This window comes from Staphylococcus sp. SUC_1.2 (assembly GCF_026222585.1).
Window position 1 is genome coordinate 1 of sequence record NZ_JANJPM010000026.1, and the last position, 41,114, is coordinate 41,114.

Annotated in this window: 48 protein-coding genes; 10 read left to right on the forward strand and 38 right to left on the reverse strand. The window is 30.8% G+C overall.

All coding sequences use genetic code 11. The annotated features are described in order from the left end of the window. Positions 1–40: 40 nt before the first annotated feature. The 9 genes from NR218_RS09375 to NR218_RS09415 all read right to left on the reverse strand — a co-directional run bounded on the left by NR218_RS09375 (position 41) and on the right by NR218_RS09415 (position 8,746). Positions 41–2,080: a cation:proton antiporter gene (locus tag NR218_RS09375; protein ID WP_017176020.1), complete on the reverse strand. Its 2,040-nt coding sequence runs from the start codon at positions 2,078–2,080 to the stop codon at positions 41–43. 193 nt (positions 2,081–2,273) lie between these two features. Further along, positions 2,274–2,774: a Na+/H+ antiporter subunit G gene (locus NR218_RS09380; RefSeq protein ID WP_019834899.1), complete on the reverse strand. Its 501-nt coding sequence runs from the start codon at positions 2,772–2,774 to the stop codon at positions 2,274–2,276. Beyond that, entirely contained in the window at positions 2,749–3,051 is a 303-nt protein-coding gene (gene mnhF2, locus NR218_RS09385; protein ID WP_017176022.1) for a Na+/H+ antiporter Mnh2 subunit F, read from the reverse strand. Before mnhF2 ends, NR218_RS09380 begins: the two co-directional genes overlap by 26 nt. Further along, positions 3,048–3,530 carry a Na+/H+ antiporter Mnh2 subunit E gene (gene mnhE2 / locus NR218_RS09390; protein WP_019834898.1) on the reverse strand — a complete coding sequence of 161 codons (483 nt, stop codon included), beginning with the start codon at positions 3,528–3,530 and terminating at the stop codon, positions 3,048–3,050. Before mnhE2 ends, mnhF2 begins: the two co-directional genes overlap by 4 nt. After that, positions 3,527–5,026, reverse strand: a complete 1,500-nt coding sequence (gene mnhD2 / locus NR218_RS09395; protein ID WP_025987150.1) for a Na+/H+ antiporter Mnh2 subunit D — start codon at positions 5,024–5,026, stop codon at positions 3,527–3,529. The genes mnhE2 and mnhD2 overlap by 4 nt, the downstream gene beginning before the upstream one ends. After that, the gene (gene mnhC2 / locus NR218_RS09400; protein WP_002448875.1) at positions 5,016–5,363 is read right to left on the reverse strand and encodes a Na+/H+ antiporter Mnh2 subunit C; all 348 of its coding nucleotides are present in this window, start codon (positions 5,361–5,363) and stop codon (positions 5,016–5,018) included. The genes mnhD2 and mnhC2 overlap by 11 nt, the downstream gene beginning before the upstream one ends. Next, positions 5,360–5,785, reverse strand: coding sequence for a Na+/H+ antiporter Mnh2 subunit B (mnhB2, locus tag NR218_RS09405; protein ID WP_002455676.1), 426 nt, complete (start codon positions 5,783–5,785; stop codon positions 5,360–5,362). Before mnhB2 ends, mnhC2 begins: the two co-directional genes overlap by 4 nt. Continuing rightward, on the reverse strand, positions 5,772–8,174 hold the full coding sequence (locus NR218_RS09410) for a DUF4040 family protein (protein ID WP_071560715.1): 2,403 nt from the start codon (positions 8,172–8,174) through the stop codon (positions 5,772–5,774). Before NR218_RS09410 ends, mnhB2 begins: the two co-directional genes overlap by 14 nt. 14 nt (positions 8,175–8,188) lie before the next feature. Then, positions 8,189–8,746, reverse strand: coding sequence for a tyrosine-type recombinase/integrase (locus tag NR218_RS09415; RefSeq protein WP_071560716.1), 558 nt, complete (start codon positions 8,744–8,746; stop codon positions 8,189–8,191). Between the two features lie 142 nt (positions 8,747–8,888). Here NR218_RS09415 and NR218_RS09420 point away from each other — a divergent pair, with 142 nt between their 5' ends. The 5 genes from NR218_RS09420 (at position 8,889) to sarA (ending at position 12,232) form a co-directional block, all read left to right on the forward strand. Beyond that, entirely contained in the window at positions 8,889–9,095 is a 207-nt protein-coding gene (locus NR218_RS09420) for a hypothetical protein (RefSeq protein ID WP_002448893.1), read from the forward strand. 32 nt (positions 9,096–9,127) lie between these two features. Then, on the forward strand, positions 9,128–9,349 hold the full coding sequence (locus NR218_RS09425; RefSeq protein WP_017176027.1) for a DUF2922 domain-containing protein: 222 nt from the start codon (positions 9,128–9,130) through the stop codon (positions 9,347–9,349). Positions 9,350–9,529: 180 nt separating this feature from the next. After that, positions 9,530–10,456: a DMT family transporter gene (locus tag NR218_RS09430; protein ID WP_019834894.1), complete on the forward strand. Its 927-nt coding sequence runs from the start codon at positions 9,530–9,532 to the stop codon at positions 10,454–10,456. A 270-nt stretch (positions 10,457–10,726) separates the two neighbouring features. Further along, positions 10,727–11,542: an HlyD family efflux transporter periplasmic adaptor subunit gene (locus NR218_RS09435; protein ID WP_242536430.1), complete on the forward strand. Its 816-nt coding sequence runs from the start codon at positions 10,727–10,729 to the stop codon at positions 11,540–11,542. A gap of 315 nt (positions 11,543–11,857) precedes the next feature. Next, positions 11,858–12,232, forward strand: a complete 375-nt coding sequence (gene sarA / locus NR218_RS09440; protein WP_002448898.1) for a global transcriptional regulator SarA — start codon at positions 11,858–11,860, stop codon at positions 12,230–12,232. 246 nt (positions 12,233–12,478) lie between these two features. Here the strand turns inward: sarA and NR218_RS09445 are convergent, their stop codons facing one another. From NR218_RS09445 to NR218_RS09535, 19 genes are all read right to left on the reverse strand, one after another. Then, positions 12,479–13,294: an alpha/beta fold hydrolase gene (locus tag NR218_RS09445; protein WP_017176030.1), complete on the reverse strand. Its 816-nt coding sequence runs from the start codon at positions 13,292–13,294 to the stop codon at positions 12,479–12,481. 158 nt (positions 13,295–13,452) lie between these two features. Next, a complete protein-coding gene (locus tag NR218_RS09450) occupies positions 13,453–14,169 on the reverse strand; it encodes a hypothetical protein (protein WP_242554197.1) in 717 nt (238 codons plus the stop codon). Between the two features lie 205 nt (positions 14,170–14,374). After that, a complete protein-coding gene (locus NR218_RS09455) occupies positions 14,375–14,881 on the reverse strand; it encodes an SA0570 family protein (protein WP_017176032.1) in 507 nt (168 codons plus the stop codon). 132 nt (positions 14,882–15,013) lie between these two features. Beyond that, on the reverse strand, positions 15,014–15,808 hold the full coding sequence (locus tag NR218_RS09460) for an alpha/beta fold hydrolase (protein WP_017176033.1): 795 nt from the start codon (positions 15,806–15,808) through the stop codon (positions 15,014–15,016). Then, positions 15,809–16,513: an HAD family hydrolase gene (locus tag NR218_RS09465; protein ID WP_017176034.1), complete on the reverse strand. Its 705-nt coding sequence runs from the start codon at positions 16,511–16,513 to the stop codon at positions 15,809–15,811. It lies immediately after the preceding gene. Positions 16,514–16,571: 58 nt separating this feature from the next. Then, on the reverse strand, positions 16,572–17,528 hold the full coding sequence (locus tag NR218_RS09470; RefSeq protein ID WP_017176035.1) for a FecCD family ABC transporter permease: 957 nt from the start codon (positions 17,526–17,528) through the stop codon (positions 16,572–16,574). 190 nt (positions 17,529–17,718) lie between these two features. After that, positions 17,719–18,639, reverse strand: coding sequence for an ABC transporter substrate-binding protein (locus NR218_RS09475; protein ID WP_048682710.1), 921 nt, complete (start codon positions 18,637–18,639; stop codon positions 17,719–17,721). Positions 18,640–18,842: 203 nt separating this feature from the next. Then, positions 18,843–19,346: a DUF805 domain-containing protein gene (locus NR218_RS09480; RefSeq protein ID WP_017176037.1), complete on the reverse strand. Its 504-nt coding sequence runs from the start codon at positions 19,344–19,346 to the stop codon at positions 18,843–18,845. 75 nt (positions 19,347–19,421) lie between these two features. Next, positions 19,422–20,183 (reverse strand): MerR family transcriptional regulator, encoded by a 762-nt coding sequence (locus tag NR218_RS09485; protein ID WP_265883359.1) that lies wholly within the window; start codon positions 20,181–20,183, stop codon positions 19,422–19,424. 90 nt (positions 20,184–20,273) lie between these two features. Beyond that, on the reverse strand, positions 20,274–20,921 hold the full coding sequence (locus tag NR218_RS09490) for an endonuclease III domain-containing protein (RefSeq protein WP_049413743.1): 648 nt from the start codon (positions 20,919–20,921) through the stop codon (positions 20,274–20,276). Positions 20,922–21,000: 79 nt separating this feature from the next. Continuing rightward, positions 21,001–22,662 carry an arginine--tRNA ligase gene (argS, locus tag NR218_RS09495; RefSeq protein ID WP_002448884.1) on the reverse strand — a complete coding sequence of 554 codons (1,662 nt, stop codon included), beginning with the start codon at positions 22,660–22,662 and terminating at the stop codon, positions 21,001–21,003. After that, positions 22,659–23,075: a DUF1934 domain-containing protein gene (locus NR218_RS09500; protein WP_049379664.1), complete on the reverse strand. Its 417-nt coding sequence runs from the start codon at positions 23,073–23,075 to the stop codon at positions 22,659–22,661. The genes argS and NR218_RS09500 overlap by 4 nt, the downstream gene beginning before the upstream one ends. A 318-nt stretch (positions 23,076–23,393) precedes the next feature. Then, positions 23,394–23,534, reverse strand: coding sequence for a hypothetical protein (locus tag NR218_RS09505; protein ID WP_162837134.1), 141 nt, complete (start codon positions 23,532–23,534; stop codon positions 23,394–23,396). Between the two features lie 106 nt (positions 23,535–23,640). Beyond that, positions 23,641–23,859 carry a glyoxalase/bleomycin resistance/dioxygenase family protein gene (locus tag NR218_RS09510; protein WP_049379665.1) on the reverse strand — a complete coding sequence of 73 codons (219 nt, stop codon included), beginning with the start codon at positions 23,857–23,859 and terminating at the stop codon, positions 23,641–23,643. Positions 23,860–24,080: 221 nt separating this feature from the next. Next, complete coding sequence (locus NR218_RS09515; RefSeq protein ID WP_002488571.1) at positions 24,081–24,587, reverse strand: YwhD family protein; 507 nt, start codon at positions 24,585–24,587, stop codon at positions 24,081–24,083. Positions 24,588–24,659: 72 nt separating this feature from the next. Further along, positions 24,660–25,964, reverse strand: coding sequence for an HD domain-containing protein (locus NR218_RS09520; protein WP_170999975.1), 1,305 nt, complete (start codon positions 25,962–25,964; stop codon positions 24,660–24,662). 57 nt (positions 25,965–26,021) lie between these two features. Continuing rightward, the gene (locus NR218_RS09525; protein ID WP_002488589.1) at positions 26,022–26,498 is read right to left on the reverse strand and encodes a GNAT family N-acetyltransferase; all 477 of its coding nucleotides are present in this window, start codon (positions 26,496–26,498) and stop codon (positions 26,022–26,024) included. Positions 26,499–26,592: 94 nt separating this feature from the next. Next, positions 26,593–27,129 (reverse strand): flavodoxin family protein, encoded by a 537-nt coding sequence (locus NR218_RS09530; RefSeq protein ID WP_002488563.1) that lies wholly within the window; start codon positions 27,127–27,129, stop codon positions 26,593–26,595. 148 nt (positions 27,130–27,277) lie between these two features. Further along, positions 27,278–28,213 carry an aldo/keto reductase gene (locus tag NR218_RS09535; RefSeq protein WP_002488560.1) on the reverse strand — a complete coding sequence of 312 codons (936 nt, stop codon included), beginning with the start codon at positions 28,211–28,213 and terminating at the stop codon, positions 27,278–27,280. 156 nt (positions 28,214–28,369) lie between these two features. Here NR218_RS09535 and hypR point away from each other — a divergent pair, with 156 nt between their 5' ends. Both hypR and merA read left to right on the forward strand, forming a co-directional pair. Further along, the gene (gene hypR, locus NR218_RS09540; protein WP_002488600.1) at positions 28,370–28,810 is read left to right on the forward strand and encodes a redox-sensitive transcriptional regulator HypR; all 441 of its coding nucleotides are present in this window, start codon (positions 28,370–28,372) and stop codon (positions 28,808–28,810) included. After that, positions 28,797–30,119 carry a hypothiocyanous acid reductase MerA gene (merA, locus tag NR218_RS09545; RefSeq protein WP_002488570.1) on the forward strand — a complete coding sequence of 441 codons (1,323 nt, stop codon included), beginning with the start codon at positions 28,797–28,799 and terminating at the stop codon, positions 30,117–30,119. Before hypR ends, merA begins: the two co-directional genes overlap by 14 nt. A 61-nt stretch (positions 30,120–30,180) precedes the next feature. On the opposite strand, the gene NR218_RS09550 is transcribed toward merA, so the two are convergent. The 6 genes from NR218_RS09550 to pta all read right to left on the reverse strand — a co-directional run bounded on the left by NR218_RS09550 (position 30,181) and on the right by pta (position 35,937). Then, positions 30,181–30,522, reverse strand: a complete 342-nt coding sequence (locus NR218_RS09550; RefSeq protein ID WP_017176048.1) for a DUF1450 domain-containing protein — start codon at positions 30,520–30,522, stop codon at positions 30,181–30,183. Between the two features lie 176 nt (positions 30,523–30,698). Continuing rightward, a complete protein-coding gene (locus NR218_RS09555; protein WP_002488572.1) occupies positions 30,699–31,775 on the reverse strand; it encodes a phosphomevalonate kinase in 1,077 nt (358 codons plus the stop codon). Positions 31,776–31,787: 12 nt separating this feature from the next. Then, positions 31,788–32,771 carry a diphosphomevalonate decarboxylase gene (gene mvaD / locus NR218_RS09560; RefSeq protein ID WP_002488581.1) on the reverse strand — a complete coding sequence of 328 codons (984 nt, stop codon included), beginning with the start codon at positions 32,769–32,771 and terminating at the stop codon, positions 31,788–31,790. 4 nt (positions 32,772–32,775) lie between these two features. Further along, entirely contained in the window at positions 32,776–33,699 is a 924-nt protein-coding gene (mvk, locus tag NR218_RS09565; RefSeq protein WP_019834880.1) for a mevalonate kinase, read from the reverse strand. 412 nt (positions 33,700–34,111) lie between these two features. Then, positions 34,112–34,948: a lipoate--protein ligase family protein gene (locus NR218_RS09570; protein WP_025987147.1), complete on the reverse strand. Its 837-nt coding sequence runs from the start codon at positions 34,946–34,948 to the stop codon at positions 34,112–34,114. After that, positions 34,948–35,937 (reverse strand): phosphate acetyltransferase, encoded by a 990-nt coding sequence (gene pta / locus NR218_RS09575; RefSeq protein ID WP_002488580.1) that lies wholly within the window; start codon positions 35,935–35,937, stop codon positions 34,948–34,950. The genes NR218_RS09570 and pta overlap by 1 nt, the downstream gene beginning before the upstream one ends. Positions 35,938–36,107: 170 nt before the next feature. Between pta and hemQ the strand changes: the two genes are divergently transcribed. The 3 genes from hemQ (at position 36,108) to NR218_RS09590 (ending at position 38,527) form a co-directional block, all read left to right on the forward strand. Further along, on the forward strand, positions 36,108–36,857 hold the full coding sequence (hemQ, locus tag NR218_RS09580; protein ID WP_002488567.1) for a hydrogen peroxide-dependent heme synthase: 750 nt from the start codon (positions 36,108–36,110) through the stop codon (positions 36,855–36,857). Between the two features lie 437 nt (positions 36,858–37,294). Continuing rightward, complete coding sequence (locus tag NR218_RS09585; RefSeq protein ID WP_029376813.1) at positions 37,295–38,062, forward strand: threonine/serine exporter family protein; 768 nt, start codon at positions 37,295–37,297, stop codon at positions 38,060–38,062. A gap of 12 nt (positions 38,063–38,074) precedes the next feature. Beyond that, the gene (locus NR218_RS09590) at positions 38,075–38,527 is read left to right on the forward strand and encodes a threonine/serine exporter family protein (protein ID WP_002448879.1); all 453 of its coding nucleotides are present in this window, start codon (positions 38,075–38,077) and stop codon (positions 38,525–38,527) included. A gap of 56 nt (positions 38,528–38,583) precedes the next feature. On the opposite strand, the gene NR218_RS09595 is transcribed toward NR218_RS09590, so the two are convergent. The 4 genes from NR218_RS09595 to NR218_RS09610 all read right to left on the reverse strand — a co-directional run. Then, positions 38,584–40,053 (reverse strand): APC family permease, encoded by a 1,470-nt coding sequence (locus NR218_RS09595; protein WP_070491992.1) that lies wholly within the window; start codon positions 40,051–40,053, stop codon positions 38,584–38,586. Between the two features lie 70 nt (positions 40,054–40,123). After that, the gene (locus NR218_RS09600) at positions 40,124–40,492 is read right to left on the reverse strand and encodes a DUF423 domain-containing protein (protein ID WP_095324338.1); all 369 of its coding nucleotides are present in this window, start codon (positions 40,490–40,492) and stop codon (positions 40,124–40,126) included. A gap of 33 nt (positions 40,493–40,525) precedes the next feature. Next, the gene (locus NR218_RS09605; RefSeq protein ID WP_002488584.1) at positions 40,526–40,876 is read right to left on the reverse strand and encodes a DUF5327 family protein; all 351 of its coding nucleotides are present in this window, start codon (positions 40,874–40,876) and stop codon (positions 40,526–40,528) included. Then, positions 40,877–41,114, reverse strand: a 238-nt coding sequence (locus tag NR218_RS09610) for a uracil-DNA glycosylase family protein (RefSeq protein ID WP_323670460.1), incomplete at its 5' end; no start/stop codon positions are given. It lies immediately after the preceding gene.

A 41,114-nucleotide genomic window follows, 5' to 3' on the forward strand; every position in this document is an offset into this window, starting at 1 on the left:
ATAGCGAGGTATCTTAGGTTTAGTATTAATTATTATTAAATTAATCAGTTAAACTGTCTACAATAACCATTTCATCATAGTTAATTGCCTCACGTAATTTTAAAGCTGTCGCTTCTGTAATCTCTTCATCACTAATAAGTTCAGTTAAAATACGACGTTGCTCTCTTAAAGCATTCAACTTAATTTTAGTAATTGAATCTTCAGAACGTGTGTTAAAGAAGTTAGATGGTGATAAGTTGTCTATTCTCATTAAATATCCATCACATATCATACCCACTTCTAATTTATTATCTTCATTTGCCTCTTTAACAAGTCGGCTTACAACATTATAATGGACTCTTTTATTGATTTTAGAAAGTTCCATTAAGTTTTCAGTAACACTTAATGATGAAGCTGCATTTGTACGTGTACGAATATGACGTTTCAAAAGTAATCCTCTAATTCCAACAATAATACGACGACTGAGTGAAGCTTGTCTATAAACTTGTGTACGTTCAGCAAATCGCATATAGTTTTCTAACATGCTTTCCGTAATTTCGCCTTCATCTGCTAATTTTTCAAGCGTTTTTGTTTCTACGTTAAAAGCAATTCGTTGTAAACGTTCCAGCTCTTTTGAATTCTCGTCATCTTTTTCTACTGATTTTAGGAAAGTTAATTTATCATGATATTCTTTAATAACATTTCCATATCGATAGCTTGTTTCAAATGAGGAACGTTTGTTTAAATAATCAATCACGTGTTCTAAAATATAAATTCTTGCTTCTTTAAAATTCATACTTCCTATTTTAGGTTGAGGTGCATTTTTCGTAACAAAAGGTAAAATGATTTGTGCAATCACTAAGCTTAAGATAACCATACCTGAAGAAATAAAGAGTAAGTCATTACGATACTTAAATGACTCATGATTTTCTAAATAGTAAGGTAACGTTAATGCGATTGCGAGTGAAATTGTTCCATGAACACCACAAAAAGTCATAATTAACGCATACATACTTCGTTTAGGGGGTTTCTCTTTCGTATTTGTTCCATCATCATTCATTAATTTTTGGAATGGACTGACTGATAGATAAAATAAAGGATATAGTACATAAACCCAAATAAATCTAAATACATATACAGCCAATGCTACTAATAAAGTAATTCCTATTAAGAAAAGTAAGTTATGTGGTTCACTTTTAATAATTTTTACAATGACTTCCGGCACTAAGAAGCCAAGTATTGAGAATACAAAACCATTTAACGCATAGCCTAAAATATTCCACGTATGGTTATAACTTAGTTGAAGGCGTGTACGTGTTTGAGCAATACGGTCACGTTCAAAACCATGAACAAGTCCGGCTACTACAGCAGCAATAATACCTGAAGCATGGAATAGTTCTGCCACAAGATAGGTTACAAAAGGTGTTAACAATTGAAGAAATACAAACATATTAATATTTTCAATACCACGTCGTGTTAATGTTAGACGGAATCGAACAAGTAATATACCGATTAACAATCCTACAATGGCCCCTCCTATTGAAGCAATTAAGAATTGTTGAATCGCTTCAAATAATGAGAAAGCGCCAGTAACAAGTACCCCTACTGCTATTTTAAATGAAATGATACCTGCAGCATCATTTAATAAAGACTCACCTTCTAAAATCGTCATTGCACCTTTTGGTAATACTTTACCTTGAGTAATAGCTTGCACTGCCGGAGCATCGGTAGGACAGAGAATTGCGGCAATCGCAAACGCTGCACCAATTGGTAAATCTGGCCATACTAAGTGAATAAATAACCCTACACCTATGACGGTAGTAATTACTAAGCCTAATGCCATTAACATGACAGGTTTAATATATCTTCGTAAATGTACCCTAGATACATTAACACCTTCAACAAATAATAAAGGTGCAATGGTAGCTAGCATAAAGAGTTCAGAATCAAAATTGAATTCAACTGGTACAGGCAATATAAAGAGGATCATTCCTAATATGATTTGAATAAATGCAAGAGGTACTTTAGGAATAAAAGTATGAACAAAGGAGCTTACAATAACAACAGCTAGAAATATGAGAATCGTTTCAAATATTTCCAAACTTTCACCCCATTATTTCATATTTAATTTGAGATATAAGATACATTATCATCTTATTTATTCTAAACGTATGTAGTTATTATCTACCGTTCTTATGCTCTCAATTTAATATCAATTTTATCATTAAACTATATTCAGATTAACTAACTTGCACTTTCAAAATAATTCACTTAAAAATTATTAAGATATGCAATTATTCTTCTAAATCTTCAATATTTTTATCACCATGTTGTTTTCTTTCTTCAGCTCTATGTTTTTTAATATCATAATACAGTTTTTCTCGTTGTTCTTCTCTTTTTTTAGCACGACTTTTTAACTCATCTGTTGTATTAAATTCTTTTGAACTTAATAAAATGGAAGATTGTCTTGGTGCATCATCTTTTCTATACATGTATGCTCCAGTTCGATAAGCTGCTCTAGCAACAAGGTGCATACCAACAGGAGATGTTAAATTAATAAAGACAATGGATAATAACAAACGAACACTAAAGAAACCTTGCACCGTTGTAAAGTATATTAATGCCCCGATTAAAGTAAGTAATACAGAAAGCGTTGAACTTTTCGTGGAAGCATGACTACGTAAAAAAACATCTTGAAATTTTACAATGCCTATTGCACTAATCACTGCAATAATACTTCCTAGAAAAATAAGGATAGACGCAATCAACTCAGTGACGCTTTTTATGAGTTCCATTGAATACCCGACCTCCTCCAATAAATCTAGAAATAGATACAGAGCTTACAAATGAAATGATCGCAATCAACATAATTGAATCTAAGTACGCATCAGTATCATAAATCACGCTAACCACCCCAACAATGCACATAATGACGGCACTGGCTGCATCAAATGCTACAACTCTGTCTGCTGTTGTAGGACCTTTAATCAAACGAAACAATCCAATAATAAATGCAATACCAAATAATATTAAAGCTCCTGTACTAAAAAAGTTAGTCATCGCTTGGATCATCGTGACACCTCCATAATTAAACGTTCATATTGTTTAATACTTTTTAACAAATTAGCTTTTTCATTTTCAGAAATGTCTATACTATGAATAAAAAATTTATTGGTTAATTTTGAAATTCTAATCACTGTCGATCCAGGCGTAATAATAATTAAAATGGTTAAAAATGTAATGGCCCAATCACTTTTTAACTCTGTTTCATATGTGAGAAGACCAGGATTCATATCTTTTGTTTTAAATAAAATATATTTAATGATACTAAGACTTGAAGTAATTAACTGATACAAATATATACCTAAAAACTTAATAGCTATCCATATTTTTACTAAATAATATTCTTGACCAAAGAATCGATGCAGTATATAAATGATAATTAATCCTATAAGATAGCCAGATACAAAGGTAGAGAATAAAAAAGAACCTTGGTCTTGAAAGAGTACCCATAGAAAAGCAATTAAGATATTCAATACAATTTGTCTCATTTATTCTCCTCCTTTAAATGCGGATTAACTAAGTGATGGAAGTAAGCATCATTTGTATTTAACTCTGTTGCATTTTTAGTAACATTCATAACAATTGGTGCCGCAAGACCCATAACTAGTACAACTACAGTTAGTATGCCAATCATACCTTTTCGATGAGCAGGTAATGGGTTGTAATCAACTTGCTCGCCATCTGCATCTCCAAAGTACATGATAAATAGTATTCTAAATAGACTATACATTGCTAAAAGACTTGTTAAAATCATGAGTGCTAATCCGATATAATTACCATTTTGAACCGCACCTTGGAAAATAAGCACTTTACCAGGGAATCCACTAAATGGAGGAACCCCGCCAATCGCGAAAATCATAACGATAAATGCTACGCCAAAGAAAGGCTCTCTCTTTGCCAAACCATATAAATACTTATATTCTCTATAACCAGACATATAAACTAAACTACCAATAATAAAGAATAATAATGTTTTTACTACAATATCGTTTGTTAGATAAAAAATAGCACCATGAATTCCAGCAAATGTATTTGATCCTAAGCCTAAAATAATAAAACCAATTGATAAAATAACTTGATATGCTGCAATTTTCTTTATGTCTTTAAATGCAATGACTCCAAAAGCACCAATAATCATTGTAATACAAGACATAAATACAAGTATTGGGTGTGTAATATTTGGATGTTGATCAAATAATAAAGTAAAGAAACGAATTAAAGCATATGCTCCCACTTTCGTCATTAAAGCTGCAAATAAAGCTGCGAGCTCAGTATTTAATACTGCATAAGCTTTAGGTAACCACATAAATAACACTAACGATGCTTTTGAACCAAATGCAATCATAAATACAATTGCAATGACAACCACCATTTCATTATTGTGAATATCATCTAAGCGTAAGGCAACTTGAGAAAAGTTTAATGTTCCTACTAATTTGTAAAGTAAGCCAATACCTAATAAAAATAACCAAGAACCAATAATATTTAAAACAACATAGATAATGGCTGCTCTTAATTGTTCTATTGATTGTCCTAATGTTACAAGCACAAATGATGCAAGTAACATAATTTCGAACATCACATAGAGGTTAAATAAATCAGAAGTTAAAAAAGCACCAATCACACCGGTAGTTAAAAATAAAATAAATGTTGGTAAGTAATAGCGATTCACACGTTTTTCAGCAGGTCCAAATCCATACGCCATAATTAAAGTCACTACAAAAGAAGCGACTGTTACCATGAGTAAACTTAAAGTATCACCTAAAAATTGAATACCAAAAGGTGCTTTCCAACCACCAAAATCTAAAGTGATTGGTTTATGATTCATCACATAAATTAATAAAGCTAGCGAAATTAGCGTATTAACCGTCATTGTTCCAATATATAAAATCTTCGAAACTCTATTTTTATTCTTCGTAAATACAAGTAATAATGCACAAAGAAGTGGTAAGAGAATCGGAAGGATTAATAAGTTACTGTTCATCATCTTCATCCTCCCTAAGCACATCAATTTCTGATTCTTTTGTAACACGATATGTTCGATAAACTAATACAAGTAAGAAAGCTGTCATACCAAAACCAATAACAATTGCAGTTAAAACAAGTGCTTGCAATAATGGATCGACATAGTTGGTATTTGAACCACGAATAAGCGGTTCTGTTACGTGGTCACTATAGTGACCCATACTCATAATAATCAAATTACCCGCATGCGTATAAATCGAAATCCCTACAATAATACGAATTAAATTTAAAGATAATATCATGTATGTCGCTAAGAATACGAGAAATCCTATGATTAGTAATAAAATAAGATTCATGATTTACCCCCACTCAATGCCAACATAATTGTGACAATCACACCCACTACTGAAAGTACTATGCCTAATTCGAAAATCGTCACTGTAGTAATATGCATTTCATTAAATATTGGTAAATGAAGTGTAAATTCACTTTGATATAAAAATGATTTGCCAAAAAAGGTAGGCGCAATTGCTGTGATTAAAGAAATAAGCGCTCCAATAATCATTAATTTTCTAAAGTCGATAGGTAAACTATCCAATACTTTTTTTACGTCGAAAGCTAAAAACATCAAGATAAAAGCTGAGCTAAAGACGAGACCACCAATAAATCCTCCTCCTGGATTATTATGACCCGCTAAATAAATGTAGAAACCAAAAGTAAGTAAAATGAATACAACAATTTTAGTTACTGTTTTTAAGACTACGTCATTTTCTTTCATCTTGACCTCTCCGATCTTTGTAATTTAATAATGTATAAATACCTAAACCAGCAATAATTAATACCAAGCCTTCAAACATAGTATCAAGTGCTCTAAAATCACCTAAAATGGCATTCACAATATTTTTACCACCTGTGAGTTCTTTTGCATTCATATAATATTTAGAAATAGTTTCTAAACCATCACCTTGTTGTGCCATAAACACAAGTGTTACCACTGCGCCTGCAAAAATGAATGCTACAACAATTTTCATCATTTCTTTTTTCTTATCTGCTTTCTTACGGGAAATATTTGGTAAGCGTGAAAAACTAACAATGAATAATATTGTAGTCATCGTCTCTACTACAAGTTGTGTTAAAGCTAAATCAGGTGCCCTCATGATTAAATAAAATAATGCAACTGAATAGCCAATAATTCCATTTAATATTACCATCGTTAAACGTTGTCTTATAAAAACAAGTGCTATACCAACAACACTGATTGAAATCGCAATCAGTACTTCTAAAGGTCCAAAGTCAGTAACATGCATTAGATGTAGTTTAGGAAACCCTACTCTTAAAAAGCCATATGCTACAAATAGTGAAAACACTAAAAGCGTAATCACATTGTAATAATTTAATCGGTTAGTCATTACACCACGAATACTACAACCAGCATAATGTTCAAATACGCTATAAGCTTTACGATAGGAATTTGTAATCGATGCTGTTTTGATTAAGCGGTGCGTTAACACTTTCCAATTTACTTTTGTTGCTAAAATAATTCCTAAAATAATAACAATGATACTAAAAATAAGCGGTAAATTAATACCATGCCACTGAGATACATGTGGTGCCATCTTATCAACTTGGATACCTAAGTTTGTGACATTTCTTAATGCAGGTAAAATAATCGGATGCGTAAAGGTATTTGGGATAAAGAAGATAACAGGTAGCATTACAGCAAAGATTATTGCTGGTAAACTGAACAACCATGGCTCATGAATATGCTTTTTAGGAACTTCTTTTTCATTAAATTCTCCCCAATATGTTTCTTTTAGCATGTAAACTGCATAGACAAAAGTGAATATACTTGCAATCACGCCTAATGCCACAATTATAATGGTTAAAGTTAAACTAAATTGCTCTAATTCAATAGATTTAACTAAAGAATCAAAAAACATTTCTTTACTTAAAAAACCATTTAAAAATGGTACTCCCGCCATTGATAATGCTGCAAGCGTCATACTCACGTGCATTTTAGGAAAGAATTTTCTCATACCATTTAATTTTCTAATATCTCTTGTGCCCGCTTCATGATCAATAATACCTACACCCATAAATAACGTACATTTAAATAACGCATGATTCATGACATGGAACAACCCTGCAAATAAAACTAATGTGTAAATTTTAGCCATTGGTCCGCTTGGATGCTGCGCAATACCTCCACCTAAACCAACCATTGTCATAATCATCCCAAGTTGACTAACTGTAGAATAGGCAAGAATTCCTTTCAAATCATATTGTCTTAAAGCTGTAAGAGATCCAAACATCATTGTGATTAATCCTACAAAAGTAACAATATAAATATAACTATTACTTAAGCCTAATACAGGCGTGAATCTAAATAGTAAAAATATACCTGCTTTAACCATTGTTGCTGAATGTAGATAGGCACTTACAGGAGTTGGCGCAGCCATAGCTTTAGGTAACCAAATATGAAATGGAAATTGAGCTGATTTCGTGAAAGCACCAATAAGCATCATAATGATCATCGGAATAAATAAAGGTTGCTCACTAATATGATGACCTTGCGATAAAATTTCAGTAATTGTATTCGTACCTGTCATTATGTACAACATAATAAAACCTGTTAATAATGCTAAGCCACCAAATACCGTAGTCATAAATGACTGTATTGCACCTAGTTGACTATTTGCATTACTATACCAATACGAAATAAGTAAGAAAGATGAAACACTTGTGAGTTCCCAGAAGATATACATAAGGATGGTATTATTAGATATTACTATACCTAACATACTAAACATAAATAAAAGTAAGTATATGAAAAACCTAGGTAAGTTATCACCATTAGGCGTTAAATATTGAGTAGCGTAAAAGAAAACAGCTATCCCTATAATAGAAATAATTAAAGCAAACATTAATCCAAGTCCATCTAGTCTTAAATCTAAATTCAAATCGATAGCTGGCATCCAAGCTAGTTTAAAAGAAATCACTTTCTGATGAAGTACATTAGGAATTTGAGATAAGAAATAAACAGAAGCAATTACTGGAGCAAATAGGGAAATATATCCTGCATAGCGTCTTAGAGGTCTAATAAATAAAGTGATTAGAACCATACCTGTGATTAGTAAAAGTGCCCCTAGTAAATAAATTAAACTCATCAAAACCCTCCTTTTTATAAATTCAAAGCAATAATTGTATGATGATCTTCTTTAGGTGACAAACCAATAAATTTCAAAGTTTCATGCGTAGTCTGGTGTCCTAAATATTTTTGAATAATCGCAATAGAAATACCCGATTTATAAGCATGATATGCAAAAGTTTTACGTAGAGTAGTTAAACCAATATGTAAAAGGCCTAATTCTTTAGCTGCGTGGTGAATAACTCGATAAGCTTGCTGACGTGAAAGTTCTTTATGTGTACGAAGAGACTGAAATAAAAGATGATGATCTTTCAACTGATTTTCATAGATATATGTATCAATTTCATTTCTTAAATCAGAAGGAATCATAATTTTGATAAATGGGGCGCCTTGTTGAATCCAAGCTGTCTTTATTTCTTTATCTTCCTTATTCTTTATATCTTCAACTTTAAGATGTAATAAGTCAGTAAGTCGCATACCTGTATGTATAGCCAGTTTAAATAAAAGATAATCTCTGTCTGATTTCATTTGCAACACGTGATACATCTTCTTAATATCATTCTTTTTCTTAATAGGTTCTACATAATTCATTTATCCACCTCAAAAAAGCTTCTTAATTAATGATATATCATATTTTAGTAACATTAAAATATTTCGCTCAATTATTTTTGACTTCAAGTTACTTTTTTTAAAAATATTTTCGATATATAAAGTGTAAGGAGGTGAAAGTAAGATGAACGAAATTACTCAGTTATCTGTTATTTGTACTCACGTTACACATGATACAAATGGAAAAGCCAAAGAAATTAAACGTCGATTTAATAACATTAATACACGTGCTTCTGAAGCAGACATCAAATCATTTGTAACAACAATTTCAAATTTGATTGAAGAATCTTTCGATAAAGTTGAAGTTGTAAAAACTCAAGGATTAGTTTAATGAATGATTTTATTAAAAAGGAGGTATGAACAATGTCAAAAACGTTAGAACTTATATTTAAGACAAATCTAAACAAAACAGCTAAGTTACAATTACCACAAATTTCAGCAACAATAACAGAAGCTAATGTACAATCAGCAATGGAAAATATCATTAAGTTAGATGTTTTAAGATTCACCAGTGGCGCTCCAAGTAAAGTCGCTTCAGCTCAGATTGTAGATAAAACAACAACTGTTTTATTTGAATTAAATTAATTGACATAGTAGACGTAAGTTACAATATCAAATTTTACTTCACGTCTTCTAAACAGTAGATTGAGAATGGATGAAGAGTTCTAAAAGAATTCTATCCGTTCTCTTTTTTAGTATAGAATTTTTTTATAAATTTACGTATAATAATCATATTTGATAGTAAAAATAATGGAGGAATTACGTTTGCTTTTTCTATTTGTACTTGGAATTATTGCTGGTATGATGGTGCCTATTCAAACATCGATTAATTCTAGATTAGGTCGATTTACAGAATCATCTTTTTATGCCTCTACAATTTCTTTTTTTGTAGGCACTCTCTTTTTATTAATACTTAATATCATTTTTAATATCCAAATGTTCTCAAGCTCATTTTATGCTGGTCACTCTATTGATTATCATTGGTGGGTTGGTGGCTTGCTTGGTGTATGTTTCTTAACAGGTAACTTATTACTTCTTCCAAGATTAGGTGCAGCACTTACGGTTGTGATGACAGTTGCTGGTCAAATCATAATGGGTGTTATTATTGATACATTGGGGTTACTTGGAGCCAATCAAACATCTTTTACCTTTTTAAAAGGTGTGGGAATTATTGTTTTATTATTCGGAATTCTTCTTATGAACCATATACCTAAAAATAAACTTAAAGATAAAAGAAATATCTCACTTTATATTTGGTTGTTCATTGGCTTTATTTTCGGATTTGCGCCTCCACTACAAACTACAATCAATAGCGAACTTTCAAAACAAATGCATTCTTCTTTATTCGCTGCACTAGTTTCTTTTACTGTTGGAACTATTGCGTTATTTATTCTAACAATAATATTTAATAGAAGTTTAAAAATTAAACTATCACAACATCATCTCGGTCGTATTAAACCGCTCTATTTTATTGGTGGGATTTTAGGTGTCGTATTCGTTACATCTAATATTATATTAATGCCCTATTTAGGTGCTGCTCTTACAACTATTGTCGCAATGCTTGGTCAAATGATAATGGGCGTCATTATTGATCACTTTGGCATTGGTGTACCTAAAAATGAAATGACTTTCCGTAAATTTATAGGATTAATCGCTATAGCAATTGGTATTGTTTTATTACGTTTGTTTTAATGGTTACTAAAATTAAACTTTTATCTAAATCTTCGTCTTCTTAATGAAATAATTGAGAAGACTTTTTTGATGTCATCATTTCGTTATGTTGTATTTAGCTCTAAACTTGTATAATAAATGCATATTAATGTTTAGAGGTGATTATATTTGAAAAAGTTTTTATCCCCTTTACCAATAATGGTAACCCTCCTCCTTCTCCTTATTATTTCGTTTGGATTTTATATTTATTCTAAGATTCCTAAAACTACTCATTTAAGCAAAATAGAAACGATGACTGTAAAACCACATTACTCTCTTTCTTTTCAAGGCGTTCAGCAAGCTAAACAAAGTTATACACTTTATTATGAGCCCTCATTAGGTATTAGTTCAGATATTCTAGTAAAAAATAACGAAACGATATCTAAAGATACACCCATATTTAAATATTATAATCCACACATTGAAAAACATATTCTTGCAAAAAAGAATCTTTTATCTTCAATACAACACTCAAATAAAATATCCTCCGATAACTTCAATCAACAAGTTCAATTATCTAATGATATACTCAACTTACAGCAACAACTTCAAACACGTATTTATGCTCCTATTAAAGGTCGAGTCACCGTACTTCACCCTTTCCCTTCAAAATCTCATACTGAAATTATGCAAATTAATAGTGATGAACGAATCATTCGTGCTAAAATCAATGAATCTCAACTCAAACAGCTTAAAAATAATCAACTTGTTCAAGTTTCTATTAAAGATACTAGGCAATTTGAAGGAAAAATTTTATCTATTTCTTCTATTCCTTATAAAACTGAGACATCTTCCTCTTTTTATAACGTAGATATTTCTACAGATCCTTCCTACCCTATTGGATACCATTTTGATCTTCACTTAGGAACAACAGAATATGAATTACCCAATAAAGTCATTTACAATAAAAATTATGTTCTAGTTATACATAATAAAAAAATTATAAAAAGAAACATTAAATATATTAAAAGTAAAAAAAGTGGGTATATTATGGTATCCAATGGATTAAATATTGGTGATAAAATTATTACGCATCCTTCTACATCTTTATTAGAAAGCACCGAATAATCTTTTATTTTAGTATATTAAACTTTAATTTTATAATATGGAGTATCATAATAATTGTTCTTAATTAAATCTTTTATAAAATTTGCTTATTTTTATAAACAAAGTATTAATTAATCAAAATATTGTTTTATTAAGTGCATTTTCGTTTACTTTCTAATTTTATTTAGTTATAATTAACTAAATAAAATAGAATTAAATTAATTTATTTAATCTAAATTATTAATAGCTTTTTTAAACTAATAGTTGACGTTATATATAGATAAATTTAACGGATGCATAAAAAATAGAAAGAATATTAGTTGGGGAGGTCTTAAAATGGCTATTTCAAAAATTAATGACTGCTTTGAATTATTAGCAATGATTACTTATGCAGATAAATTAAAAAGCATTATTAAAAAAGAATTTTCAATTAGCTTTGAAGAATTTGCTGTTTTAACTTATATTAGTCAAAGTAAAGAAGAAGAGTATTATTTAAAAGATATTATTAATCACTTAAACTACAAGCAACCTCAAGTAGTAAAAGCAGTGAAAAATTTATCTCAAGAAGATTACTTCGATAAAAAACGTAATGAGCATGATGAAAGAACAGTATTGATTCTTGTAAATGCAACGCAACGTACAAAAATTGATGAATTACTTAATAGAGTTAACAAACGAATCGAAGAAGCTAATAAAGAAACAGAATTATAATAGTAAACCCTAAAGAGACTAGAACTTAAAAAAACCTAGAATAATAGCCCGTAGATAACATTCGTCTACGGGCCTCTTTTATAGCCATAATTCATATTATATGATGTTGTTTTCTGTAGAATAACTTCATTCTAATATTTATAAACATTGTTTAATAATTTTTTTATATCTAGAACCCCACCCTTTAGGTTGTTCTGTTTCCTTAGATATTCTATTGTAGATAATTTTGACTCTATGCTTATAATTTTATATCAATAAATTTGTAGTATGAGATGCATCATTTTTTTCTACAAAATTTAAATATAATGTTAAAAATTTCTCTTCTTCTTCTATATGAGGTGCATGCCCTGAGTCATTAAATAAAACATAATTTATATTTTTAAATTGATTTTCAAATTGTTGATTCTCTTTATTGATAATAATTGGGTCATAACGTCCTTCTACTATCATAGTTGGAACATTGATTTCATGTGTGACTGTATTTGATTGATTCTCTGTATCTAATAAGGCTCTTGATGCTACTGCACTATCTTCATCGTCTTGTTTACTATATAAACGTTGACGTTGAAACCACTTCATTGCAACGTCACTTTTTTTGTAAATATATGGAAATAATATAAGTAACGCTTCAGATTTATTAAACCCCGCTACTTTATCTTGGTGCTCAATCATTAATTTTGTAAAACCATGGACAATATCTTCAGATTTAGAAGATATAATTGTTAAAGATCGCACTTTCTCTTTATATTTTTCGGTAAAAGCTTGTGCAATAATTCCACCCATATCATGTCCTAATAAATGTGCGCTTTTAATACCTAATTGTTGCATTAACATAATTAAATCTTTAATGTGATCATTTAAGTTATAACTCGTAGGATGTGTAGATTTCCCATGACCTCTCACATCATAAACAATGACTCTATAGTGTTTTTTCAACTCTTTTTTTAATGAGTAAAACCCAGCTAAATTACCATCTAAACCATGAATTAAAATAACGGGAATGCCTGTACCTGCATCTTGATAAGCTATCTTTATTTGATTAGACGTTTCAATTTTTTTCATATCGGCACCTCCCTTAGTATTTACTATACCCACTAAAACATATTTAACGCTATAAACATGTATACAATTAATTATTTTTTTATTTAAAAATTTTTATATAATTTAAATAAAAAAACTCAACCCTATTAATCAGGGTTGAGTTAAAATCATATATTTTATTAAATACTTCTTCTAGATGATAATCGTATAGTATATGTAACAATTAGTACGACGATAATAATCCAAATGATAAGTGAAACAGTTTGAGCGACATTTGAATTTACAATAACAGCATCAATCGTCTTTTGAGAGAATAATAAACCTACTGCTGTATATTCTAATCTTTTAAAAATAACCCCGCATAAACTCATTATAAGTCCCATAAAGAAAATAAATTGATGACTATACATAGTAATAGGAACAATGCCTATAGTGAGATTAAATGCACGCATAATAATAAGAATTAAAGCAATAATTGCAATCATATAGCCTATGATTATCTCTGTGCGATTACTATATAAATATTTTTTTCGAGCAATTTGTATATGAATAAAAATAGTAATCGGGATAATAACAATACAATAAAACAAAGATAATATAGTTGCAGCTTGGAATGGAACGTATTGCTTATCATATAAATATGAAATTAAAATAAAATTGATAATAAAAAATATAATAGGATTCAATTGTAAACCAAATAAATTTCGTTGAATAATTAGGATAATTTGAGCCGTTGATTTCCCTCTAAAATCAAGATAATCTTGCTTTTTTTCTTCAGATTTTTTAAAGTCATTACGTATATTTTCTTTAATGTCATCGATAAGTTTAGGGGGCATGCCTTTATGAGTAAAATAATCATTCACATTTTCAAGTAATACTTTATCGTTTGATCGCATATGTTGCTCCTTTATCAAATGTAAGTTTTAAAATACATTCAATTTATTCATTTCAACATTTTATCATAGATTTCAATTGATTTCTTTTCATAAAAAGAAGTAGGATAACGAATCCCAGATTGAATTCGTTATCCTACTTCTATATATTTCATTACCTTTTAAATGAAATGGATTATACGTCACTTTAACTAACTACTTCATTACATTATTTATTAATATCAATACGATATAATTTTAATACTTTGTCTTTAGGTGAGCTTGAACCAAATTGATAGCTTGTTTTACCGTTTTGAATATAAGCAAAATTGCCACTTACACTATTATATTGAACACGTTTAATGGCTCTTTTACCTACGCTTTGTGCTACTTTTTGATAAGTTGGACCATTGGCTTGATTATAAGTCATTGATACTCTAGTCACATAACCAGTATTTTTTTTACCGATGGCAGTAACAACTAATACGCCTTTATTTGTATGGAATTCATAATATTTTTCTTGATTATTTGGATTATATGAATAAATAGGTGTGCCATAGTGATTAATAACATTTTTAATTGATTCACCTATTGTCACATTTTCTAATGTTTTTTGACCTTGAGTTAATTGTTGTACAGTCTGAATCGAATTACCACTAGCTGCTTCAGCATGATTATAGCCTACTCCTGTCATTACTAGTCCTGAAACTAATAGGGCTGTTGCTAACTTTTTCATAAGCACTCACTCCTTTTTCTTTTATGCTTAATTACAGTATACCCTATCCATTACAAAAATAACAGAAATATTACAAAAACATTACAAAATATTTCTTTTTTATAATCCATTCATTTTGGTAAATAATATTATTTAGTGTTGAGGCATATGTTTTTTTATAAAAGGTGTCACATCATGGATAAACTTCTCTTGTTCTTCTTCAAAAGGATACATGCTTGACTTCGAATACACTTCAAAATGTACATTTCCTATTAAATCTGCTACTTCTTTAGATTCAAGAGATGTTATTCTTTCTCCATACGCACTTGCAACTATAAATGTGGGTTTAGTGATGTACTCAAATACTTCTGCAATTCCTCTTTGTTTAAATACTTCATCTACTGCTTCTGTCTCTTCTTTAGTAGAAATTGAATTAGTATCTTCGACATTTTTTAAGAACTTATTCACTTTACGATGTTTATAATAGCGATGTTTATCTAAAAACTTCTCTTGTTTATCTTCATTCCAGTTACGGATTTTATGTGCGTATTTTCTAAACAATCGTTCTTCTGGTAACTCTCCTTCAATAGATGTCGGATTGATCATTGTTAACGAAGAGACATACTCTGGATATTGCTTTGATAAATGCGCAATAATTGTAGCACCCATTTCATGGCCAATAAAAGCCGCTTGATCTATGTAGAGATAATCTAATAATAAAATAATATCATCTGCAAATTCATTGAATTTAATATGTCGTGGTTTATCTGAATATCCATGACCACGTAAATCCAATAATACGACTTGAAATGTTTTTGAAAGTGCATGAGCTAAATTTTGAAAAATTGAAGCATTTTCAAACGCAGTATGTACAAGCACTACTGGGTATCCTTGTCCCATAGTATTGTAATTTAATGTAAATCCACCTTTTCTTGTAAATAATTCCATTTAATTATCTCCTTTTTTTTGTTTATTTATGGATAAAATCGTTAAGAGCTCTTCTATTGTTGTAATGATATAATCTACTTCTTCTTCTAAAGGTTCTAATTCAGCATTTTCTTGTTTATACCAAACGCTTACCATTCCCATAGCACGTGCAGGAGCAACATCATTTAAGGCATCATCTCCAACATACATAATTTCTTCTGGTAAAACGCCGAGTTGATCAATCATATCTTCAAAAATACGTGGGTGAGGTTTGCGATAACCTACTGTTTCAGAAGTTGATAAATAATTAATCACGTGTTCTATTCCTAATGAATAAATCCGAAATTGTTTAATCTTTGATTTCCCGTTTGCAATTACACCGAGTAAATAATCATGCTCTGACAACTTTTCAAGTGTGTATAATGTATCGTAGTATGGAAATACATATCGATAGAAATGCATTTCGAAATCATGAAATAAATCTTTCCATTTCAATCTATCGATGTGAAATTGTTTTATTATCTCCTTATATACATAAGGTTTATCGTTATCTTCATCATCATCTAATTCTATAAATTTATGTTTAAAGTCAGCAAGTTGTACATGTACAAAATAATCATGAAAACGTTCATATTGTTCTTCTATAAATTTATCTCGAGACTTAGTTCTATCCAATAATGTGCCTTCTAAATCGAACACAACTGCTTTGATTTGGCTTAAGTCCATTTTTATTTACCTCTTATCACTATAATTATTCTTATTTTAATAATTTTTGTTCACTTCACTAACGTGTTGTATTAGATTGAGTGACTAAAATATAAAATAATATGGGTATCCCAACAAGTGATAAAATAATACTTGCTGGAATTTGCACTGGATTAATAACAATCTTCCCTACAACATCAGCGAATAGCATCGTTAATGCACCTATCAATATGTTTAATGTCATTTGTATAGCAAGACTATATTGAAAATAATATCGTCTAATTAATTGAGGTACAATGATGCCAATAAAACCTATAACACCTATAAACGCTACTGCTATAGCTGTCATAATAGATGTTAACAAAAGTACAATAAATGTTATCCATTGCACATTTAACCCTAGAGACTTACTTTTAGCTTCTCCTAATTGCAAGAGCTTAATTGGTGTAACTAAACTATATATCACAATAATGATTGGCAAAGAAACCATTGTAATATAAACGAGCTCATTCATTTCGGCATTCGCAAATCCTCCGAAATAATAGGCTAACATACGATTCGTACGTTCTGGTTTAATGAGTGTAAGTATATATATTAATGCATTAAAAAAAGCGCCTACCATAAGTCCAGATATGATGAGTACTCTAATTGGAAAATTTCTAGACAATACGATTGTCATTATAACAACAAGTAAAAGTGTCGTGATACTAAAAATGATAGAAAAAATTGGAATAAATAGAAAAGATACACCTAAAAATATAGCTAAACTTGATCCAAAAGTCGCTCCACTCGCTAAACCAAGTGTAAAGCTATCTGCTAAAGGATTATTTAATACCGTTTGAAATAATTGACCCGTCAACGTTAATATGGCTCCTACCATAAGTGCCTCAAATGTTCTAGGAACTCTAACCTTAAAAAAAATCATTTGATTAAATGCTTGATGTAATGACCCTAAACCCCAAAAAAGACTTATAGCTATTATAATACATAAGCAAAGTGTCCAAACTGAAAATGTTAAATATAGATGTCGTTTCATTTCCACTCACATTTCAATTATTATTTATTTCTTATATTACAATGAATATATCCTTACTACTAATTAAAATAAGATTACAAAATGATTCTTTCTCTGCTTTGCTAAACTTACAAGAATATATGTTGTATAAAAAGCCTACAACATTGTCAATATCGTTGTAGGCTTTTGAAAAGTCTCTCATCTTAACGTTTTAACGTTTATAAATTGCATCACGTAATTCTTTCATACCCTCATCAATACGAGGTCCTGGTCGTGAAATTTCGTCACCATTGACTGTTTCCACACGTTCATTTTTTACTGCGTTGACTTCAGAGAAACCATCACGTTCTTTAATCACTTCATAATATTCTTCTTTTGAAATACCTTCAGTTGAAATTAAAATATCAGGATTTTTTCTAATAATACTTTCTTTATCTACTGCTTTCCATCCACTAACATTTGAAAATACATTTTTTGTATCTAGTTTTTCTATCATATCATTGAAAAAGGTTTCTTTTCCTGCTGTATATATTTCAGGTTTTGAAGACACTTCTATAAAAACACTCTGTTTTTTATGATGTGCTGGAATTGATTCAATTACTTTTTGAACATTATCTTTTGTTTCTTTGACTAACTGTTTCGCCTCTTTTTCACGATGCGTTACTTTACCTACTTGCTCAAATGAATCGTAGACTTGATTTAAAGACTGAGCGTCTTTAACATATACTACCTTCACACCACTATCAGCTAAACTATCAAGTGTTTTTTTAGCAGATGATTTTTGAGATTCATGAGCTAAAATCAAATCAGGTTTAGCTTTTAAGAGTGCTTCCTTATTTAAGTTCATTGCATCAAATTGTTGCTTGCCTTTTTTCACGTTTTTTGGATAATCATCAACTGTTGATACACCTATAATATTTTTTCCAAGACCAAGTCTATATAATATTTCAGTATTACTTGGAATCAAAGATATAATACGATGATATGTATGAGTATTATTATTGTGATCCGTTGTTTTTTGCTCAGTTGAATGCGTAGAATGATGTCCTTTTTCACTCGATTGATTTTGTCCACATGCTGCTAAAACTAATACTAATGTAAATAAAATAATCCACAGCTTCTTATTGTTCATTTATAAACAATACCTTCCTTTCACAATTTTGTTTATTTCATATATTTATCATACCAAATTATTTATATCATTAATTTAATTCTATAAATTTTTATTGTGTAATTTTATATTATTGGTTAAACTTAATGATTTAATTCTATTTCAAAATAAAAAAAGAAGGAAACAGATTTCAAAATACATTCTGTATCCTTCCTGTTTTCATACTATACAGTAGCTATTTTAGGATTTGGGCCATACTTATTTGTCCCCTCATCACTATCTTTTATTGTAAATGCAAAAGTAATCACAAGAATAATAAGTAAGACTAAAGACATCGCTGCCACCATAATTCCTAATTCAAGCGCAATCATTCCGTTGAAAAAACCATCAATTGAAATACCGTATGTTCTATCTACAATACTTGAAATTTTTCTGATTGATGTAAAAATTAAAATAATAAGAGGTAGAACCATTGTGTGCCCTGTATCATGTAAACGACGTACCGTCATCGTAAACGTTCCTATAAAAATAATGATATCAATGATTTCATACACAATATCAAAAAATGTATGCCCTCCATTTAACCCCAAAGTAATGATATTAAAAAGTAAACTCATAATCACTAAAATAATACAATTAGCTAAAATAGCAAACCAATAATGGCGTCTTCTAGTTCGACTTTTTATATTAAAATAATTTTGCCAAAATAATTTGAACGCTTCTATCATGTTTAAGCTCCTTTTATTCATCAGATATATTATATATATATCATCACATATTATAGAACTTAAAAACATCTTTTATTAAATATCATTTCGAATCGCATCAGCAATATACTGATTTAAATTATCGTGTCGTTTGTTATTAATTGTTTTAGCAAATCGCTCATCATTCTCATAAATCGAGGCAATATATTCTAAAAATTGTTCATCTACGTTAGGTACTTGTGTTTGAAGAATATCTTTTAGTTCAGAAATTGCTTGTTTAACCTGTACATGATTTATTTTATAGTTTGCAATAAATAATTCATTCATTTTATCAAAGAATGAATGTAACCTCTCCATTGTTTTCTTATTTTTTTGTTGTTTTTCTGTAGAATTCAATCGTTTTTGATTCTCTTTAAAAGCTTGATAATAAGGAGTATGACTATATTTCATTTCAGCTTCTTTCTCATATTGATTCTGTATATTATCATTATTCCATTTACTCATATTAATCTCCTCTTTTCTATGATTAACGAGATGATGATTAAGAAAATGAATCATTTTGTTTAATTGATCTCTTTGTGCAACAATACGCTGATAATTATTTTCTAATATTATATTTTTCTCTTCTATACTGTTACTAAAATAAAGTTGAATATCTGCTAATGATAAATTCAGTTCCCTTAGAAATTGAATGGTCTGTAATTTAGAGATGTCCTTAGAAGAATAATAACGATAACCATTAGATGCAATATAAGTGGGCACAAGCAACTCGATTTCATGGTAATAATGAAGTGTGCGTTTAGTTACTTCGGTAATTTGACTCACGTCATTGGGTGTAAAATATGCCTGATTTTCCATTCTGACATCCTGCCTTTTTCTTAATCTATTTGTTTCACTACTCTTTTCATCTCTCTATAAAAGAGACTAAGCTATGACGTCACGTCAAGGTCAATCCATTTTTGTAAAATATTGATCTAAGAAATGATATCTTTGTTCAATAGAACCATTAAAATAATTTTTCCCAAAATTATCTAGTAAAGCATGAAATTCATTTGCATCTTGATTTGTAAAGTTTGGAGGTAATTCGACATTTCTTTTTAATTTATCGTAATTCTCAGTATTGGCATAACCGAGTTTTTTATATAACCGACGTGTATAATGATCAGGAATAAATTCAACTCTCTCAAAAATATAGACTAGCAATACATCTGCTGTTTCACTTCCAATACCGTGTAGTTTAAGTAATTCATTTCTTAAACGTTCTCCATATACTTCATTAATTTTGCAATAATCAAACTGATATTGATTTAACCAGTTGAATAATGTAGAAATTGCTTTTGATTTATTATTATAGAAACCACTAGAGCGGATTAATATTTTTAGTTCTTCTATCGGCAGATTTAATATGTTTTGCGGTTCAAAATGGGTTGCTTCTTTCAGCCGTCTAAGAGAAAGTACAGCATTATTCCAGTTTGTATTTTGAACTAATATAGCACCTAATATCATCTCTTCACGTGTATCTGCTGGCCACCATCCTTGAGGCCCCATATGTTTTAATAATGCTTTGTAAAGTTGTTCTGTAGTCATCATTGACATCTTTTTACCTTTCTATAAAAAATAAACACCTTCACAAATAAATATTCGTAAAGGTGCTTTTAACTTAAAAGTATTTATATTACATTGATTCTGGTGCTGATACACCCACTAATGCTAATGCGTTGTGTAATGTAATTTTAACAGCTTCAATAAGAGCAACATGTGCTTTTGTTTTTTCAATATCATCAGATAATACCTTTTCAGCGTTATAGAATTTATGGAATGCTGAAGCTAGGTCTTGAATATAATTAGTTAATCGATGTGGTGCACGACTTTCAGCAGCACTCTCAATTGTAGGCTCAAACTCTGCTACTTTCTTCAATAAATCAATCGCTTTTTCATTTGTAATGGTACTAAAATCAGCGTTTTTGTCTATTTCAATCCCTTTTTCTTTAGCTTGTTTTAAAATCGAACAAATACGTGCATGTGCATATTGTGCATAATAAATTGGATTATCTTGAGATTGCTCTTTTGCAAGTTCCAAATCAAAATCAAAGTGCGAATCAGGACTACGCATTGTTAAGAAATAGCGCGCCGCATCAATGCCTACTTCATCCATAATTTCACGTAACGTAATTGCATTACCTGTACGTTTACTCATTTTAACTTCTTCGCCATTTTGCATTAAACGAACCATTTGCATAATTTGAATTTCTAAACGATCGCTATCTACACCAAATGTTTCTAAACTTGCTTTTAAACGATTAATATAACCATGATGATCTGCACCCATTAAATCAATTAAAATATCATTGCCACGATTAATTTTATTGTAATGATACGCTGTATCAGGTGTAAAGTACGTATAGTTACCATCTTTTTTGATTAGTACTCTATCTTTATCATCCTTAAAGTCTGACGTACGTAACCAAGTGGCACCATCTGCTTCATACGTATAGCCTAACTCATGCATTTTTTCTAATGTATTATCAATCGCACCATTTTCGTATAGTGATGTTTCACTAAACCAATTATCAAAATGAACATTGAAATCTGATAAATCTTTTTTCAATTTATCCATTTCATAATCAACACCCAGTTGTCTAAATGTTTTTAAGCGTTCTTCATCAGAGTAATCTTTCATTTCCGGATGTTTTTTGGCTAAGTCTTTACCAATTTCGACAATGTCTTTACCATTATAGCCATCTGCTGGCATTTCATGGCTTGTATCCCCTAATGCCTCAAAGAAACGTGTTTCAATTGAACGTGCTAAATTTGTAATTTGATTACCAGCATCATTAATATAATATTCACGTGTTACATCGTAACCTGCTGCAATTAAAATATTTGCTAGTGAATCACCTACAGCAGCATTTCGAGCATGTCCAATATGTAAGTCACCAGTTGGATTTGCTGATACATATTCTAATAATATTTTTTTGTTTTTTGGTTCTTCTGCATAACCAAATTTATCACCTTTTTGAATTGCTTCTGAGATGACAGCTGTTAAATATTGATTATCTAAATAAAAGTTGATAAATCCTGGCCCAGCGATATCTACTTGTTTTACATTTGCTTTACTTGTATCTAAATTGTCTACAATAGCTTGAGCAATATCGCGTGGATTACGTTTAGCAATTTTAGTTAAGACCATTGCAATATTAGTAGAATAGTCTCCATTTTTAGTATCTTTAGGGATTTCAACTTTAATTTCAGGAATATCTTCTGCTAGATTTGCTTTTTTTATACTTGCTTCAATTTCTTGTATTAAAGTTTTCTTTACTTTTTCAATAATATTCATTCGCCTATCTCCTTATACTTAATTTCATATTGATATGAGCCCATTTTTTCGTCATTTTGATGTAATTCGTATTGTATTTTTAATTTCCCACCATTTTCATTTACAAAATGTAAAATACTCTTAGTTCTTACTATTAATGGAATGCGTCCTGCTGGTATAGTATAAAGTGTTGTAGTGTCCTTACCTTCAACGAAGTGTAAGTTCATATTGATATCACCTTTACGTATCAACTTCACGCCATTGTCTTCAATTTTAATTGTTACATTAACAACTGCACTTTCAATTTGTTCTTGATATCGAATATAATCGGCATGTTTTTGTTGCCATGATCCTTGAGAAGAAAACTCAAATGTTTGTTTTTCTCCATTTTGTTTTAAGACTTGTTTCGTTTGAATGTGTATATTCTTATCCAACGTGTGACTCACCTTAATCTTTAAAATATTACACCACATTATAGCATAAATCCTATAGTGCTTGAAGTTAACAAAATTCTATCAACATTAGTTAAATAGTTATCATAAAAAAGAGAGTAAAACAAAAGTCATGTTGTGTTCATTGTCCCATTTAAGTCCTTGCCTCAACACAATTAAAAAATCTTGATATCCTATGTTTTTAATTTAATTATCTACTTCTATATAATGAAAAAGAGCCTAAGACGCTTATGTTTTAAGTCTCAGACTCGATTTTTTTCAAGTTATTATTTTTTGAATGTCACCATTAGTATCATAGTATTACTTTTTTCTTTCTAATATGTCCGTTTCTGATTCAAGTTCAACAATATCATAATGATACTTTTCTAAAAGTGTTCTATATTTATAGAAGAAAATGATGCCGAAACCGATTGATGCTACAAATAATAAGATATTTTTCATTTGTTGTCCTCTTTACTCCATAAATTAGCTATAATCTTTTAAATAATTATATCATTAAATAACATTTTTATACATTTCTTAATAACTAAATTTGATTAGGTGTACCTTATTTCCCAGGAATAAATACTTTTGCCTCACTATCTTCTCGATAATAATACCCATTAGGGATCGCTTGCAATTCAATCAATACATTAAAAGGCGCTTTGATATAAACGCTTTTACTGCCTTTAGTATCTTCATAAGTTGAATTATCATGTGTTTCAGACAAAGGCTCAGCCCCTGCACGCTTGGCATCTTCGAGTACATCTTCAATGTGATCTACCATTAATGATATATGATTAAAGCCTAAATCTTCTAATTTAAGCAGAAATTTTAATATGAAGATTTAAGAGTTATTAGTAAACAAACTGAACAATCTTTTCAACAGATTTATCATAATGTAATGAAATCAGTTTATCATTTTTATAATGTTGGAGATACATTAGAAAAATAAAACTCGAGATACTCAGTCATTTAATATGCACTACTGAGTGTCTCGAGTTTTTTCTAATCAAATGCCTTGAATAACGCTTCGTTTGAGTTATTCCACATCGTTTCATTATGGGATATTAAAAAATCTTTTAATATCTTTTTATTTTCTTCACCAATTTGATCAATAATAACTTGATGTTTCATAGACTTATCCATCATATTGACATGTTCTGGCATACTCTTATAACCTCGACGAATACTTTTATTTACAAGTAAATAACATGCAGTGACGCCCGCGTAATAAGGACCATTTTCACCACGTTCAGTAGTCACCCAACATAACCAATATTCCTTAGCTTCTGGACCTTCCACTGATTCTTTATCAGTAATCCACTTTACGCCTTTTTCTACTTCCGCACGTGCATGCATACCGCCGATATCAAGAAATGCTTCTTTATTTGCAACATCGATAAATACAGGTGCAATATTATCTAAACTAATTGCTCCTATATTTGTACCTTTATGACCATCTAGAGGATCATTTTTTATAATATTAAATTTAAACCCTTTATTTTCTGCCACGATGATTCCTCCAATACTTCTTTACCTTTTCACACTTGCTATTAAATCATAGCGTATATTATCAACAAATATTTAATTTAATTCATTCAATAAATTAATAATTGAACCTTTCACTTCTGGATCTTTAATATTAAGAATCATTTCTTTAGGATAGTATAGTTTATAGTCTTCTCGATTAATCCCAGTAATACTTGAAATGACTAACGATTGGCTACTAATTTCTTTAATACTACCATTTCGTCTTAACAAATGGATAGGTTGTCGATTAGAACCAGGTCGATCATAATCATATGGTAAATCCGAAAAAGCTTCACTAACAAAATAATATTCCGGATCAATGCCACCTTCAATAAATAAATCCTGTAATTCAGTAATTGTAATAATCGAACCATCAAATGGAATATACTTAAAGAGATCACGATTAATAAATCGACGCGCTAAATCACTTAAGATCTCATCTTCTTCATGTATCCATTTCTTCAAATAAAATAATACAGTTACTTCATCTAATTCTACATACTGATCAATTGTAATTGTGCCTTCAAAAAATGGAATAAATTCTTTTGGATACATTTTAAATTGATAATCTTCTTTATAAAGCTGTTTGACTCGCTTAAGACAATTATTTAATAGTACTTCTCCACCACGACTTACGGGATGAAAATAGATTTGCCAATACATTTGGTAACGACTCATAATAAAATTTTCTACAGCATGCATACCACTTTCTTTAATAAGTACTTCATCTTTTGATGGTCTCATTAATCGAAGTATACGCTCCATATCAAATGTACCATATGATACACCTGTGAAATAAGCATCACGTTGCAAATAGTCCATACGATCAGCATCAATTTGAGATGAAATCATGGAAATGACTAATTTATTTTTATGCGTTTTATTAATAACATCGGCTACTTCCTGAGGAAAGGTCTCAGACACTCTACTTAATACTTCGTTAACCTCAGTGTTTCCAGTAATAATTTCTTGGGTAAACGCTTCGTGATCCGTATTAAATATCTTCTCAAAACTATGTGAAAACGGCCCATGACCCAAATCATGTAATAAAGCTGCACATAAAGCAAGGGGGCGATCTTTATTATTCCATGCTTCACGCCCAACAAATGATTCATCAATCATACGTCTTACAATTTCATAGACTCCTAAAGAGTGTCCAAAACGACTGTGTTCTGCAGTATGAAAGGCAAGGTATAATGTACCTAATTGCTTAATACGACGCAAGCGCTGAAATTCTTTAGTTTTAATTAAATCCCATATTAGTTGATCTTTAACATGAACATACTTATGAATTGGATCTTTAAATACTTTTTCTTCAGCTAATTTTTTAGTTACATAAGATGATTGTGTCAAGTTCATCCTCCTCTTTCATACTTGCTTTCATCAGTAGTAATATGAATTTAAGTTGATTAATTCTTATAATACTTTCTTCATTAATGCTAAATCTAATTGTTCACCATACATTTCTGGTTGATATGAACGAACTATTTCAAAACCATGATGTTGATAATAATGAATAGCTTCTTTGTTCTTATTATCAACTTCTAAAAAGACCGTATCATATTCATTTTCAAATTCATGTAATCCTTCTTCAAGTAAACTTGTTCCATAACCTTTATGTTGTACACCTGGGTGAACATAATGTGCGGCTAAGTATAATTCTTTACCATAGATAAAGTTAGCAAATCCTACAATTTCATTATTTTCTTCAACAACTAAAAAAAGTTGATCTTCTAATCGCTTTTTTAAATGGTGTTCATTATACGAAGCTGCTAATAATTCATTAATTGTTGATACTGCATAAATATTTAAATACGTATTATACCAAGCTTTTGTAGCTACATCTCTTATTGCTATAACGTCATTAGTTGTCGCTTTTCTAACTGTATACATGCTTCATTCTCCTGACATTTTATTGTAATTTAATAACAAAATTATATCATAGTATATTAATAAACGCTTTCACTCAACTTTAAGATGCATCTTATTAAGACAGTACTGCATTCCATTCCTGTGCTCTTTCTAGAGCATATACATCTTTCATAACATCTCCAGGTCTTTCTGCTGTACCAATAATATAACCATTTAGGTTTGCTCCGAGAAAATCTAAACTATATTCTAACTGTTTAATGCAAGGTTTCGCTTTTACTTTCGGACAATCTCCCCCAACTAAGATTAATCTAAAATCAATGTTAGACATTTTAGTTTTAAAATCCTGATATTTAGGATCGATTAATGATTCTGACCAATGATCGATAAATGCTTTTACAGATGCTGACACACTATACCAATACACAGGTGATGCAAAAATAACTGTATCACTTTCAAGCACTTGGTCAATAATCAATTGATAATCATCTATGTATGACTCAATTTGCTTTGATTCATGTCTATAATCTCTTACAGGTTTAAAATGATATTGTGTTAAATCAATCCAATTATATTGTTTTCCTTCTAGAGCATATTGTGTTAATTGAGCAGTATTTCCTTGTGGACGACTTCCACCAAATAATACAGTAATCATGTATCTTACCTCTTTTTTAATTTATATTATTAATGTGTTTTTTCTATTTACTTATTATGTACCCCATCTTTTTACTTTTATTTATAATAAAAACTCCTACACCTATATAAACGGTGTAGGAGCCATTATTACTTTTATTTAACGTACTTTATTCAACTGGGAATAAATCATCTATTTTCTTAATTTCTTCTTCAGTCAGTTCAATATTTGCTGCTTCAATGTTTTCTACAACTTGATCAGCACGTTTCGCACCAGGAATAACAACATCAAGTGATGGACGTGTTAAGTAGAATGCTAATACAATATTAGCAATACTTGTATTATGAGTTTCAGCAATACTTGATAATTCTTTTACTCGACGTACGTTATCATTGAACACTTCTGGTTGGAAATCACGACGAGTTGCACGATGATCATCGAAAGTTTGATTTTCTTCATACTTACCAGCTAAAATGCCAGAAGCTAATGGGAAATATGGTACAAAAGTAATATCATTTTCAGCTGCGTATTTCATTACTTCTTCATTTTCACGATGTAGTAAATTATATTCTAATTGAACAACATCCACATATCCGTCTTTATTCGCCTCTTTAAGTTGATCTAACGTAAAGTTTGAAACACCTATTGCTTTAATTTTTCCTTCTTTTTTAAGTTCTTGTAATGCTGCCACAGCTTCATCTTTTGGTGTATACTCATCAGGAAAATGAATGTAATACAAGTCAATATAATCCACTTGCAAGCGTTCTAAGCTCTCTTCAACTTGTTGTTTTAAATAATCAGGTTGGTTATTTTGAACAACATCGCCATTATCTTTAATAACATGTGATCCTTTAGTTGCAATTTGAACTTTTTCACGAGGATATTCCTTTACAACTTCTCCTACAAGTTCTTCTGAGCGTTTAGGTCCATAAATAAACGCAGTATCAATTAAAGTAATACCATTATCAATAGCTTTTCTAACGACATCTTTTCCTTGCTCTTCATCTAAATTGGGATATAAATTATGTCCTCCGACTGCATTTGCACCTAATGCAACTGGAAATACATGAACATCAGATTTTCCTAATTGTACAAATTCTGCCATGATATTCACCACTCCTTAAAAATGTAGTTTCTATTTATAGTTTACCCGATTAGTAATGATAAATTCATTCAGTAGTGTTTAAAACATTAAATTTGACATATGTTTTATTTTATATTTAAATGTAACTAATAAAGTTACATTTAGGAGGTGCATCATTTGAATTTAGAATTTAACATTGCCGTTCACGTACTTAGTTTTTTAGTAAAGCACGACAACCAACAATTCAGTAGTCAATCTTTAGCAAAATTAACTTGCCTCAATCCAGTTCAATTACGTAGAGTGACTACTGTTTTAAATCAATACCAGTTTATTAATACTTCCCGTGGTAAAAATGGTGGATATAGTGCAAATCATTCAACTGCTAGCATTAAACTATCAGTACTATATCGTATATTTGTGCTTGAAAAAGATAGCCAACAGCGTATTTTCACAGGTCATGAGCAGAGCGATTGTGAAATATCAAGAAACATAGCAAAGACCATGTCACACTATAATCAAAAGGAACATCGTGTTATTTTAAATTTTTATGATACCCTCACAATTAATGATGTAATTAATGATACACTTCAGGAGGATACAACATATGACACATTATAATTTAATCGTTATTGGTTTTGGTAAAGCCGGAAAAACACTTGCCAAATATGCATCATCACAAGGACAACAGGTTGCTTTAATTGAACAGTTTACAGAAAGCTATGGCGGTACATGCATAAACCATGGCTGTATTCCATCTAAAGTGCTTGTTAATGATGGTATTAAACATGTCGATTTTTCAACTGCCTTTTCAAGAAAAAAAGAAGTAGTCAAAGCATTAAATCAAAAAAACTATTTAAACTTAGAAAATGATGAAAATATTACCTTGTTAAACTTTAAAGCACAATTTAAATCTAATACAGAAGTAGAATTAATTGATGAAAATGGTAAGTTAGTTCAAACACTGACAGCAGATAAAATTTTAATTAATACAGGTGCAAAATCTAATATTCCAAATATTGAAGGTATAGACTCAGCACAAAATGTATATGATTCAAAAGGACTATTAAATATTTCTTATCAACCTAAAGAATTAGTGATTATTGGTGGAGGATATATTGCATTAGAATTTGCCTCAATGTTTCAAAGCTTTGGTACAAACGTAACTGTACTAGAATATAATAAACAATTTATGGCCAGAGAAGATCAAGAAATAGTCACACACATGATTAATGATTTTAAAGATAAAGGCGTACGTTTAATTACTAATGTTGAAACAAAAGCATTAAAAAATGAAGGTGATTTGACAACAGTTGAAACCTCACAAGGAAACTTTACTGGTGATGCAATCTTACTTGCTACAGGACGTGTACCAAATACAGATTTAGCTTTAGACAATACAGATATTGAGTTAGGCACTCACGGAGAAATAAAAGTAAACAACCATCTACAAACCTCTGTATCACATATTTATGCTGCTGGAGATGTAAAAGGTGGATTACAATTCACTTATATTTCTTTAGATGACTTTAGAATTTTGAAATCTGAATTATTCGGTGACCGTTCACGACACACTGAAAATCGTGGTACTATCCCTTATACAGTATTTATCGATCCACCGCTTTCTCGTGTTGGTATGACCGCTTTAGAAGCACAAAAATTAAATTATAATTACGTTGAAAACACTTTATTTATTAATACTTTACCAAAACACAAAATTAATAACGATGGTCGCGGTCTTTTCAAAGTTGTAATCAATAAAGATAATAATGAAATATTAGGTGCTACTTTATATGGTAAAGGTTCTGAAGAAATTATTAATTTAATTAAACTTGCTATCGATCAACATATTCCTTATCAAGTATTACGTGATAATATTTATACTCATCCAACAATAGCTGAATCATTTAATGACTTATTTAACATTTAATAAAAAAGCTCGTAAACCCATTTTTAAATGAGTTTACGAGCTTCTTTATCATCGATATTTATTATTTATTTGCTTTACGCTTTGCTAATTTTTCTTTTAATTTTCTATCTTGTTCTTCTTTACGACGCTTACGTTCTTCATTACGTTTTCTCAAACGTTCTTCTTCTTCAGGATCACGTGGTTTTTTTAATTGTGCAGTTACTTTTTCCATAAGTTCATCTTCAGTCAATGCAGCAAGTGGGCGATTATTAACAAAAGCAAATGTCTTACGACGACCTGGACCACAGTATGACTGACAGCCTATTTCAATTTCAGCATCAGGATCTAATTTTTCTAATTTTTTCTTTAATGATTTTAAGTTAACTGCCTGACATTCGTCACAAATCAAAAATTTATTCTTCACTTCGCTACCCACCTTTACATTATTTTCTCTTATATTTACTTCCATTCATTTATTACAACTCTAATTATTTTACTCTTTTTAATTAAAAATTCAAGCACTAAAAAAGATTTGCTATAAATAAAAAGCAAGACATATATTTTCTTAATAAAATGTCTCGCTTCATCATAATAGTAGTCTTATTGTCCGTGATATATTTTAAATTTCAAAGGTTTAATTCCCTTTTTTTCCCATACTTCATAAATAGAGTGCTTATCAACTCTATTATCGATAATTGTAATGCCACAATCTCCTCCACCAGCTCCAGAAGTTTTTGCTGCACCACCAAAACGTTCACCAATATCACATAATAATTTTAATTTTTTTGTTTCAATATCAACCGTAGCCTCTTTATCCATTTGCTGAATAATACTACGATTTTGACGAATCATTTTTTGTACACCTTTTATATTATTCGTTTTAAAAGCATAGATTAAATTTTCCACACACGTATTTGATTGATCAAGAAACTTACCATAAAAAATAGGGTCAGATTTTAAACGCTTGACTTCGCTTACTAAGTGAGGTGACGAAGCAGGAGAACCGGTCCATCCTATGAGAACTTCCATATTTTCAGGCGCTTGTAAAGGTTCTATATGAAGACCTGGCCAGTTTTTTTCTAATACTTCATCTACAGATGTTTCTTTCATTTGTTGTTTTACCCATTCGTGATCAAACGTACTATAGGCAAGCCATCCACTATAAACACTAACAGCAATATCTCCGCATGAACTTAAACTTTGTAATCTCATATTTGAAATAACCGCAAGCTTATAAATATAAAGATTGGATAACTCCATTTCATAAAATTCATTTAGAACCTTAATCACAGATACTAAAACTGCAGCACTAGAACCTAAACCATACTTTTGTCCTGATGCATCTGCAAGATTACTATCAATAGTAAGATGAAAATGTTTTAATTTTATATTACAACTTTTCGCATACTGCTCAAACACTTCAATAGCAGTAACTACATATTTGAGTTGATTGGCTGCATGTACATCTGATATTTCTATTTTATCTTCATTACGATTAAATGTGACAGGTTTATAGTGTAATGTTTTAGAATGAATCGTACCTGTGATTTCATTTGAAGCTTCAATAGCAGCCGTGACAAAACGATCTACTGCAATTAACACTGATTTATATCCAGGTTCGGTTACAGCATATTCGCCCGCTATATAAAGTTTTCCTGGCGCTTTTGCCTGAATCATTATATCTCTTCCCTACTTAATTATTTCGACTCCTGCGTGTGTAATATCACTTGTTATAATTTGATCTTTATTAAATACTTCTAAAAATTGATTCACAATCGCTTGTTGATGTTTCTTTTCTATTAGAACTTTTACATTTGGTCCTGCATCCATAGTAAAATAACAAGGTAATCCTGCTTCTCTACATTCATGTACAATTCTCATAGCTTCGTAGCTTTCTGGCACAAGATATGTAAATGGTGGCTGTGCACCTAAATTTGTTGCGTGCATTCTCAAACCGTTTGCCTCAATCACTTCACCCATTCGTTTAAAATCTTTTTGGGCAATCGCTTGTTTTGTGACTTTTAAATCTTCCTCTACATGATCTAACCAGTATTGATAAAAACGTGAGGTATCACGAGTTAAAGACATACCTGAACGACTTGATACTTTCTTTAATTTATTGTTAATAACTACAAAAATCATAGCTAAGTCATTCTCGAAGCCATCTGACTCAATTTGATGGGCGTAAGACGTTTTATCATCATAACCTTTTTCCCATTCAGCAAAACCACCATAAATACTTCTTGATGCTGATCCAGAACCACGACGAGCAAGGCGAGATAAATCTTTATCTGATAGGTTTAAATCAAGCGCTTCATTGCAAGCACCAGCTAAAGCTGCATATGCACTAGCTGAAGAAGCTAAACCAGCAGCAGTAGGCACAAAATTATCACTTTCTATTAGTGCATACGTTGAAATATCAGCTTCTTTTCGAATCATATCCATATAACGTTGAATTTTAGCACTTTCTTTAGCATTAACAGCTTCTTTATTTAAAATAAGTTGATCTTCTGTTAATGAATCATCAAACGTTACACGTGTTTCTGTATAGAAACGCTCTAATGTCACTGATAAACTATTATTCATAGGAATAATTAGATTTTCATCTGCTTTTCCCCAATATTTTATTAGAGCAATATTCGTATGGGCGCGTGCTTTACCACTTTTTTTCAAAGATTTATCCTCCTAACTTTTCAATCCAAGTATGTTGCGCTCCAGCTTTTTCGGCTGCTGCAACAATAGTTTTAGCAGTCACTTCTTCTTTAGTTAGAATTAACATGCTACCACCTCGTCCACCACCAGTTAATTTACCAGCTACTGCACCATGTTGTCTTCCAATTTCGAGTAAAGTTTCGATTTTATCGTGACTGACTGTCAATGTTCTTAAATCGTCTTGACATTGATTAAATATATTAGCAAGTTGATCAAAGCTATGATGGTTAATTGCATCACTAGCTAAATAAACAAGAGAGCCAATATGTTCAATGACATTCATATATGACTCATCGTTATCACATAAACGATGTACATCTTCAACTGCTTGTTTTGTAGAGCCTTTAACTCCTGTATCAATAACAACCATATAGCCATCTAAATCAAGAGACTTTAAAATTTCAACTTCTCCTTTTTGATACCAAACGGGTTGATTCGTTACAATCGTTTTTGTATCAATACCACTTGGTTTACCATGAGCAATGCGTTCAGCCCAGTCTGCATTTTCTAGTAATTCTTTATCAGATAGCTTCAATTCTAAATAATCATAACTTGCTCTTATAAAAGCTACTGCTACTGCTGCACTCGAACCTAAACCTCGAGAAGGTGGTAAATTAGCTTGAATTTTAATCAACAATGGTTCTTCAACATGTTTGCTTTCTACGAAGTGTGTAATAAGTGATTTCAAATGATCAGGTGCATCGTATAAAGGACCATCATAAACATCACTCTGAATTGCTGAATAATTACCTTTTTCTAAGCTTTCAATAAGCACTTTTACTTTTCCTGAAGTAAATGGAATGGCGATTGCTGGCTGGCCAAAAGTTACAGCATGCTCACCAATCAATATAATTTTTCCGTTAGATTCTCCATAGCCACGTCGTACCATGATCTCTCACCTTTAATATTCTTTCTAAAATGATTTCAACATTCATTAATGTTGTTTTAAAATTGAACATATTTATACATTTGTACATGTCATGTCACACATATGTTTATACTCATTTACTTCAAATCTTGCATTTGTGTTAATACATCAATAAATAGTATAAAACTTTGTCAAAAATAGTTCAAAACTTTGAAATATTTATATCCTAAAAAATGTTATAATCAACATAATTATGGTTAAATTATCGTTCTTAAATGAATCCACCTCATCTATATTACTATAAAAAATAATAAGAATGTAGCAATTTTTATATTTTTGAAGGTAAATATATACTTTAGTTGTATGATTGCATGCTAAAAAGGGAGTAAGCTAAAATTCACTTAGAATTTTTCTTACTCCCTTTTATCTTATTTTAATCTAAGGAACGATTCATTTTCTCATTACGTTCAATCATTTTATCGAAATATCCTTCATAACGTTGCCACTCATCCTCTGTAATTGGATCCATATTTAGCTGGCCACCTAAGTCTTTAATCGCATAAAGTAATTGGAACATCACACCTTGAACTTTAATGTCCCGATGAAGTAATGTTTCCAAAGATGCCATACATTCTGGTTTAATATCCGGATATTTAAATTTCGTAACTTCACCTTTCAAGGCACGTTTATAAAATTCATGCATCATTTCAGCTCTTTCTTCACCAGAACCTTCAACACATAAATAAATTTGAACTGCAATACCTCCACGTACCCGTCGTTGTGAAATACCAGCAAATTTTTTCCCATCAATACTTAAATCAAATCTTCCAGGACAATATGAATGCTCTATTTCTTTAGTATCTATATCTACATTTTCATTTTCGAACATTTTACAAATAAGTAAATACATAACTGTGAATGCTTCATCAATGGTTGTCTCAGTTTGTCCTTTAAAAATAAGCGAAATATTTAAAACACCTTGGTCTAATACAACCCCAAGACCACCAGAATTTCTAACGATTGCATTATAACCGATCTCGTCAGTTAAGTATTGAATACCGTCTTTTAAAAATGGCAAACGTGAATCATGTATACCTAAAATGACAGTGTGTTGGTGAATCCATGTTCTTACAACGTTACAAGATATATCTTTTCCTACACTTTCTGAAAACGTGTCATCAAATGCAAATGACTGCATTGGCGCTAAACCTGAAGAATGGTCTATATAGCGCCAATGAATGTCATTAAAATACTTACTCGCTAAATCCATTATTGTAATGTTTGAGCAGCAGTAATAATTGATAAGTTATAAACGTCTTCAGTAGAACAACCACGAGATAAATCATTTACAGGTGAATTAAGACCTTGTAAAACTGGACCAATCGCTTCAAATCCACCTAAACGTTGTGCAATTTTGTAGCCAATATTACCTGCTTCTAAACTTGGGAATACAAATACATTTGCGTCACCTTGAATTTTTGCTCCAGGTGCTTTTTTCTCTGCAACTGCAGGTACAATCGCAGCATCAAATTGAAATTCTCCATCAACCACTACATTATCTAAACCTTCAGATTCCACTTTTTCTTGTGCTAATTTTACTGCGTTAGCGACTTTTTCTACATCATCTGATTTAGCTGAACCTTTAGTTGAGAAACTTAACATAGCAACACGTGGATCCATACCAAAACTTTTTGCTGATTTTGCACTTTCTACGGCAATTTCTGCTAAATCAGAAGATTCTAATGTTGGATTGATAGCACAATCACCAAATATATATTGTTTATCTTCTTTAATCATAAAGAAGATACCAGATGTTCTAGATACGCCAGGTTTTGTTTTAATAATTTGTAAGGCAGGACGGACAGTATCTCCAGTTGAATGTGCAGCACCACTTACTAATCCATCAGCATGACCAGCGTATACTAACATTGTTCCAAAATAGTTAACATTGTTTAATAATTCTTGAGCTTGTTCTTCAGTAGCTTTACCTTTACGACGTTCTACGAAAGATTTGACTAATTCAGGTTTCAAATCACTTTTAGAAGGATCGATAATTTGAATATTAGAGATATCTAATCCTTTATCTTGAGCTAAAGTATTTACTTTTTCTTCATTACCTAATACTAAAGGTGTAACATAGTCAGTTGCTTGTAACTTTGTAGCTGCTGTTAATACTCGTTCATCTTCACCTTCCGGTAATACAATTCTAACGTTTTTTCCTGAAAGTTTTTCTTGTAATACATCTAATAAACTAGACATAATGCCCTCCTCAAATTTTTTAAATAATAGTATTTTCACCTTAATTATACTTTATTTCTTTTAATATTTCTATTTCATTAATTTGTAATCTTTTAAGTATGTGTGACAATTCTCTTTATGATAAAATTTAATCTGTATTGATAGAAAATATAGTTAAAGGAGCGATAGATATGAGTGAAGCAGCTGAAACATTAGATGGTTGGTATAGCCTTCATTTATTTTACGCTGTCGATTGGGCAACGTTTAGATTGGTGCCAGAAGATGAGCGCGAAGCAATGATTAATGAATTTAAAGTATTTATCAAAAATAAAGCCACTGCCAGAGAAAAACAAGCTGGAGATTATGCTTTATATAATATTACAGGTCAAAAAGCAGATATTTTATTATGGTATTTACGTCCAGAAATGAAAGAATTGAATGAAATTGAAAATGAATTAAATAAATTAAGAATTGCTGATTTCTTCATTCAAACTTATTCATATGTATCTGTGATTGAGTTAGGTAACTATTTAGCCGGTAAATCAGACGAAGATCCTTATGAAAATCCACATATTAAAGCAAGATTATATCCAGAATTGCCTAGAACAGAATATATTTGTTTCTATCCAATGGATAAACGTCGTAATGAAACATATAACTGGTATATGTTACCAATGGAAGATCGTAAAAAACTAATGTATAACCATGGTATGATTGGACGCAAATTCGCTGGTAAAATTAAACAATTTATTACTGGTTCAGTAGGTTTTGATGATTTTGAATGGGGCGTCACATTATTCTCAGATGATGTTCTACAATTCAAGAAAATTGTTTATGAAATGCGTTTTGATGAAACGACTGCTCGCTATGGCGACTTTGGTAGTTTCTATATCGGCCATATTTTAACTACTGATCATTTCGATCAATTTTTTGCAATTTAATATATAAATGGAGCAAAGACTAGCATAGTAAACGCCAGTCTTTGCTCCATTTTTCAATAAATTAATATATTTATATAAAACAATTAGTTTCCGAGATAAAGTACACTTTTTACAAAGTGTACTTCAAGTAGTATGGTTTGGGAGAACTTCATTACTACTCTGAACATTAACAAATCACAAAAGTGCTGTCGCTACCCAGCACAATGTTGATTTGTTAACTATTATTATTTAACCGAATTGTAATGTTTTGAAACATTATTGTTATAAATCAATTGTTTTTTAACATTAAATTTTATTTTCATTAAAATATATTTACCTACTATTGAGATATAAATGAATGGTCATCATATTATGATTGTTAAGTTTTATAATGTAAGGTAGTTATTTTCATGTACTTCTACTATAATAATGATTACATCTTAACGAATGGTGATGAAATGGAAAATACAAATAAACAAGAACATATAGATGAAACTTTAATCAAAGACGTCGTCATGATGGCTGGACGTATATTACTTGAATCTGGCGCGGAAGGAACACGTGTAGAAGATACGATGACACGTATTGCCCGAAAACTAGGATATCCTGAAAGCAATAGCTTCGTTACAAATACAGTCATTCAATTTACTTTACATAACGAATCTTACCCCCGAATATTTAGAATTAATTCCCGTGATACTAATCTCATTAAAATTTCACAAGCAAATGAAATATCACGATTAATCACAAAAGGGGATATCTCTTTAGAAGATGCAAAAGAGCGATTAGAAAAAATATATATTGCAAAACGAGATAGTAGCTTAACATTTAAAGGGATTGCTGCTGCCATTATTGCAATTAGTTTCCTATATTTGCAAGGTGGCCAATTTATCGATGTGATTACTGCTCTACTTGCAGGTAGTATTGGGTATCTGGTTGTTGAAATTCTAGATCGTCGATTACACGCACAATTTATTCCAGAATTCGTCGGATCCTTAGTTATTGGTATTATCGCAGTATTCGGTCATTGGTTAGCGCCAAGTGGTGATTTAGCTACTATTATTATTGCTGCAGTCATGCCTATTGTACCTGGAGTACTGATTACGAATGCTATACAAGATTTATTTGGTGGTCATATGATGATGTTTACCACTAAGTCTTTAGAAGCACTTGTCACCGCATTTGGTATTGGTGCCGGCGTAGGTTCGATATTAATATTAGTTTAGGAGTACGCATAAATGTTTTGGTTATTTAATTTTATATTTAGTTATACAGCTTCTCTCTTTTTCTGTGTAATCTTTGACGCTCCTAGAAAGCTGTATTTATCGTGTGGTTTTGTTGGAGCTTGTGGATGGATGGTATATATTTTATTCTACCAAGGTTTGAATATACATACGATTTATTCAAGTTTTTTCGGTAGCTTTACATTGGGTTTAATCAGTCATTACATGGCTCGTAAAAAACGTGAACCTGCAATCATTTTCATGGTTACTGGTATTATTCCATTAGTTCCTGGTGGACTTGCTTTTGATGCAACTAAAAATCTAGTCTTATTACAATTTGGTAAAGCAATCAACACAATGCTCGAAGTCACACTTATCGCTGGTGCGATTGCATTAGGATTATTATTCGCAGACCAAATTTCAAAAATCATCGTTTCTGGTTTCGCTCGCCGACGTAAACGTATATAACAATAAAACGCGAGAGATTGTTGGTAATTAACCCTCAGCTCTCGCGTTTACGTATATTATTTTTTATCTTTTATCATTTCTTTAACTTCTCGTTCTGATTGATTTAAAATCAGACGACTTAATTCGTCATTATTCATATTTTTTAATTTAGGGTATCGAACTACAAAGAAAATAAGACCAATCACTAACCAACTACCCAATGCAATATATGAAGGCATTGAAAGTGAAGCCGGCGATCCTGGAACTAATAATAAAAGTAAAAAGATAAATGAAACAATAGAACCTAAAATAGCAAAGGTCTTATAAATAGGACCATACGTGTTACTTTGTTTATTGTAACTAAATAGCTTAGCAGCAGATAAACAAGTAATAAAATAAGCAATAGATACACCTGTTGAAGACATATCAACAATCCATGTTAATGCGGTACGTCCTAACCATGGCGCAATTAAAGTAATAGCTACTAAAAAGATAATAGCTACATATGGTGTTTTATATTTTGGATGTAATTTACTAAACGCTTTAGGCATGATACCAGCACGCCCCATTGAGAATAGTAATCGACTTGAACTCATTAAGAATCCGTTTAATCCAGTAAAAATCCCCATAATAATAGCAATCGCTAATACTCCTAAGCCAATATAACCAAAAGCAGTTTGTGTTTCAGCGCCTGTTAACCATAAATTTCCGTTAAAATTCGCATTATTCGTACCCAACCACCCTGTGTATAAAATCATAATGACATAAGTTAAAGCTGCTGCTAATAAACTGTATACAATCAGTTTGAACGTTTTATTTGGCGAGAAATTAAACTCTTCTGCTGTTTGTGGAATATTATCAAATCCCACATAAGCCCATGGTGCAATAGCTACAATCATAATAATGGAATTAAACCATCCAAGTTCTTTACTTGCTAAAGGTTGTAAGTTACTTAACGAAAAGTTATTTCCGAAAAATGAACCTACAAACATAAGCACAACAACAATGACCATTGCTATACAAAAATAATATTGGAGTGTACCAGAAACACTTGCACCACGAATTGCAATAAACATAAATACTAATAATAATACCGTAGCAATAACTATTTCTGTTATGTAAACATCCCATCCAGCAATCGTATATAACCTTCCATTATTCAAAATGTTTGGCAGTAAAAACTTAATTAATAAACTAAATGCTGTCGCATTTAACGCTACTACACAAACATAACCGAATGTTAAGAACCATGATGAAAAGAAACTCACATATCTTCCAAAACTTAAATAACTAAACGCGAATGCACCGCCTGACACAGGAAAACGTTCGACTAATGCGCCATAACTTACAGCAATTAATATCATCAATAAAGCACCAATGACAATACCAATAGATGAAGCAATCGGACCTGATTGTTTAATCCAATCACCGGGTAGTATAAATGCTCCCCATCCGATACACGAGCCATAAGCAATCGCCCAAACAAATTTTTCAGAGAGATTTTGTTTTAAATCTCCTCTATCTATCTCTCGATTTTTATTATTCATAAAATAAACTCACCTCAGGTACTTAACATACCCAAAAAGGTGAGTTTACTAACCAAAATATAAAATATTATTATCCAGCAAATTTAAATGTTGCAATAATTAACATTAACCATCCCACAATAAAGAGTACGCCCCCTATTGGTGTAATAGCTCCTAAAATACGAATTTGAGTCAATGCAAGAATATATAATGAGCCACTAAATAGAACAATACCAAAGAACAGAAGCCATCCTGCCCAATTCACATTAATAGAAGTTGTACCACTAATGATGCCAATCATAATTAATCCTAGACCATGATACATTTGATAATTCACTGCTTTTTCCCATACTGACATATATTTATCAGAGAGTTTTCCTTCAAGTCCATGTGCACCAAATGCGCCCGTACCAACAGACATCATCGTACACAATGCACCTAAAATTATAAATACTTTCATCATAATATTTTAGTTCTCCTAACTTAATTTTAATTAAAAATCAAATATTGATTCACCATTTCCAATTTCATCATCCGTCACCATCATATTAGACGATTTAGTTTGATGCTTCATTGTTTGTGGAACTTTACCACCCATCGCTTCAATTTCTGCAGCAGTAATCGCTGAATGATTTGAAGGCTTATTTGAAAACGAAGATTCAGAAGTTACAATATTAGTAAAATCATGTTTTGATTTTTTAGAAGGTCGTTTTGAAACATCGGAATAAAGAGATGTTAAAGTATGAATCGCATACATATGCTTTTCAAACTGTTGTTCATCTTGAGCTTCATCTGCTTGCACTAATTCTTGTTCTATAAGTTGAATTAATTGTTCTTTGTTCAATTAAGATTCCCCACTTTCACACCATTGTATTGGCGTTTTACCTTTAGATTCTAAATAATCATTTGTACGAGAATAAGGTTTAGACCCAAAGAAACCTCGATAAGCAGATAATGGACTTGGATGAACAGATTTAATGATATGATGCTTTGCTGTATCAATTAATTTTATCTTTTGCTGCGCAGGTTTTCCCCATAAGATAAAGACAACATCTTCGCGATAATCTGAAATAGCTTTAATG

Coding starts and splice junctions, on each gene's coding strand:
- sarA (WP_002448898.1), top strand. CDS start 11,858: ATGGCTATTTCAAAAATTAATGACTGCTTTGAATTATTAGCAATGATT.
- NR218_RS09595 (WP_070491992.1), bottom strand. CDS start 40,053: ATGAATAATAAAAATCGAGAGATAGATAGAGGAGATTTAAAACAAAAT.
- NR218_RS09490 (WP_049413743.1), bottom strand. CDS start 20,921: ATGTCAATGATGACTACAGAACAACTTTACAAAGCATTATTAAAACAT.
- NR218_RS09425 (WP_017176027.1), top strand. CDS start 9,128: ATGTCAAAAACGTTAGAACTTATATTTAAGACAAATCTAAACAAAACA.
- NR218_RS09455 (WP_017176032.1), bottom strand. CDS start 14,881: ATGAAAAAGTTAGCAACAGCCCTATTAGTTTCAGGACTAGTAATGACA.
- argS (WP_002448884.1), bottom strand. CDS start 22,662: ATGAATATTATTGAAAAAGTAAAGAAAACTTTAATACAAGAAATTGAA.
- NR218_RS09535 (WP_002488560.1), bottom strand. CDS start 28,213: ATGGCAGAATTTGTACAATTAGGAAAATCTGATGTTCATGTATTTCCA.
- hemQ (WP_002488567.1), top strand. CDS start 36,108: ATGAGTGAAGCAGCTGAAACATTAGATGGTTGGTATAGCCTTCATTTA.
- NR218_RS09475 (WP_048682710.1), bottom strand. CDS start 18,639: ATGAACAATAAGAAGCTGTGGATTATTTTATTTACATTAGTATTAGTT.
- NR218_RS09525 (WP_002488589.1), bottom strand. CDS start 26,498: ATGTATACAGTTAGAAAAGCGACAACTAATGACGTTATAGCAATAAGA.
- NR218_RS09520 (WP_170999975.1), bottom strand. CDS start 25,964: ATGAACTTGACACAATCATCTTATGTAACTAAAAAATTAGCTGAAGAA.
- NR218_RS09555 (WP_002488572.1), bottom strand. CDS start 31,775: ATGATTCAGGCAAAAGCGCCAGGAAAACTTTATATAGCGGGCGAATAT.
- mnhC2 (WP_002448875.1), bottom strand. CDS start 5,363: ATGAATCTTATTTTATTACTAATCATAGGATTTCTCGTATTCTTAGCG.
- NR218_RS09380 (WP_019834899.1), bottom strand. CDS start 2,774: ATGGAACTCATAAAAAGCGTCACTGAGTTGATTGCGTCTATCCTTATT.
- NR218_RS09460 (WP_017176033.1), bottom strand. CDS start 15,808: ATGGAATTATTTACAAGAAAAGGTGGATTTACATTAAATTACAATACT.
- NR218_RS09485 (WP_265883359.1), bottom strand. CDS start 20,183: ATGGAAAATCAGGCATATTTTACACCCAATGACGTGAGTCAAATTACC.
- NR218_RS09530 (WP_002488563.1), bottom strand. CDS start 27,129: ATGATTACTGTATTATTTGGTGGAAGTCGTCCACAAGGAAATACTGCT.
- mnhF2 (WP_017176022.1), bottom strand. CDS start 3,051: ATGATCCAAGCGATGACTAACTTTTTTAGTACAGGAGCTTTAATATTA.
- pta (WP_002488580.1), bottom strand. CDS start 35,937: ATGTCTAGTTTATTAGATGTATTACAAGAAAAACTTTCAGGAAAAAAC.
- merA (WP_002488570.1), top strand. CDS start 28,797: ATGACACATTATAATTTAATCGTTATTGGTTTTGGTAAAGCCGGAAAA.
- NR218_RS09435 (WP_242536430.1), top strand. CDS start 10,727: ATGACTGTAAAACCACATTACTCTCTTTCTTTTCAAGGCGTTCAGCAA.
- NR218_RS09505 (WP_162837134.1), bottom strand. CDS start 23,534: ATGAAAAATATCTTATTATTTGTAGCATCAATCGGTTTCGGCATCATT.
- mnhE2 (WP_019834898.1), bottom strand. CDS start 3,530: ATGAGACAAATTGTATTGAATATCTTAATTGCTTTTCTATGGGTACTC.
- mnhD2 (WP_025987150.1), bottom strand. CDS start 5,026: ATGAACAGTAACTTATTAATCCTTCCGATTCTCTTACCACTTCTTTGT.
- NR218_RS09450 (WP_242554197.1), bottom strand. CDS start 14,169: ATGCGATCAAACGATAAAGTATTACTTGAAAATGTGAATGATTATTTT.
- NR218_RS09585 (WP_029376813.1), top strand. CDS start 37,295: ATGGAAAATACAAATAAACAAGAACATATAGATGAAACTTTAATCAAA.
- NR218_RS09590 (WP_002448879.1), top strand. CDS start 38,075: ATGTTTTGGTTATTTAATTTTATATTTAGTTATACAGCTTCTCTCTTT.
- NR218_RS09420 (WP_002448893.1), top strand. CDS start 8,889: ATGAACGAAATTACTCAGTTATCTGTTATTTGTACTCACGTTACACAT.
- NR218_RS09470 (WP_017176035.1), bottom strand. CDS start 17,528: ATGAAACGACATCTATATTTAACATTTTCAGTTTGGACACTTTGCTTA.
- NR218_RS09480 (WP_017176037.1), bottom strand. CDS start 19,346: ATGATAGAAGCGTTCAAATTATTTTGGCAAAATTATTTTAATATAAAA.
- NR218_RS09445 (WP_017176030.1), bottom strand. CDS start 13,294: ATGAAAAAAATTGAAACGTCTAATCAAATAAAGATAGCTTATCAAGAT.
- NR218_RS09465 (WP_017176034.1), bottom strand. CDS start 16,513: ATGGACTTAAGCCAAATCAAAGCAGTTGTGTTCGATTTAGAAGGCACA.
- mnhB2 (WP_002455676.1), bottom strand. CDS start 5,785: ATGAAAGAAAATGACGTAGTCTTAAAAACAGTAACTAAAATTGTTGTA.
- NR218_RS09600 (WP_095324338.1), bottom strand. CDS start 40,492: ATGAAAGTATTTATAATTTTAGGTGCATTGTGTACGATGATGTCTGTT.
- NR218_RS09510 (WP_049379665.1), bottom strand. CDS start 23,859: ATGGTAGATCACATTGAAGATGTACTCGAAGATGCCAAGCGTGCAGGG.
- mvk (WP_019834880.1), bottom strand. CDS start 33,699: ATGGTACGACGTGGCTATGGAGAATCTAACGGAAAAATTATATTGATT.
- NR218_RS09410 (WP_071560715.1), bottom strand. CDS start 8,174: ATGAGTTTAATTTATTTACTAGGGGCACTTTTACTAATCACAGGTATG.
- NR218_RS09415 (WP_071560716.1), bottom strand. CDS start 8,746: ATGAATTATGTAGAACCTATTAAGAAAAAGAATGATATTAAGAAGATG.
- NR218_RS09570 (WP_025987147.1), bottom strand. CDS start 34,948: ATGGATTTAGCGAGTAAGTATTTTAATGACATTCATTGGCGCTATATA.